This window comes from Bradyrhizobium sp. UFLA06-06, assembly GCF_054820065.1.
In genome coordinates this window covers 1-50,204 of sequence record NZ_JADFUD010000059.1, presented here as the reverse complement: position 1 = coordinate 50,204, position 50,204 = coordinate 1, and the positions used below count along the sequence as shown (strand labels likewise).

Here is a 50,204-nt window from a genome sequence, read left to right as displayed (position 1 = left end):
CACCTAAATCGACCCCTCCCAGGGCTGAGCGGCCATCATCCGGGAAAGCGCAATGATGTGTTGACGAAACTTTTGTAAGATATTACTAGTACAACACGAGCGCAACGACGCCGAGGGAGGATATTCATGTCTTGCTGGAAAGGGGCCCTGATTGCAGGGGGCATCGCTTCCGGACTGCTTTTCGGACCGGCGGCCAAGGCCGAAGATGTCGTCAAGATCGGGCAGATCGAGGCCCTGACCGGGGCAACCGCTACCTACGGCTGGATGTCGGCGCAGGGTACCAAGGTTGCGGTCGAGGAAATCAACGCGAAGGGCGGCTTCAAGGTCGGCGACAGGACTTACAAGCTCGAACTGCAGCAGGTCGATACGCGCGGCGAGCCCCGCGAGGCGACCGTACAGTTCCGCAAGATGATGGAAGAAAAAGTCCACTTCGTCTTCGGGCCGTTTCTGACCAACGTCTTCAACGCCATCGAGCCGATAGCCAATCAGAACAACGGCAAGTTCCTGCTGTTCGCCGGCGCGACGTCGGCACACGCAGCGCTTGGCAAGCCCGATCATGACTATCTGCTGCGAACCTGGAACTGGGACGCCGGGTCAGCGGGTTTCGGCAAGCTGATGGTGGACTATTTGAAGAAGCTCAATACCAGGAAGGTGGCGATGCTTTTCCAGAACGACGCCTTCGGCAAGACCGCCGTCGATATTTATAGCGCGCTGTTCAAGGATGCCGGAATTGAACTGCAGGTCGAATTGTTCGAGCCCGGCACGAAGGACTTCAGTGCGGTGCTCGCTAAGCTCGCGGCCGGCAAGCCGGACATTCTCTTCCCGGGTTATTCGGATGCCGTCCTCTACGATATCGTGAGGCAGTCGACCGAATCCGGTTTCGGCAATCGTTTCTTTCTCGTTCGTGGTTCCATCGGGCCGGCGCTGAAGAACAAGGACGCGATCGAAGACTATATCGCATACGTTCCGAAGTACTTCGAGGGTGCCGAGAAGACCGAGCCGAAGGTCCGTGCCTTTATCGAAAGCTATCAGAAGCTGTTCAAGCGCGAATTTCCCTACGATCAAGCACCGCTCTGCTCCTCATCTTGTTACGACCATGTCTACATGCTCGTGGAGGCCATGCAGAAGGCAGGCACCGTCGACGACGTGACAAAGATCCGTGCTGCCCTGATGGGCATGACCCACGAGGGCATGTGGAGAATCAAATACGACAAGACCGGAGAGGCCGTTTTCGGGTTCGATGTCGTCCACGTGCGCAAAGGTGGTGCCATCGAGAGAGTGCCTTACGACCCGACCAAAGAGTAAGGCTCGTTCGTCGCGCTCCGGCGGAGCCGGAGCGCTCTCTCTCCACTCGGGAAGGCGTCACGAAATGCGCTTCCCGCGGACCTTCGATCAATGACGCAGCTAGTCATCGGACAATTGCTCAATGGCGTAATCGTGGGTACGCTCTACGGCATCATAGCGCTGGGCGTAACGCTCACATTCGGCCTGACCGGCGTGGTGAATTTCGCGCTCGGCGCGTTCATGATGCTTGGCGCCTACGCGACCTGGTATCTCTACGACGTCGTGGGTTTCCCGTACCCCGTGGCCGTCATTGGTGCCGTCGTGGTCGTGAGCATCTTCGGTTACGTTTCGGATCTTGCCCTGTTTCGCTTCACTCGCGGCAACCTGGTCAACGGGCTGCTGGTGTCGATCGGCATGATTTCGGTCTTCGAGGCCCTGGTCCTCGCGGCCTTCACGACCACGCCCAAAGATCTGACCTACGTGCTTCCTGGCGCCCTCAAGGTAGCCGGCATCGTTCTGCCGAAGATCAAGGTCGCGGTCGCCGCGGTATTCCTGGCTGTGATCCTCGGCACATATCTCGCTTTGACGCGGACGTGGTTGGGGCGCGCGGCATTCGCCTACGCACAGAATCCCGAAGCCGCAGCTCTTATGGGCATCCGCACGGGAAGGCTCCAGACGATCGTCGTGGTCTATTCGACGGCGCTGGCGGGTCTCGGTGGAGGTCTGTACGCGAGCATGTATTCGATCGAGCCAACGATCGGATCGGCTTACGTTCTCAAGGCGGTCGAGGCCGCCATTCTCGCCGGTGTCGGCAGCGTGCTCGGCGCGTTGGGCGGCGGTATCATTCTCGGCATCAGCGAGAACATCGGATCGGTGTTTTTTTCGTCGGCCTTCAGGGACGCTTACGGTCTCGTATTCCTCATCTTGATCCTTCTCGTCCGTCCGGGCGGCCTGTTTGGAGATCGGTCGTGAAGTACGCAATTTCAGTCGGGCTGCTGCTCGCCCTTGCCGTTCCGGCCTTCGTTCACAGCGACTCGGTGCTCGCCATTGCGATCTACGGCTTCATGGCGGCGTCGCTGGCAGTCAGTTTCAATTTGATCTTCGGATTCACCGGCCAGCTCTCCATGTTTCACGCCGCGTCCTTCGGCGTTTCCGCCTACGTGGTCACCATCCTGGTGACTACGTTCGGATGGAACTTCTGGCTGGCGATCGCCCCCGCCCTGGCCATTGTCGTGATCCTGTCTCTTATCGTCGGAACGATCTGCTTCCGCTTTAAGCTCAAAGAGTTCTATTTTGCCGTCGTCACCCTGGCATTTTCCGAAGTGCTTCGTTTGATCACATTGAACTGGAACAGCGTCACGAACGGCTCTCTCGGTATTACGATCGTCGATACGCCGAAGATCTGGACGCCATCTGGCACGTTTGCGATTGCGGGCGGGGTCGCTTGGTACTACCTGACGCTGGCTCTGCTGGTGGTCGTATACGGTGTGTGCAGCCGTGTCCTGAAGTCCTGGATCGGACGTTGTCTTGCCGCCATCCGACTGAACGACCAGTTGGGCGAAACGCTGGGCATCGACGTCTTCAAGTACAAGTTGCTCGGCTTCGCAATCGGCAGCGGCCTTGCCGGGCTGGTTGGCGCCTTCTACGGCTTCTACGCGGGGTTCGTCGAGCCGCATTTCCTCTCGATCTCGCTCGGACTCGACATCATCGCGATGGTGCTGCTGGGAGGCGTCAATTCCCTGATCGGCCCCGTTGTCGGCGCCCTCGTGCTCACGGCCTTGCCGCACGTGATCGAGCTCAGCGCCGAGCTTCGCATCGCTCTGTACGGCTCCATCCTCATCTTCGTGATCCTGGTGATGCCGAAGGGTATCGTCGGCCTACTTACGAGCAGAAAACATGCTGCTTGACGTAAAAAGCCTCACCAAGCGCTTTGGCGGCCTCACCGCCGTGTCCAACGTAGCGTTCGGCATCGAGCGCGGGGAAATCATCGGGATATTTGGACCCAACGGCTCCGGAAAGACCACGACTCTGAGTCTGATCGCCGGGATCCTGAAGCCAACCAGCGGCGTGATTCTTTGGAAGGGGAACGATATCAGCGCCCTGTCGCCGTTCGAGGTCGCTCAGCAAGGATTGGTCAAGACCTTTCAGAATCCGCAGCTCTTTCCTGAGCTGACGGTCGTCGAACACATGCGCATCGCATGTCACCTGCACATCAAGCGCGAGCTGGGAATCGGTCGCTTGCGGACGCTGATCGGAGGCATGCCCGTCGGTTTGGATCGTCTGCTGGAGCAGAAGATCGACCAAGTCCTCGCGCTTTGCCGGCTCTCCAGCCAGAGGAACGAACAAGCCGCTGCGCTGTCGTATGGTGGCGAGAAGATGCTCGGCGTTGCAATGGGTATGCTTTGCGAACCAGAGCTTCTGCTCCTAGATGAACCGGCCTCCGGCCTAGGTCATGACGAGATCGCGAATCTCGACGCGGTGCTCAGGGACCTCAAATCCCACGGCGTCACGCTGTGCATTATCGACCACAAGGTCGGCTTTCTGGGCCGGCTTGCGGACCGTTCGATCGCGCTCCACCACGGCGCGGTCATTGCCTCCGGAAAGACCTCCGACGTTCTCGCCGACGAATCCGTTGTCGCGGCCTACCTGGGCAAAAAGCATGCTTGATGTATCGAACCTCAGCGTCAGTTACGGCAAGCAGAAGGTTATCAGGGAGGTATCCTTCAAGCTGGAGAAGGGCGAAGTGGTCACTTTGATCGGTCCTAATGCCGCCGGCAAATCGACGACGCTGCGAACACTAGCGGGGTTGAAGACGTCCGATCGCGGCACGATCCATCTCGCTGGAAAAGACATCACGGAATTCGCCACCGTGGACCGTGTGAGGGCCGGCCTCATTCTCGTGCCGGAGGGGCGCCAGATATTCACCAAGCTCTCGGTCCAGGAAAACCTGATTATCGGCGCCTATCACCGAGCCGATCGCGATCACGCAGGCGCCGACCTGGAGCGAATATTCTCGATGTTTCCGCGGCTCCGCGAGCGACGGGATCAGAAAGCGGGCTCGATGTCGGGCGGAGAGCAGCAGATGCTTGCGATCGGACGAGGGCTGATGTCTCGACCCACGCTGATGCTGCTGGATGAGCCGACCCTCGGTCTTGCACCGATCATTATCGAGGAACTGGGGCGGATCGTGCGAAATCTCGCGCACGAAGGACTGACGATCCTCCTCGCCGAGCAAAACGCCATGATGGCCCTGGGCTGTGCTGACCGCGCCTACGTGCTGCAATCCGGTCGGATCGTGACCTCGGGAAATGCGAAGGAATTGTCCGAAACGACGGAAGTCAAGCAGATGTATCTGAGCGCATAACCCATCCAGTGCCAGGTGGAGCCGAATGAGTAACGAAGAGACGACGGTAAGCGTCGAGAAACGTAACGGCGTCGCGATCATCACGTTACAGCGGTCGGCCCGGCGGAATTCGATGGACCGATCTCTTGTCGACGGAGTTAAAGCCGCTTTGTTGGAGCTCGATCGCAACGACGACGTGGGCACCATCGTTCTAGCGGGTACCGCTCCGGGGTTTTGCGCCGGAAGCGATTTGAAGTTCATCAGCCGACTCGAGCTCGAAGCAATGGGACGGTTCGAGCAAGAGTGCGGCGATCTTGGCCGTTTGCTGGGATATTTGGCAAAGCCCGTCGTCGCGGCTGTCGAGAAGTTCGCAATTGGAGGAGGACTGACGCTGGCGACCTCTTGCGATGTGGTCGTAGCGGGGCGTTCGTCGCTCTTTAGTCTTCCGGAGGTGCCCCACGGTTGGCTGACCCCATGGGGAATCAGGTCCTTGGTCGCCCGTGTCGGGCTCGTCAAGGCGCGCCTTCTCTGCTTTTGTCTCGAAGCGCTCAACTCCGAGGATGCGCGCGCCATCGGCATCGTCGACTACTGTTGCGATGACGGCGAAGCGCTGACGAGAGCGATTGCGATTGCGGAAAAGCTCGCGCAACTACCACGTCCCGCTGTTCGCGCGACGAAGCGCTTCTTCTCGAACTACCTCATGGAAGACGCTGAAACGATGGATTTCGAAGCAAATCGTCTATTTCTCGAGAACTGCCGGGAGACGTCCGCTCAAGCGACGCTCGAGAAATTCAGACATCGCTAAACTACATCCGGCTCACCGACAAGAGGAGCGGTCCAATGCTCTTGGATCTCAATGAAGACGAAGCTTTGGTAAAAGGCAGTCTCGAGCAATTTACCGCAGGCGCACTGCGACCCAGGATCAAGCCCTTCGCCGACAGGCATGAGTTTCCAACCGAACTCGTGAAGGAATTTCTTGCGCTTGGCTTCATGGGCACGGCGTATGACCCGGCTTTTGGCGGTGGAGGGCTCGGTACACGCGGAGCCGCCATTGTGGCCGAGACGCTCGCTCGCGCAGAGCCCGGCTTTGCCGCCATCTTCCTGTGCAATAGCGCTCCCATGACGGTTATCGCTCGCTATGGATCGGATGACTTAAAGAGCAAATGGCTTGAGCCGCTGTGTCGCGGTGACTTTATCGCGTCATTCGGTGTCACGGAGCCGAGTGGTGGGTCGGACGTCGCGAGCGTAAAAATGCGTGCCGTAGAGGACGGTGATTCTTTCGTCTTGAGTGGCTCCAAGGTGTTTTCCACCAATGCTGGCACTCCGCTCCACGGCATTACGACGTTCGTGGCCGTTACGGACCCTGAATTGGGAGCGAAGGGATTGTCCACATTCGTGGTGCCGGTCGGCACACCTGGCTTCCGGGTCGGAAAAGCGAGCCGCAAAATTGGCTGGCGTGTCGCTGACTCCGTAGAACTCTTTCTCGACGACTGTCGAGTTCCCAAAGCGAATATGGTCGGAAATCGCGGCGACGGCTTGAGGCAAATCCTGACGACGCTGAGTATCGGACGGATCCTCGTCGCGGCAACGGGTCTTGGACTGGCGCGCAAGGCGATCGATCTTGCGAAGGTGTACGGCTCCGGTCGTCAGGTTGGGGGCACGCCGATCTTCCAGCACCAAGGGCTGACCTTTCCGCTCGCGGACGCACTGACGAAGATCCACGCAGCCGAGCTGATGATCCGGAACGCTGCGTGTCTGGCTGACGCCGATCGGCCATTTCGGTTGGAAACGTCGATGGCCAAGCTCTTCGCAACGGAAATGGCGGGCGAAGTTGCAGATATCGCTCTGCAGGTGCACGGTGGATACGGCGCATTCGAGGAATTCGACGTGTCGAGCCTCCCAGGCGAGGCCAGAGTGCTGCGTATCCTCGAGGGTACCAGCGAGATCCAGCGGCTGGTCATTGCGCGTGAACTCACCGCATAGCGGATATCTTTCTCAGTACTTCAATCCGGAGCGGCAGGGCACCGTCGCCACAACGGAGTCTGGCGCAGGTCAAAATGCAGGTCTCAAGCATCCGCGCGCTGATGCACGTTTTGGGCGTCAGCTGGGCCAGGAGTGCCGACAGCTCCTCATAGGGCAGGGACGGATGTGGCCCGCGCACCTTGCCTTTCTTTTCGTCTTCGGGAGCAGGTGTTCAAGGCGACGCTGCCAGAGCGCCCGGTTCTCTCCGTTGCTGTGTCCGGCCGCCGTGGCGGCCGAGAACGCCTTCGCCATTGTTTTGACGGACAGGTGTGTGACGAAATGCCAAAGGGAGTAGCGGTGCGCTGGTCGGCAATCCAGCTATGCGTCAAGGTGAGCAATGAGTTCATTCGAGGCTTTCCCGGCAGCTCTGCACGACCGCTATTTGAGGGGGGAGGTGTCGTGTGAGAGGACTGCCCACAGCGCCAGGCGGGGAGATCCAATCTCGCAGCGCAAGTGGACGTCGATTCGACCGGTCTGGTCATGCATCTTGGCGCTGGCGGTGCTCGCGTTCGGCTGCGGTGCCCTTCACGCCCAAGCCGCCGCGTCCCCTGACAAGGAATTGGTCGTGGCGACCAAGGAGGCCCCACCATTTGCGATCAAGCAGCCGGATGGGAGCTGGAGCGGTATCAGCATCGCGCTCTGGAAAAGGATCGCCGATCAGGCACACCTGCGTTTTCGCCTGGTCGAAACCCAGAGCGTGCCGGATCTGCTGGACGGCGTCGCAAACGGCAGATTCGACGTTGGCGTCGCGGCGGTTACAGTGACTGCCGAGCGTGCGCGCAAAGTCGATTTTACACAGCCGTTTTACAACACCGGGCTCGGCGTTGCGGTACCGGTCAACGAAAACCCCTGGGTCGCGATCGGACGGGCGCTTCTCTCTTTCGGATTCTTCCAGGCCGTCGCGGTGCTGCTTGGTTTCGCAATGGCGGTCGGATTCCTGATCTGGATGCTGGAACGGCGCAAAACGGAGCACTTCGGTGGCGGCGCCAAGGGACTCGGCTCCAGCTTCTGGTGGTCGACCATCGCCATGACGCAAGCCGGGGCCGCTCAGAATGCTCCGACAACGCTCCCCGGAAGGATCGTCGCAATGGGATGGATGATCGCTTCCGTGATCGCGATTGCGGTGTTCACCGCCGGTATCACCTCCACCCTGACGCGCAGAGGGCTCGAGGGCGCCGTTCACGGCTTCAACGACCTGCGTTCCGTGCGCGTCGGCGCGGTCGCGAACTCCGCGACGACCGACTACCTCGCTCGTCAGCGGCTTTCGTTTCGAACGTTTCCGGACATCCAGGGCGGCCTCTCCGCGCTGGGGCGTGGGACAATCGATGCCTTTGTTCATGACAAGCCGTTGCTGACCTGGATGGTTCGAAGCGACTTCTCGGCCTCGGCTCGCGTCGTCGATATCAGCTTCAGCAGCGAGAGCTATGCGATCGTACTGCCCAAAGACAGCGCCTTGCGGCCGATGCTAGATCTCGCCGTGCTTGATCAAATCGAAGGTGATTGGTGGCAGCAGACGGTGTTCGAGACCCTTGGTAACGCTCAATCTCGCTGATGATGCCGTGCAAGAAGCACAGTCCGTTCAGGGCTGTCGGAGTCTCATCGGGGGAGCGGAACCGATAAAGTTCCGCACATAGGCCTCGCGAGCGATGCAAACCGTCAATAGCCCTGTGCGCATGCGCGAGTTGCTGTTCCACCAAATCAGCTTCAAGCTTCATTCATCCTCGGCGTGGCGGCTTGGCGCATTTTCTAACATGGCCCCCAAACCACGTGCGTGAGTTGCCGTTGCCGAGGAACTGCTCCAGCGCGCCTTGTCCGTAGGCCAGGTTCGATCCATCGGCCAACTACGCGGGCCAATCATTCCCATCTGAGCGGCCTTCCTTTCGGCGCGGTCTCAACCTGTTGTCGGCAACTGTGCTGGTGCGAGTGCATTCCATGCTTCTGCGAAATGTTCTTCGGTGCTGCGACTGGCGCCACCGGGCGCGCAACGTGGGCGTGCCGCGTCCGCGCCTGACCAGCATTGTCGACTATCGAGGCCGGTTGCCCGCACGCTTTCATTCGTGCAGCATTAGAGTTGATCCTTTTCTCTGCCAGAGCAACTGGCAATTTCGACATCATCCTGACCGCACATCAAGCCGCCCCAACAGGCGATGGTCTCGAAAAGGAGGCCGCGTTACACGCGCGTGCACATCAGTGCTCAGCGCAGTTCCACGAAGCGAGGTTGAAAAAAGCGCAATGGGTTTGTGCGCCGGTCAATCTCTGCAATAAGGCATCAAGCACTTGAACGCAGCAGCCGTCGAGTGGCTTGTAAATTGAAATAGGAGACCGGGTTGCAAACACATTTTTCGCGCATCAATCAGTCCAAGGCCGTCTTCGATGATATTTATGCCCTGGATGATCCCAGGGCATATTTCTCTGTCCTGGGAGATTTGGATTACATGATCCCGGACGTGGCTGAGCCGGTTGTGCGCCAAATTCTGGCAGCGAAGGTTTCGGAAGCCGGCGTCAAGCCGACCGTGCTTGATGTTGGCTGTTCATACGGAATCAACGCAGCCGTGCATCGGTTTCCACTGACTTTCGGGGGCTTGCGCCATCGCTACGCTCGACGCGAGATGAGGGCGATCGGTTCTGAGACATTGGTGCGTCTCGATCGCAATTTTTATGCGGCTTGGCCGGATGTCGGCCTCGCGCGATTTATCGGTCTCGATGTATCGGCGCCGGCGATAAGGTATGCAACGGGTGTCGGTCTGCTTGAGCAGGGCATCGTCGCTGATCTTGAAACGGAGGCGCTCTCGGCGGACAGCGCGGATCTTATCCGATCCGCGGATGTCATCATGTCGACGGGGTGCATCGGCTACGTCACCGAGAAGACGTTCAGCAAGATTCTCGATGCGACAGAGAAGCGTCCATGGATCATTTCGTTCGTGCTGCGAATGTTCCCGTTCGATTCTCTAGCCGCGACGTTCGAGAAGCGTGGCCTCGTGACAGAACGTCTTACCGGCGCGACTTTTATCCAACGTCGTTTTCGCGATGCCGAAGAGTTTGAAAGTTGCTTGGCCAGCCTGGCGGCTCTTGGCGTCGATGCTACCGGTCTTGAGTCGGAAGGGCTGTTTCACGCCGATCTGATGTTGTCACGCCCTGAGGCGGATGCGCGCGCCGCTCCCCTGAAAGACATTGTCACTGTTGCCAGCGGCAGGGGGCGTCCGATCGGACCCCGTTACGTTCATATTGAGGGCGACGACGGCTTGCAGGTCGCGTTGGAGCCGTGACGGGCTCGCTTTCCCAAGATGGGCGTGGGTGTGACCCAGGGACCTGTGCACCCAAGTGGATCATGCGCTGACTCCTGCATGGTTACTTTCCGCCAGTTCAGCAGTCTACAGGGAGGCCTTGCTCATGACAGCTTCGCCGAGTTCGAATCCGTCTGCTTCCGTGCCGTATATCAAGATCGATGCTGTATCAAAATCCTACGATGGAGGGCGGAATGTTGCTGTTTCCAACGTATCGCTCGACGTGCAGCAGGGTTCACTGGTTGCGCTCGTGGGCGGCTCGGGATCCGGCAAGACCACGCTGCTGAAGACCATCAATCGACTGGTCGATCCTGACGTTGGAGAAGTCAGGATCGACGGAGTGCCTGTAAGCGAAGCCGAGCCGCCGATGCTGCGGCGGAGCATCGGCTATGTCTTTCAGGGTATCGGTTTGTTTCCGCATATGCGCGTTGCCGACAACATTGGCGTAACACTCAGGTTGCGTGGTTGGCAGGCGAAGGCGATCGAAGCGCGGGTGGCCGAGATGCTGGATATGGTGGACTTGCCGCAGGATTACGCCAGCCGCTTTCCGCACATGCTGTCCGGAGGTCAGCGCCAACGGATTGGAGTCGCGCGTGCAATCGCCGCCCGACCGCGCATTGTTCTGATGGACGAGCCGTTGGGCGCGCTCGATCCTGTCACCCGCGACAGCCTGGGTTCTTCCTACCGCGAGCTGCACGACCGGTTCGGCATGACGACACTGATGGTGACCCATGACATCCAGGAGGCCGCGCTGATGGCTGATCGAATCGTCGTCATGAAGAACGGCCGCATACTCGCCGACGATACGCCGCACGCCTTGATGATGGGCTCTGGGTCTGACGATCCGGACGTTACCGCCTTAATGGAAGTGCCGCGACGTCAAGCGGAACGTATCGCCGCGCTTTCGACCAGGAACGGACCTGTCCGTGCCTGATGCCGGCGCAGAGCTGCTTTCCAGTGCCCGATTAGACGCTTTGTTCGACGCCTGGCGCCTGCTTCCCACCTATCTCACGCCACATATTGTCCTTTGCGCCACGGCGCTGGCGCTTGGACTGCTCGTCAGCCTGCCGCTGGCTGCTCTCGCAGCGGATCGACCATGGCTACGCAGGCTGGTGCTTGCCATCGCGAGCTTGATCCAGACCATACCGGGACTTGCGTTGCTCGCACTGTTCTATCCGTTGCTTCTTGCGCTCTCGACATTGACGGCACGGCTGTTCGGCTTCGGCATCCCCGCGCTGGGATTCTTGCCGACGCTGATTGCGTTGACGCTCTATGCCATGCTTCCGATCTTGCGCAACAGTGTGGTTGGCTTGAATGGCATCAGCCCTGCTGTCGTCGAAGCGGCAGAGGGCGTTGGTATGACGCCCCAGCAGATTCTGACACGCGTCAAGGCGCCGCTCGCCACGCCTGTCATCATGGCTGGAGTGCGGACTGCAGCTGTATGGACGATTGGAGCAGCCACGCTTTCCACGCCCGTCGGCCAAACCAGCCTTGGCAATTACATTTTTACGGGGTTGCAAACCGAGAACTGGATTTTCGTGCTGTTCGGCTGCATCGCCGCCGCCGGGCTTGCTTTGATCACCGACTTCTGTCTCGGTCTCGTCGAGACAGGGGCGTCCGAACGCAGCAGGAAGCGTGTGGTGTTCGGTATCGCCGGGCTTGCTCTCGGCACGCTCGCCGGTCTCGCGCCGCTGCTCTCGAACGAAGCAGCAACCTATGTCATCGGCGCGAAGAGCTTCTCCGAACAGTTCATTCTGGCGGACCTGATGGGTGACCGACTGAAGGCCGAGGGAGCCGGCGTAACGCGTAAGGATGGGCTCGGTTCGGCTATCGCCTTCCGCGCGCTGGCTCACAATGACATTGATGCTTACGTCGATTACTCCGGCACGCTCTGGCGCAACGTCATCGGCCGCACCGACACGCCACCACGCGAGGAGATGCAGGCGGAGATCGTCCGCTGGATGAAGGCAGAGCAGGGCGTCACGGTACTTGGCGCGCTTGGTTTCGAAAATGCCTACGTTCTCGCGATGAAACGAGAAAGAGCGCATGCACTAAACGTCACGTCGCTTGCCGATCTTGCTCGTGTTGCACCTCAACTCACCATCGGCGATGACCTCGAGTTCCTGGGACGGCCGGAATGGCGCTCGCTTAAGGATGCCTATGGTCTGTCGTTCGGAACGCGACGCTCGTTCAATCCAACGATGATGTATCATGCTCTCGAATCCGGCGAGGCCGATGTCATCTCCGCGTTCTCCAGCGACGGGCGTATCGCGGCGCTTGATCTTCTCGTGCTGGCCGACCCGAAGCATGCGATACCTTCCTATGATGCGCTGATCCTCGTCGCGCCAAAGCGCGCCGCCGATGCACGGCTGAAGCGGGCACTCGTGCCGCTTGTCGGCTCGGTTCCCGTTGAGGCTATGCGCGCCGCTAACCTCATGGTCGACGGCGATACCGACAAGGCTTCTCCGGCAGAGGCGGCGCGAGCCTTGGCGAAGGCCGTGCATTTGCAGTCGCGATAAATGTAAGAACTCGATCAAGGACGTTTTCGTTCGAAGTTCGACCTTCGCCGATGAGTCGTGCTCAAGGTCCCGAACGAAATTGCGCGTCTTGCAATGAACGATCAGTTCGGCAGTGCGGTCGGACTCCGTCGGCAACGTTCTGTCGGTGACGCGAGGCCCCGGTCCAGCTGGGGGCATTTGGATTCATAATGGCGCCACGAATCGTTGTCACGAACGTACAACCGTATTTGGGGATGACAATGCGGGCAAAAAGAGTAGAGAGGGCGGTCGGTTCCAACCAATCGCTACTGGAGCTGCTCCAGGCAGAACTTGCAGCCCTCAATTCGCAAATCGAAGCGATAGAAGAGACACGGGCAGAAACGCAATCGATCGATGAGTTGAGAGAGTGTGCGATCCGCGCTTGTCGACGGATTGACGAGATTCGTTCCATCGTCGCCGCCGAACAGTCGAACGACGCGGCCAACAGCGCAACTCCTGGATCTCCGTCTACGGTTGCTCGTTGAAGCCTGTTCGAGACGCTGTAGGTTCGCCGACCGCGTGGTCGCTCCTGGAATGGCTCTGCGGTGACTGCGTCTAAACAGCCGCGCGAGTCGCAATCAGCCAACTTCCGGGTGTAGCGCGATCAGCAAGATTGCCACCGCGACCACTGCGAGCCAGCATTCAGCGGCGATGATGGCCCATTCGGTGCCAGTTCGATTTTTCATTGGCGCCACCATTTTTCGACAGCTCCGACGTGAGTCTGAGGGGTTCGACGTCGGGGCCGTCTTCGCCAGTGTTTCGGACTATCCGAGTTTGATGCGCTGTGGGGCTCGGCTGATCCGAGCGGTGATCAGATCACACTCGGCTCAAGACGGAAGTGCACTTTGTGCCAATACAACCGGTTCCGTCGCAATGGTTGTATCATAACTCATGCTCGACCAATGTCGTCGTGTCGTGCGGCACCCAACTGTGTTGCCGCGAGCGCATTCCAAGCCAAGCCGAAACTCAATCCGATGGACGACATTTGATCCGCGTTGAGCGCAAGCCTGATTTCCCATCCGCGTCCATGCTGGCGCGAAATCAAAACCTCAGACGACCCAAATCCGCGCACGTCGCGTTTCCACTCGCGCAGCATTAGAATCAATTCCTTCTCTTCCGCGCTCACTTCTATTCTCGACATCGCCATCACCGCGCATCAAGCCACCCCAACCGGCAAAGCTATTGAGCACCGCAACGCCGCGTCAACACGCGCGCGTGCATATCCGACAATGACACTTCATGGCTGTCGTCCATCTCGCTAGCTCCGCTGACACAAGCGACGACCCCGACGTGCTGTCTGAGGGCCGCGCCGGAGTCGCCTTTGCCAGTATTTCGGATTGGCCGAGCCGATGCGCGTGCTTGGTCGATCCGATACACGTATGAGATCACAATCGCCTCGTGATGGGATGTGCAGTCCGTGCCAACAGCACCGGTTCCATCGTCACGATTGCATCATAATCAATCAACAACCAAAACACTCACGCGTGTTGCTGTTCCATCGAATGCGTCTCACTTTGCATTCTCCTCGGCGGTGGTGGGCGACTCATGATCCAGCACTGGACTCGCAAAGTGTGTCGGCTAGCACTCGCCGGGGAACGGAGGCCATGATGAAACGCTGCGACCGCAAGCGCTCCGACATGACGCCGTGCGTGATTACCGACGGCGCGGATGCCTATAGCTTCGAGAGCGATCACGACACCCACCCGATCTGCGTTGGCTGCGGTCGCAGCCCGCAAGTGACCGGCGTGGCCCCACCCGCCGATTGGGCTGAGCAGGTTGCCGATTATCTGAAGGCCGTACAGATGAGGCATCGGCGCTGAAGCCCCGCAGCGGGCCTGCTGTTCGCGCTCCATCAACCGATCAGCGTTAGCTGCCATCGTCCCTTGGAGGGCAGTTCCATCACGCATAGATCGTCGTGCGTCATACCGTCACAGATCAGTCTATCGCGCCGCAATCTCCACATTGGTCCTCACGGCGTCGCGTCAGCCAATGCACCGCGCAGGAGGTTTCCAATCCGGGAGGAATCACGGCTCCAACGAAAAAGCTCCGGGCCTATGTTTGGCCCGGAGCTTTCATGTCGCTTGGAGTCAAGCGAGCGATCAGTACCTGGCGACGGCCGGTCCGCCCAGGTTGAACCTGTAGTTCAGGCCCGCCTTGATGGTGTGCTGGTCGTTGCGGAAGCTGCCGATAACGCCGACATTATCGTGCACGTTGATGGTGCCGAAGTCATAGTACTGGTATTCCAGCTTGCCCGACCAGTTCTGGGTAAACATGTATTCGAGACCAGCACCGACGGTGTAGCCGTCACTGCCGCCGTCGCCGCCGAAGCCGTTTGAGAAGCGCGTGTCAGCCCAGGCATAGCCGCCCTTGACGTAAAGCAGCGCTGGACCCCAGGTGTAGCCGAGGCGGCCGGTTACCGAACCAAGGCCGCGATTGGCGAAGCTCGAACTGGTGTCCAGAAAACTATAGTTGGCTTCAAGACCCATCACCCAGCTCGGCGCGAACTGGTAATCATAACCAGCCTGCACGCCGCCCATGAACACACCGTCATTGCCACCGCCGAAGCCGGGGGCGAGGACGTTGTCGTTGCCACCGAACGCACCACCGACGTGACCACCGATATAGAATCCGGTCCAGTTGTAGATCGGAGTCGGAGCAACATAGGGCGGAGCCTTGGTGTAGGGCTGAGGCGCGAGATCAGCCGCGGAAGCGGGCGCGACCGCGCCGAGCGCGATCATGCTGGCGGTGACGAGCAGAATTTTCTTCATGTTTTGCATTCCAACTTTCTTGTACTGGCCCTGCCCCAAGTTCATCGCCTATCAGACACGTGCGGAATTGCTGTAACTTGGCTGCAACAGGCGGTGCCAAACGCGGGGCCGCTAACGGCGGGTGCGAGGACGATTGGCGTTAGGCGAGTTTGGAACTTTCGTAACGCAGGTGATGCGTTACCGATCACATCCCGGCGCAGCGCGAGGGCGGATAGATCGTTGTCTTCGCATGGAACTCGGGCGAGCCCTCTAGAACGACTGAGAACCAAGCGCGGGCCTGCGGTGCTTGTCGAGCCAAAAGGGAGAGTCACGACTGCCGCTGACGTACGCCGAGAGGTTTGCCGTCAATATCTCTGACAAGATTGATCCAGCAGTAATGCAGGGCAGCATCCCGATGATGGGAGTCCTGAACCAGCCTGTGTCAATGACCGGAGAGGATGTAGCGGCAGATTCGGCCGATGAGCCACGAGATGAGGCCGAGGGCGGCGATGACGCCTCCAACAATTGGGGCAAACGCCACGTCAAAAACACCACCTGAATTGTGCATTTCGATCACCGTGATGGCGCCGGTGGCGACGCAAATGGCCGCAACAAAGCACCCGATCAGATAAAGGGCATTCCCAAGTCTCACTGTCTTCGCGGGCCGTTGTTCCAACTGCTTCGCCTTTGCCTTCAATCCGGTTTCGACAGGCGGCGGATTGCTCCTTGGCGGGTATGCAAATCGTCCGGTCTGGTAGTCCAGGAAAAGCCGGCCGGCGATCCCGCCACGGGCCGATCGAACTTACTTCTTCGCTTTCAGCCGGATCCCGACGAGCGGCGGATTCATTTCGTGGATGGTCCGGGCTTTTACGGACTGAGCGTTAACGCTACCGCGCGAGCACAAAGGCGGAGGTCTTGTCAGGAAGCGATTTGGCCAGTTTATTCGAGAGATTGCAGTACGTTATTTTTATTGTAGAGCGCATTTCCGATGAAAGCCATCGAGCAGATCGTTGCCGGCTACATTGCGTTGAAGGATCGCCAAGCCCTGGAAAAGCTGAGGCACCATCGTCAGCAATTGCTGGATGATGTTCAGATGCACAGCATCCCAGGGTTCAAGCCGTCGATCGTGAGCGATATCCTCCGCGAGGAGATCGAGGTCATCGAAGGCGCGCTGGCGCGCGTAGATGAGGATCGACCATCGTCATGAGCAAAAACTTCGACGAGATCGAGACACTGAAACCAATGGCCTGCGGTGCCATCACCGATCCCAGTCTGAGGATGATATATGAAGCTATCCGCGGCGCGCTAAAGGCCGACGATGAATTCGAGGCAAGCGGCAAAGATCCAAAATTCCGCGTCCGGTCGACGGCCGAATGGAAGCGGCATGCCAGCGATCTTGAGGCGGAGATGCTGAAGCGAGGGCTCGAGTTCGACGTTATCGATTGGACGAATGGTCAGAGTGAGCGGCGAGCAAGCCGGTGAGGGCACTCGCTATTCATGCGTAAACGCCGTTGCGATGGCACCAACGGACAAACGCATAGATGGACCAGACCCGCGACCAGTACATGCCCGGCGCTCCGTCGAGAAAGGCTCGCCAAAGTCGCTCGACCGCGGTGGGATCCAGGCCCGTTGGTGCGATCGCCTGCGGATCGCGCATGGTCCGATCCATGGCGTCCTTCAATCCGCGGCGAATCCACCGGTCAAAGGGCATGACGAAGCCGGTCTTTGGGCGCTCGAAGAGCGCAGGATCGAGCCCGCGCAATCCGATCCGTCGAAGCATATCTTTGCGGCCTAACGGTTGATATCGCGCCTGGTCCGGCAGGGCGTCGACGCTTTCAAACAATACGTGGTCGACCAGCGGAACGCGCTGCTCGAGCGAACTGGCCATGCTTGCTGCATCATTGTCGCGCAGGAGGCGTTCACCCAAGAAGAGACGTTGTTCCATCACGCTAATGGCGGAAACAGCGGTACGGCCTGCCGTTTCGGCCATCATCCGCCGGCGCATCGCATCGGGAAGGCCGTCCACAATCGCGCCCGCGAAATCCGGTGCAAGCAATTCATCCTGAAATCCAGGCAGGAAGAGCGCGTAGGCCATCTGGTATAACGCCAGCAAATCCTCGCTACGATCGACCATGTCCGGAAGCTTCGCCCAGCGCGTCTGAGGCGGCACGGGATGCGAGGATCGTCGCAGGGGCCATGTCAACAAAGATGCAGCCGTGGCCTGCCATTTTCTGGGAAATGCGCGGCCCCGATGACACCACTGCTGCAAGATCGGAAGATCGCGATAGGTCGGATACCCGCCGAACAACTCGTCGCCCCCCGTTCCCGACAGCGCGACGGTAAAGCCTGCTTCGCGAATAGCCCGGGAGATGAAATAGGCGTTCAGTCCATCGAACGTTGGCTGGTCGAGACTATCGAGGGCGTCGTCCAGGCTGTCGACGAACCGCTGCTCGGACAACATCACTTCATGATGCTGAGTGCCGATTGCCGCAGCGGTCTGCCTCGCGAACGGCGCTTCGTTGAGCTGCTGGTCCTCGAACGCGAGCGTGAAAGTATGAACAGGGGCGTCAGCGGTCCGTTGTGCGAGATTCGCCATCGCGGAGGAATCGATGCCGCCCGACAGGAAAACCGCGAGCGGCACATCGCTGGCGAGGTGAAGCTTCATCCCTTCTTCGAGGATCGAGGCAAGCGTCGCTTCGTCCATCGTCGGTTTTGGCGACTCTCCGGGGATACGCCAGAAATCGTGCTCGCTTATTTTACGACCTGTCCCGTCAAACTCGGCGTAGTGACCCGGCGCAAGAAGTTCAACGCCCTGAACGGCGGTGCAAGGGCCGACAACAAAGCCGTTCCATACGCTGCTCGCAACCGCTTGCGGATCAAGACGCGGCGTTCCGAGCAAGCCTGAGGCCAGCAATGCACGCAGTTCGGATGCAAATATCAGCGACCAGGTCGCGTTCGGATTGCTGGACCGTGCGATATAGAGCGGCTTGATGCCGAGCTGGTCGCGCGCAAGCAGAAGTCGTCGCTGTTGCGGATCCCAGCTTGCAAATGCGAACATGCCGCGCAGCCATCCGACTGCCTCCAGGCCATGCAGGCCGAGTGCCCGCAACATGACGGCGGTGTCGCCGCTGGACCGAAAGGATTGCCCTTCGCTCTCGAGGCGTTTGCGCAGGGCGACATAGTTGTAGATTTCGCCGTTGAACGAAATCACGTGCCCGGTTGTATCGTCCACCATTGGTTGGTCGCCGGCGGACGACAGGTCGAGGATCGAGAGACGGCGGTGATCAAGCATGACACCCCAGCCGCGGGCATCCGGCGTTGAAGTCCACGAGCCGTGGCCGTCCGGCCCGCGATGGATCATGGCCTTGCTCATCCGAGCGAGCGCGGCCCGGTTGTTTTCGTCAAGCCGGCCGATGATACCCGAGATACCGCACATTCAATCGTCGCCTTTGCGGCTTGAGCTTGAGCTGGCCCGCACGAGGTAACGTTGCGGAGAACCTACCAAGACTGCTTCGGCAATGTTTCTACGTCGAAAATCCAAGCGGATAAATGGATGCGCCGCCTTTCTATCATTGTTTCGTTAAGAGGAACGAGGCAACCATTAACGCAAAGTCCCGGCTTAAGCATTGAGTAAGCCGAGCTGTGTGAATGTGGGCCCCAGCGAGCATCTCAGTACCTGTCGATGTCGGCAGGCAGGTTTGGATCGATGCACTCAGACCGCCTAAATGTTCTCTTCGTGTCGCAGATGCCTGCGAGCCCGCCGCGTATCGGCGCGCAGGCGCGCATGCACGGTTTGATGACGGAATTAGCTCGGCGCCATGACCTGACGGCAGTCATGCTCGTGGATGACGAGCACGACATCGAGGAATGCCGAACTGCCATGCAGGCCTACTGCCGCAAGGTGGTGCTCGTGCGTAACCCGTTTGGTCGCGATGGGATGCCGAAGCGCCTGCTTCAATTGCGCTCCCTGGTATCGCCCCTCAGCTTCGAGCGTTTGCGAATCACGGCAGACGTAGTGCGGCAGACGCTGGACGACTTGCTTGGGTCGACGCGCTTCGACGTGGTTAACCTCGAGTTCACGTTCCTTGGTCACTACGAGCTGCGCAAGGCGCCGGCAGGAGAGAAGCTTCCGGTATTGGTCGTGGATTCTCACAACATCGACTACGACCTTGCCCGCCAGTACGCCCAAAGCGGCGACAGCCTGTTTCGTCGCCTCTATTCCGAAGTCAATTGGCGCAAGCTTCGGAGGGAGGAGCTCGGGACCTATCGTGACGCAGATGGTGTCTATCTGTGCAGCGCTGCCGACGAACGACGGCTGCTTGAAGAAGTGCCGGAAGCCAGGACCGCCGTCATCCCCAATGCCGCGGATATCGAGTTCTATCGCCCGCGTGCCGACGATCCGAAGCCCGACGGACGCACCGTCGTATTCTTCGGCCTTTTGTCGTATGCACCGAATGTCGACGGTGTCATCCACTTCGTCAACGATATATGGCCGCGGATCGCGGCCAGCCATCCGGATGCGCGTTGCAAGATCATTGGCGGGTCGCCGCCACCTGCCTTGTTGGCGCTGGCAGGGCCCCAAATCGAGTTCACCGGGTTCGTGCCGGATCTGAGACCGCATCTTGCCGAGGCGGCAGCCGTCGTCGTCCCTCTGCGATTGGGAGGCGGGACACGGCTCAAGATTGTCGAGGCTATGGCGATGGGCAAGGCAATCGTCTCGACAACCCTGGGCGCCGAGGGGATCGAGGCCGTGCCGGACCGCGACATCATGATCGCGGACGATGTCGAGAGCTTTGCCGCCCGCGTCAGCGGCTTGCTGGGTGATGCCGATCGCGCTGCGGATCTCGGACGTTCAGCAAGGCATTTGGCCGAAAGCCAGTATGCCTGGAGTTCAGCAGCTCGCGCTCTCGAGAGCTTCTACCGTACGAGACTCGCCATCAGTTGCGGTACGGATGGGAAGGCGCCAGCGCGTCGCCAGCAGCAACGGGGCGTCGAGCGTTGAAGAACCGCTTCAGTTCCAGGAAACGCTTTTCGACGAATTCATAGCTCAGATAAGCGATTAGCAGCGAGACGAGCGCGCCCGCTGTCGCCTGTATTGCCACGGCTGCGCCGTGAGAGCCAAGCCATTCGCCGAGTGCCAGCTCGGTTCGATGAGTCACGAGATAGTACGATATGAAGTGATGGTAGACGTACAGGCCGTAGCTATAGGTCCCGAGAAACATCAGTGGTCGGCTGCAGAAAAGGCGCGATACCAAGGAATGCTTTGGGACAACAAGCACCCAGATGAGGAGACAAGCCAGCAGCACGGTGATGATGGAAGACCGAACCGGAAGGACAAAAGCGTTACCTTGGTCGGTCACCAGGCGCGTCCAGATGAAAGTCAGGGAAAGCAAGGCAAATGCAGTGGTCGCAACGTATGGAAGGGCACCCACCAGTCGCCGAAGTCCGCCCGGTTGTCGGACGACCACGGCGAGAAAGGCGCCGAGGGCCAGACCGTCCAGGCGAAACGGTGTCAACACATAGGTTGTCCACCAGCTAAGTCCCGCCAAGGAGCCGCCCAGGCGGGCGAGCATCGCAGCGACCGATAGGCCAAGGCTGACCGCAATCAACTTTCTCGGTTGCTTTGCGACCAGATATACGACGAGCGGCCAGAAGAAATAGAAATGCTCCTCGATGCAAAGCGACCAGAGGTGCTCCAGATACGAGAATGACCAGTCACCGTTCCATGCGATGTAGACGTTGACTCCGTACAGCCAGGCCCAGGTCTGACGATCTACCAGATAGTCGAGGGTCGGACCACGCAGCGGGCTCAAAAGCGGAGCGACGAAGAAGACAAGCGCGAGCACGCCATAGTAGAGCGGAAAAATGCGCAGCACGCGCCGTATGTAGAAATTGCGAAAGAAGCTGGGATCCTCTCGTGAATCATAGAGGATTCCAGTGATGAGAAAGCCGGACAGGACGAAGAACAACTCGACGCCGTAGGAGCCGTAGTTGGTGATTCCGACGACGATCTTCTCGACAGCGTTGGTCGGCAACGTATTGCCGACGAAGTGCAGTAGCATCACCATCACGATGGCAAGTCCCCGCACGCCGTCGAGCGCAGGAATGTGTCCCTGAAGGCGAGGCCACCGATCGCGGGCAGTTACGTCGGCGGATTCGGTTGCCGGCAGCATACTTGCCGCGGGAGCCGATTCCGCCAGGCCAATTGTTGTCATCGGGACGACGTAACGATGGTTGTCGCGCCGGAGATGCTGCCGTTGGCGAGTCCCTTCAGCGTGTAGGCATCGATCCCGGCGACGATTGGATCGCTCACGGTGCCGATGATCAACCGAAGGTAAGTCATGAACTTTGTCGCTTCGACAGAATTTGCATTGGACGCGAAGATGACATCTTTATTCTGCATCTCGAATTCTGTCGCGATGAAGTAGCCGCCGGGATCTCTCAAATCGAGAATATAGATAACGGGGACAAGGGGCCCGCTATAGCGAGTGCAGTCGACGCCGAGCTGCTTGGCAACTTCGCGTGGTTCTCCTCGGTAGATAAACACGGACCCAGGGTCGGCGTGATCATCCTTAAGGCCGCCCGCCTTCGCCATGGCCTCGGCGAGTGTCAGGCGCCAGGCCCCAAACGAGAACTGCCCCTGTTGCCCGGAAGCGCCCATCGCAAGGAAGGTTTGCGGCTGCGTGAACACATACACCGTATCTTGGGGGCGAACGAAGATGTTGTTTGCCGGTTGGCTGAGCAGCGATCCGAACGGTGCGGTCCCCTGCCGTCCGTCGCGTTCGAGAGTCACCCAGGTATCGAAGCCGGGATTCTTGGGGCCGCCCGCGCGCGTGATGATGTCGAGCAGCCGCTCGCCGCTGGCGCTTGCAGGCAAGCGTGCAGGCGTTCCGACCTCGCCCAATACGCTGATCGAGGTTGCCTTCTGATCCACCAGCGCAACCACCGCCTGTGGTTCGATCGCACGGTCCTGCAGGGACTTCACGATCGCATTCTGGACTTCCTCCGGCGTCCGGCCCGCAGCGCGGATCGAGCCCCCATACGGAACCGTGATGTTGCCTTTGTAATTCACGGCCTGATTGGGCAACGTGACATAATTGCCCTGACGCGTGCCGGCTTCGGTTGGAGTAAACAGGCCACCGGCCATCGATTCAAACAGCGTCACGCTGACCGTGTCGCCGATGCCAAAGCGAATCTCGGGCGGGCCGCGGCGATCCGTGAAAACGCGGTCGATCCGCCTGGAGTTGCGCACTAGGACCCTCTCGGTGTCAGCCGTCAGGCGCACCAGGGCATAGTGCACGCTTTCAGGGTCGGTTTGCCCCGCGCGGACATAGGAGCTTGCCGGTCCCGAGGTCGGCATGGTCGAGCAGCCAGCGAGCGCGATTGTCGCTGTGATGACCAGGGCGCCCAACAGGCGGCCACTGAGACGCGAGGAATTGCCAGCCGAATGCGCCGGCGCCACTTCACGAGTGGTCAGGCGCGGCGTTCGTTGACTACTCTTGCCTGCACTTCTCGGCACGACATTGGACCCTGGTTAACGAAGATTAACGAACGCAGTCTTGGTAAACGCCGGTCTCGTCTTCGCGGTTGCTTGCACGCCCCTTGCGGTCGTCGCCGTTCGGCATCGACCGCCGTATTGCCGGACACAGGCTCGGAAGAAATTTGCGCGAGTAAACATGTACTTACGCGGCATTCACAATTTCCCGGAATATTAAGCGACTAAGCGAAACAGCCCGCCCTGAGCGCCACGCTAGGGGACAAGCGTTAACGAAGCGTTCACTATAAAAATTCAGGAAAGATTGACTTATCGTTGGTGTTCGGAGTCGTGTCTGAGTACGTGTTGGCGCGAGTGCCATTGAGAAGCTGATCGTATCGCTGCGCGGCCCCGCGATCGGGCAAGGCAGGCGATTAACGATCAGCGTGCTGCTTTGGCGACTGGAGTTGACGGGCCCGAGCATGCACGAAGCCGTATTGCGTTCTCAGCGACCAGGCTTGGCGGCTCCGTCCGGCCGGGTAATCGACAGATACGCGATCATCCCGCTGCTGGCCTGCGTCTACGCCACGATTGCCTTTCCCCTGATCCTCGTGACCTGTAGTCCGACGGACTCGGCTTGTCTTTTGGAAGCTCGACCAGAGAGCAAAATCTTTTGGCCGATCCTGTCCGCTGTCGCGCTCGTCGTTGCGCTGCGCAATCGGTCGCGACTTCGCTTTCCGCCGATCCTGATCATACTGTTCGCCTATCTTGCGCTGGCGGGGGCGAGCGTTGCCTGGGCATTCAAGCCGGAGACTTCGCTGATCAGATTTATGCAGCAGGCCATGATCATTGCCTCGATCGCGCTCCCGGCGATCGTTGCAACTCGATCGACCGACCTGCTGCGCGGCTTGTTCTGGTGTTTCTTTATCGCTGCCGTGCTGAACATGCTATTCGTCATGGGCCGGCCGCCGATCGATGTGAAGTTCGCCACATGGGGCTACCCGGGCTATTTCTCGGGCAAGAACTATCTAGGTGAATGCGCTGCCGTTGCATTCCTGCTTGCGCTCCATGAACTGCTTCATTCCGGACGACGACGGATTCTCGGCATCGTTACCGCGCTGATGTCTGTTGCGCTGCTGCTGCTGAGCAATTCAAAGACGGCGCTTGCTCTTGCGGTGCTTGTCCCGGTGTTTGCCTGGACCTTGCTCAAGCTTTCCAGGGCTACCCGTGTTCCGGTGTGGGTGATTGTCGTATCGATACCGATTTGCTGGATGGTTTTTTCGTTCGTCACCGGATTCAGCATGAATCGCGTGTCGTACATGCTGTACGGCGATTCGACTTTCACGGGCCGTACCATCATTTGGGATTTTGCAAATATGCAAATCGCAAAGAAGCCGTTGCTGGGCTGGGGTTATCAGTCGTTCTGGCTGGTTGGGCCCGACGCGCCGAGCATCGTGGAAGCGCCGGGCTGGGTCAAGGAGATGCCCAACGCCCACAATGGGTATGAAGACACATTGCTTGAACTAGGTTATGTGGGATTTTTCCTGCTTGTCGCGTTCATCCTTGCGACGATACACGGCATTGGTCGCCTGGCGCGATTTGATCTTTCGCGGGCATGGATCCTGCTGTCGATCGTTCTCTACGTTGCCATCACGAACGGTCTCGAGAGCACGTGGATGCGCGGCTTCGAAATGCTGTGGGTCGTGTTCGTTATAGCCGCGGTTGAAGCTGCCAGATATTGGAGGCAGGCGCGTCCCGCGGCCAACTCGGCAATAGCCAGGCGTCCAGCAATGCGGCGCATCCACGGACCGCGGTTCAGGCCGCCGTCCACTCCCGTCAATGTCGTGAGGTCACGCTAGCAGGCGCGAAGCCAGTTGGTTCGGCGCCGCAAGTCAGAGGATGCATGTTCAACCGTATGGTCATCGCGACGCGGCGCAACCCTGGTCACCAGACGCTGCGAACGGCCCTGCGACGGCCTTGGCGGTGCTTGGCTGCAACGATGATCTTCGTTGCATGCTCAAGCCATTCGTCTGCTTTTGCTCTCGACTCGATGGAAATACTGCCCTCAGATCGCGCGACGACCTGGCAACCCGGCCTGATGGCCGAGGGTGGGATACCCATCCGAAAAACCATCTGCGCGACGCTGTCGCCTCGTGGCGGCACACTCGATGACGCTGCGGCAATCCAGGGCGCGATCAACGCATGTCCGGTAGGGCAGGTCGTGCAACTGGCGGCGGGACGGTTTCTGATAAATGGCGGCAATTTCCTGCTGCTCAACAAGGCAATCACGCTGCGCGGCTCCGGTCCGGGCCGGACGATGCTCGAAAAGCAAGATGGCGCGAAACCTTTCAATGACCCAGTCGGTGCCAAGCCGTCTCCGCTGGTCGTGGTGGGCCCGTCGCTTTTTTCCAGCACCAGCGATACGGTCAATGCCGTGCGATCGGCGAACCTTCGGAATGACGCCACCAAGGGCGAAAAAACGATCGAGGTCGACGACGCTGCGGGCTTTGTGCCTGGACAGATCGTGCTGCTCGACGAGGCGTCGGCCGCTGATTGGCGTGTCGACCCGCAGGGGCGAGGGGAGATCTGGGCGTCGGAAGATTTCAGGGTTGTCTGGCAAAAGCACAAGCCTGCAATTCAGTATGTCGATGACTTTGCACCCGATGCGTTTCCGTCGACGCCGCAAAGCGCTGGATCGTGGTTCGGGAGACCTGATCGGCCTGTTGCCGAGGTCAAGGAGATCAGCACCGTCTCCGGTTCCAGGATCACCTTCACGACTCCAATCCACATCAGCTATCGGAAGGCAAACGCCGCTCAACTGTCGCGATTCGCGCAGCCGCATGTGAAACACGCGGGCGTCGAAGATCTGGCGCTCAAGGGGGGCGACGCGGGCAATCTTCGCTTCAATTGGGCTGCATCTTCGTGGGCGAAAAACGTCGACAATTCGGTTTGGCACGGCGAAGGCTTTGCAGTTCACAGCTCCTTCCGCGTCGAACTGCGCGAGTTCTACGTGCACGACGCAGCCTGGGCTCAACCCGGCGGAGGCGGATATGCTATTAGCCTTTCCGCCGGATCCTCGGAAGTTCTGATCGAGAATGGAATTGCCGTGAGGGCCAACAAGCTGGTGGTGGCGCGCTCCGCCGGGGCCGGCTCGGTGGTCGGCTATAACTACATGGACATGGGCTACATCAATACGAATGGAGCCTGGATCGAAACCGGGCTCAACGCCAGCCACATGGTGGGCGCCCATCACGTTTTGTTCGAGGGCAACTACGCGCAGAACGCCGACAGCGACGACACTCACGGCAACAGCATCTATCACACGTTTTTCCGCAACTATCTGCGTGGCGTCCGGGCAGCGTTCGACAATCAGGCGGGCGGGACGATCGATGATCTGTCGCAGCCTCGCAATGGGCCGCGGCGCGCCGCCGGCCTGATGGCGTATTCCTACTGGATGTCCTTCATAGGAAATGTTCTCGGGATTCCCGGTCAGATGAGCGGCTGGTCGTACGAAACCCGCTTTACCGACGCAAAGCCCGGCGTCTGGATGCTCGGCTGGGACGCCGTGAAGCCATATCCGACGGACGCAAAGGTTGCGATGTCCACGATTCGATATGGCAATTTTGATTACCTCACCAACAAAACGCACTGGGATTCCGGAAGCGGGGATCGCGCCTTGCCTGCTTCCATGTACCTCGCAGGCCGTCCCGCGTTCTTCGACGCCGGGCGCGGATACGATTGGCCTTGGGTGGACCCGGTCGGAGAGACGAAGCTTCATGTGCTTCCGGCCAAAGCGCGCTATGACGCCGGCACGCCGTTCGTGCAGCCGAATTTGGATGGATCGGCACGCAAAAGTCCGCAGTGAACGCATATCGCGTGACAATGATTAAACATGTTTCGAACGGGCGCATCATTGCGTCAATGCGTCACCTGACCGGCGACGAGCTCAGAGGCTAACTAGGCCAGCGCCCCGATTCAAATGCTGCAGACGTCGTTAACTACAATAGAAGCTAAGGCCTTCTGATCCGCGCGGACGTTGGGCATTTCTGCACGTTTTGGTTTAATCAGATTGCCGTTTCGCTATCCGGTTAGTCTCCGGAAGAGGAATTTGATGCGCAAATCGGTCTTTCACGAGGATTGGTGGCTGGATGCGCTGGCTCCCGGTAGCTGGCGCGAAGTCACTTGTTCGCGTGGCGGGCGCGTCGTGGGTTCTCTCCGGTTCGTCACGCGTACTGAAGGCGGGATGAGCATCTGCGAGATGCCTCAAATCACGCGCTTTCTCGGACCGACAGTCACGCTGCAGTCCGGCAAGACGGAAGCGCGCATGCGGTTGGCGCATGCGGTCATCACTGATCTGCTCAAGCAGGTCGCGGATTTCGATCACGTCGAGATGACGCTCGATACCGGGTTCAGCGATGTCGCCGCGTTCCTCGCGTGCGGCTACGAGGTGCGGGCGCATCCGACCTTCATGCTCAAATGCACGAGCCCCCGAGACGAGCTCTGGTCGGGATTGCGCGACAAGACGAAGAACGTGATACGACGCGCGCGGGAACGGCTCGTCATTCGCGAAGTCACTTCCGCAAAATACTTCGTGAAGTATTACCAAGCCAACCTGGAGGGCGCGAAGTCGTATTTCGACCTCTCGCGATTGGAAGCTGTCTATGCCGCCGCGAGCGAGCGACAGCAATGCAAGATCCTGGCGGCGGTGGACTCGAACAACAACGTTCACGCCCAGGTCTTCTTCGTCTGGGACCACAAATTCGTGCACTATTTCCTGTCGTCGCGGGACAGGAGCATTGCGCATCCAGGCGCAGTAAGTCTGCTCCTCTGGAGTGGCATCGAGCTGGCGCACGAGCGGGGCCTTCATTTCGATTTCGATGGCGGAATTGAAAACGAGGCGCGATACAAGTTCGTTGTGGCGTTCGGCGGAGAACTGGCCAATCGCTTCGACGTCAGCCGTTCCACCATTCGTTACCGGCTTCACCGGCAACTACGCAGAGTTCCCCAAGCGCTACTGCGGCGTCTCTCGGCTGGCGCCGCCGCCAGCGACGTCAACGATCATGGCGTACGGCTCAACCATTTCCCGTCGTCTTGAGCGGATCGCTCCCGCAATTTCAATGCGCGCCATTAACTAAGGTTTTACAAACACGTGCATCAGCGACCGATTTTGAAATAAGCAGGGGGGATAGAAGCAGAATTAATTTGGAGGCGTTAAGATGCGCGTTCTCGTGAGCGGACATCTCGGCTACATCGGAACAGTGCTCACCCCGATGCTACGGCGTGCCGGGCACGAAGTCGTGGGCCTCGACAGCGATCTGTACTCTCGCTGCACATTTGCAGAGGGCGGGTCGATCGTGGATGTGCCGGCCATCCGCAAGGACACGCGAGACGTCGAACTTGCCGATCTGAAGGCTTTCGACGCGGTCCTGCATCTTGCCGCGCTGTCGAACGATCCGCTCGGCAATCTGAGACCCGGCCTTACCGACCAGATCAATCATGTAGCCAGCGTGCGCCTCGCGCAACTGGCCAAGCAAGCCGGCGTGCGACGGTTCGTGTTCGCGTCCTCCTGCAGCAACTACGGCAAGGCGGGCGACGGGATGATCGACGAAACCGGAGCGCTCAACCCGGTGACTGCCTATGGCGAATCCAAGGTGCAGTCGGAGCGCGATATCGCCGGCCTCGCCGGTGACGGATTTTGCCCGGTCTACCTGCGACCCGCAACGGCTTACGGCGTATCTCCCCGGCTCCGATTCGATGTCGTGCTGAACAATCTCGTTGCCTGGGCGGTGACAACGCGAAAGATCTTCTTGAAATCGGACGGCACGCCCTGGCGGCCCATCGTTCACATCGAGGACATCTCCCGCGCCTTCATCGCGGCGATGGAAGCTCCCGAGGCGGCGGTGTTCAATGAGGCTTTCAACGTCGGCCAGACGGCGCACAACTACCAGATTCGCGATCTCGCGAAGATTGTCGCTAATGTTGTCCCTGGCTGTCAGATCGAATTTGCCGATGGCGCCGGTCCCGACACGCGGTCCTATCGCGTGAGCTTCGAAAAGATCCGAACCCGGTTGCCGGAGTTCAAGCCGCAATGGGATGCGAAGATGGGCGCGGAACAGCTCTATAAGGCTTACCGGGCCTCGGGCATCACGCTCGAAGAGTTCGAAGGTCCCCGGTATCAGCGTATCAGCCACGTCAACAAGTTGCTGGCGGACGGTGTGCTCGATGCGGATCTCCGCCATGTAAAGTCGAGGCAGGGTGCCGGGCAATCGGCTCTCGCCGCGAACTAAAGCACGTGCCGATCGATTTGACACACCAGGAGGACGGCGTGTCGGCGGCAGACGATGTCACAAGTTCAGGCGCAAAGATCTTTGCGCTTGCCCAAAGGATCTACCCGATCTGCCGCAGCATCACCGGTAATGGTGTGCGGCAGACCCTTCGGGAGATCGGCGCGCATATCTCGCTTGATGTCCACGAGGTGCCGACCGGTACACCCGTTCTCGACTGGGTCGTGCCGCGTGAGTGGAACATCCGGGACGCATACATCAAGGACCCGCGGGGCCGGAAGGTCATCGATTTCAACGAATCGAACCTGCATGTGATGAGCTACAGCGTGCCGGTGTGCCGCACCATGTCGCTGGACGAGCTTAAGCCTCACATCTTCACATTGCCCGATCAGCCGGACCTTGTCCCGTACCGAACGTCCTACTACCAGGAGAACTGGGCTTTCTGCATGACCCACCGACAGTTGGAGCAACTGCGGGACGATAGCTACGAGGTCGTGATCGACTCGACCCTCGCCGACGGGCATTTGACCTATGGTGAGTATTTTCACCGGGGAGAGTCAGACGACGAGGTGCTTCTGTCGGCGCATATTTGCCATCCCTCGCTCGCCAATGACAACTGTTCCGGCCTGGCCCTGCTAGCGGAGCTCGCGAGCCGCATCTCCCAGATGCGAACGCGATACAGCTATCGGTTTCTCTTTGCGCCAGGAACGATTGGCGCGATCACCTGGCTTGCCCGCAACGAGCATCGTGTGTCTCGCATCAAGCATGGCCTCGTGGTGTCAATGGTCGGCGACGGCGCCGGCCCGACATACAAGAAGAGCAGGCAGGGCGATGCTGAAATCGACCTTGCGATGATGCACACGCTGCGGCATTGCAAGCTGACGCCGACGATACTGGAGTTTTCGCCCTACGGCTATGATGAGCGGCAATACTGTTCGCCCGGGTTCAACCTGCCGGTGGGATTGTTCCAGCGCAGCCGCTTCGGTGCTATCCCCCAGTATCACACCTCGGCCGACGACCTGAGCTTCATTCGGCCGGAGCACCTCGGGGAATCCTTCCGCATCATTTCCGAAGTCATCGACCTGCTCGAAGGCAACCGCAGCTACTATAACACGTTGCCGAAGGGCGAACCGCAGCTGGGCAGACGCGGACTCTATGGTGCGATCGGCGGCGACAAGGACGCCGCCGCAGCCAACATGGCGATGCTGTGGATTCTAAATCTGTCCGATGGACACCATTCGCTGCTTGATATCGCCGGGCGTGCCGACCTGCCGTTCCCGGTCATTCTGAAGACAGCAAAAATGCTCGAGCGCCACGAGCTCCTCGCGCCTGCGCGGTAAGCGCTCACGCACCCTGAAGCGGCCAGTTCAGGTCTTTATCGGAGATTGTGCTGACGGCCAGAGGCCAGCTGATGCCGAACATCGGATCGTCGTATCGGACGCCGTTGGCAGCCGAAGGCTCGTAGAATTCCGAAATCAGGTAATTGACCTGAACGTTATCGCTCAAGGTTTGAAAGCCGTGTGCGAACCCCTTGGGGATGTAGAGCTGCGAACCGTTCTCCGCCGAAAGCTCGAAGCCGCGCCATTGGCGAAAGGTCGGCGAGTTCGCACGCAGATCGACGATGACGTCCCAAATCGATCCGTTCAAGCAGCGCACGAGTTTAACTTCGCCGTGCGGCTCATTCTGGAAGTGCATTCCGCGCAATGTCGCCTTGCGCGAGGAGCTCGAGATGCTGTGCTGGGGAAATCTGGTCACGAGCCCGTGTGCGCGAAACTCGTCTTCGCAGAACGTGCGCGCGAAAAAGCCGCGCTCATCGTGTGCAGCCTCGAGTTTGACGAGCCACACTCCGTCAAGTCCTGTTGCTTCAAAGCGCATGGAACGTATCCACTCCCGGCCGAGAGGCCAATTGTCGACGACCAGTTCTATACAATTTTACTAAAATTTTCAGCATTTGCGTGGTTTACCTTGTTGTTCGATATCGCTTCATATTGTTCGCTTTCATACGATAAAATTCAATCTAACGAGCCCGATTTAAGCGCCGGCAATCCTATATTCGGCAATCCTATATTCATGGTACGGCCCAATGAACGCTCACTCGAGATTCGAATCGCTTCGATCGAAATCCTCTCACGGTAACTGCCGTCTGTGCGGCGCGACGTTGAAATCGACGTTTGTCGACCTGGGAATGTCGCCTCTGTGTGAAAGTTTTCTCACAGCCGACCAGACCGACGCCATGGAGCCGTACTATCCGCTGCACACCGTGGTTTGTGGATCCTGCTTCCTGGTACAACTCCAGGAATACGTCAAACCGGAGCATATCTTCACCGAGTATGCCTACTTCTCGTCCTACTCGACGTCGTGGGTGGAACATGCGCGGCGCTACTGCGAGATGATCAAGGCCAGGCTGAACCTTGGTGCCGAGAGCCGCGTCTACGAGATCGCGAGCAACGATGGTTACCTGTTGCAGCACTTCCTGCCGCTCGGGGTGCCGGTCACGGGAATCGAGCCGGCGGCCAATGTGGCCGAAGTTGCGAGGCAGAAGAACGTCCCGACAATGGTCGAGTTCTTCGGCCTGGAGCTCGCGCAGAAGCTGGTCTCGGATGGCAAGCGGGCCGATCTGATTATCGGCAACAACGTGCTGGCCCAGGTTCCGGATCTAAACGATTTCACCGCCGGAATGGCGTGCCTACTCGGGCCGCAAGGCGTGATTACGCTCGAGTTTCCGCATCTTGAGCGGCTCATCGACGAAAATCAGTTCGATACCATTTATCACGAGCATTTCTCCTATTTCTCGTTGGTAACGATTGATCGTCTGGCGCGGCGGCACGACCTGAAGGTTTTCGACGTCGAGCAGATCCCAACGCATGGCGGCTCGCTTCGCGTCTATCTCTGCCGCGCCGACGCGACTCACGCTGTCTCCGCCGCCGTGACCGCACTGCTGGCCCATGAGCGCCGGATCGGCCTTGAAGACATAGGTCAGTACGAGCAGTTTACATCGCGGGTTCATCGCACCAAGCGCGAACTGCTGTCGTTCTTGATCGCGAGCAAGAACAAGGGCGCGCGGATCTGCGGCTATGGCGCTCCCGGCAAGGGCAACACGCTGCTGAACTATTGCGGCATCGGAACCGACTTCCTCGACTTCACCGTGGACCGCAACCCCTACAAGCACGGCCGCTATACGCCGGGAATGCACATTCCGATCCTCCCGGTCGAAGCCATCGACGAGGCTCGCCCCGACTACCTGTTCATCTTGCCCTGGAATTTGAAGAGGGAAATCGTCGCGCAAATGCGGCATGTCGCGGACTGGGGCTGCAAGTTCATCGTTCCGATTCCTAACGTCGAAATCATTGATCCGCGTGAGGTTGCGCCATGAAGGTTGTCCTTTTTTGCGGCGGTCTCGGTACGCGGATCCGCGAGTATTCGGAAAGCATACCGAAGCCGATGGTCCCGATCGGCCATCAGCCGATCCTCTGGCATGTGATGCAGTACTACAGCCAGTACAATCACAATGATTTCATATTGTGCCTTGGCTACAAGGCGAACGTGATCAAGGATTACTTCCTCAACTATCGCGCGACTGCGAACAGCGACTGCGTGATTTCGGAGTACGGCAAAAAGGTCGAGCTGATCGGCGAACATCAGCCGGACTGGCGGGTTTCTCTGGTGGATACAGGGACATGGCGCAACATCGGGCAGCGCCTGCTGGCCGTCCGCCATCTCGTCAAGGACGAGGAGATGTTTCTTGCGAACTACAGCGACGGGCTGACCGACGCGCCGCTGCCTGATGTGATCCAGAAGTTCAAGGAAAGCGGAAAGATCGGTTGCTTCGTGGCGATCCATCCACCGATCAGCTTCCACCTTGCCGAGTTTGATGCCGAGGGGTCGGTGCAGCGGATTCGCTCCAGTCAGGAGTCCGAGATCTGGATCAACGGCGGCTACTTCATCTTCCGCAACGAAATCTTCGACTACATCAAGGAAGGAGAAGAGCTCGTCCAGGAACCGTTCAACCGTTTGATCGAGGGCGGTCACCTCATGGCCTATCGCTATGAGGGCTTTTGGCGCGCCATGGATACCTTGCGCGACAGACAAGTGTTGGAGGACATGGTGGAGCGCGGCGACACGCCGTGGCGGCTGAATCACTCGTCGGTAGCCAGCGCGGCGTAACCGGAATGAGAGCATTGCAGCTTGCCAGGCCCGGAGACCGTCTGTCGATCCTGTGCCTCGGCGCCCATTCGGATGATATCGAAATCGGCGCGGGAGCGACGCTGCTGGGTCTGATCGAGCGCGGTATCAAGCTGGACGTGCACTGGTGCGTTCTAAGCGGTGGCGCCATACGGGAGGCTGAAGCCAGAGCGTCGGCGGCCGACTTCTTGTGCGGGGCTGCATCCGCGAATGTCGAGGTGCTGTCGTTTCCCGATGGATTTTTCCCGGAAATGGGAGAGGCCATCAAGGAATGGTTTGAATCGCTGAAGCGGCGGATCGAGCCCGACGTCATTCTGACGCATCGCAGGGATGATGCTCACCAGGACCATCGTCAGGTCTGCCGCCTGACCTGGAACACGTTTCGTGATCATCAGATTCTGGAGTACGAGATCCCGAAGTGGGATGGCGACTTCGGTCAACCCAACGTTTACATGCCGGTATCGGCGGCGGCGCTCGATCGTAAGATTGAACTCCTGCTCAAGCATTTCGGGACGCAGCGATCCAAGCAGTGGTTCGATGCAGACACCTTTCGCGGCCTCGCACGGATTCGGGGCATGGAGTGCAGGGCTACGGAACGCTTCGCCGAGGCATTTTTCGGGCGAAAGTTGACACTGATCTGACGATGGTTGCGTGGACGTCACGCAGCCTGTGAAGTTTTGATTGCAGGGTGTATCTCAAGGCGCACGATATGAGCACGCTATTCTCAAGCATCTTTCGCGCTGGTGACCTGGTGGAGGTCAGAAGCAAGGAGGAGATCCTCGCGACGCTGGATGCCAACGGCCGCCTGGAGGAAATGCCCTTCATGCCCGAGATGCTGAAGCATTGCGGCAAGACGCTTCGCGTCGGCAAGCGAGCTCACAAGACCTGCGATCCGGCGCTCGGTATCGGCGGGCGCAAGATGCTGAACACGGTCCATCTCGAGAACATCCGCTGCAACGGCGCGGCTCATGACGGCTGCGAGGCGGCCTGCCTGATATTCTGGAAGGACGCCTGGTTGAAGCCGGCAGGCGAGAAAGGGCCGTCGCCAGATGGCGCTGGCAAGCCGTTCAGGTCTGGCGGCTGCAGCGAGGAAACGCTGTGGAGCACGATCAAGCATCCGCCGAAGGTCGGCGAAACCGAGCCGACCTACGTTTGCCAGAACACACAGGTCAAATTCGCCACGCAACCCCTGAAGTGGTGGGATCCGCGTCAGTATGTCGAGGACTACACTTCGGGAAACGTTCGGTTGCAGGACCTCGTCGCCGGATTGACTTTCTCGGTCTGGCGCACGGTCACCGAAGCAGGGCTGGGCATTGGCACCGCGATGCGCTGGATCTACGACACATTCCAGCGCATGAGAGGCGGCGTACCTTACCCGATCAGGCCCTTCGGTGTGCCGGAGGGTAGCAAGGTCCCGCAGTCCCGGCTTGATCTGCAGGTGGGCGACGTCGTGCGCGTCAAGCCGTACAAGGACATCCTCGAGACACTGGACTGCAACTACCGCAATCGAGGCCTTTATTTCGATCCGGAGATGGTACCGTTCACGGAACGCGAGTACGAGGTCGAGAGGCGTCAAAAGCAGATCATCGACGAAGGTTCGTGCAAGATGGTCCGTTTCAAGACGGACGCGATCATCCTGAAGGATGTCGTGTGTGAGGCGCGCTATGCGATCTGCCGCCGCTTCTGCCCGCGCGCCATCCATCCCTATTGGCGGGAAATCTGGCTTGAGCGGGTACCTCAAAGCCAGAATCCGGCGAATTGAACGGGAACGACGCGTGCATCGGAACGAACGCACCGATCAGTATTTTGCGGACAACAAGCCATACTCTGGCCTTGGCCGCAGGTCGCTGCACAGCGGCGTGGCGTTCATTGCTGCGCGCGGATTGAATATCTTCGTTCAGTTGGCCTCCACGATCGTACTGGCGCGACTGCTCGCACCGCATGATTTCGGGTTGGTGGCCATGATGCTGGCCCTGATCGGCTTTGCTCCCCTTTTCGTCGATCTCGGGATGAGCGAGGCCTCCGCCCAGCGGAGCAGCATCTCGCGCGCCGAGGTCAGCACGTTGTTCTGGCTGAATGTTCTGATCGGCGTCGTGCTGGCTGTGGTGCTGGCCGCGTCCGGCCGGTGGATAGCGCGTGCCTTCGGCGAGCCATCGCTCGCGGGCATGGCGTTGGCATTATCGGTGACCTTCCTGATGATGGCCTTGTCGACGCAGCACTATGCGCTGATGCGTCGGGCAATGCAGTTTCGCCGCATCGCGATAATCGACATATCGGCGAACATCATCGGAAGCGCTGCAAGCGTTGGACTGGCGCTTTTGGGCTGGGGCTACTGGGCGCTGATCGCCAAGCCGATCATAACGTCGGCTTTGACCGTCGTGGGAGCCTGGACTGCCTGTCGATGGATACCGGGCAGGCCGAGGCTCACGCCAATGGTCAAGGAACTGCTGCGGTTCGGGCTGGGAGTCACCGGCTTCACCATGACGGATTACTTCGCTCGTTCGGCGGACAGAATCGCGATGGGGTATTTCCTCGGTGCAGGGCCGCTTGGCTATTTTCAGAACGCCTTCACGATCTACAACAACCTGCTGTCGATTCTCAGTGAGCCGCTGCATAACATCGCGGTTTCGGGGCTGAGTAAGCTCCAGCACAGTGCGGCCGAACTGAAGCGCTCCTGGGAAGGCGCGCTGTCATTGCTTTGCTACTTTTCGGGGCCTGCCTTCGCGGCCCTGGCCGTGAGCGCTCATGACATCGTGATCGTACTTCTCGGAGAGAAATGGTCTCCCGCGGGCCCCTTGCTCTGCATCCTCGCCATTCGCGGCATTGCCGACTGCATCGAGCGAACTCTCGGCTGGGTGCATGTCGCGGTCGGGCGTCCCGATCGGTGGATGCGATGGGGCATCTTCAGTGCAATCTGCCAACTGGTTGCGCTTGCAGCCGGACTGCCGTTCGGCGTGGTCGGAGTGACGATCGCCTATACGGTCACCATGTTTGTGCTGTTCGTTCCTGCGCTCGTCTATGCCGGCAGGCCTGTCGGGATCACAATCGGGGACGTCCTGCGCGCGACAGCGCCGCAGACCATTGCTGCGCTGGTCGCGGTCGCGGTCGCTTTCTCGATACAGGAGGCATTCCTGCAGGAATTGCCGCGGTTGCTGCGAATTCCCGTCGCGAGCGTGATCTGTGTGACGGCCTACCTGACTGTCGTGGTCGGGGTCTTCAGGATCACGCGGCCACTGCAACTCGCGTGGTCCTTGCTACGCGATTTCGGCATTGTACGACTGCAAGTCAACTCCTGATCCTGGATTACGCCCATGACCTCCTTTGAGCGCTTCCTGATTAACTTGGACACGTGGCCCGCCGGGGCATTTCTGAGGATCGGCCTCGGCCTTTGCATTCTGCCGGTCTTCCGACTGCTGTCAGGCGGCGACGATCGTATCGTGGTCGCGTTGACGATGTTTCTCGCCCTGCTGCTCGCGCTTCGCCTTGGTCCAGCCGTGTGCCGACGTGTTCTTCCGTTTTCGCGCGAAGCGAAAGATCTGTGGTTCAAGCGTCGCAATCTTGGCAAGAGGTACGACTCCTACCAGTGGCAAAAGCTCTTCTGGATGGGGCTGGGCATGCTGCCCTACGCGCTGATCTCTGGAGGATTGGGGCGCGGGGAAATTGTGCTGCTTACGATCTGTACGATCGGCGGCGGAGCAGGGCTGCTGCTTTGGCGTAGGACCGGCCAGCTCAGCGTCGGTGCCGCCACTGCGAAAGCGACGAAGTTGCCGCCGGCCGCGGTCGCGTCGACGCCGCCCTAGGACCGGGCCGCCCTATATTACGGGAGCTTGCGGCACTCGGTGAACCTGTCGCCGTCCGGCGTTTCCGTCCTCTCGAGGCAATGGGCCTTATCGGTAACCTTGCCGGCTACGACAAAGTCGTAGGCCTGGTTTTTGAAGACCAGCACGTAACGGCCGGGCGAGAGGACGAGATCGGGGCTCACTGGCTGCAGCTCGACCATCTCGCGGTTTTCAGGGACCGGCGCTACGGTCAGGTCGACGGAAACGGACCGGATCGCCCAGGCATCGTTGGCCATAGCGACTGCCGGTGACGACGGTGTTCGTGCGACCTGGGCGAGAATGCGCAACTGTGCGTTGTCGGGCGCGCTTGTCATAAGCTCACGCTGATACGCGACAAACGAAAGCGGCCCGTGCGGCACCACAGCGGTGCCCGGCTTCGTGGTCAATACCGACACGGCGATCCGGCTGTCGGGAAGCCGGATGTTCATCGGCTCGAGTCGGATCATCCGCCCGTTGCTTGACGCAAAAATCCCATATGTCGTCGGCAGTGAACGTGCGGGTGGTACGGTTGCAGCTGCTTCGATCGGAGCACGATGTACGAAAGTGGCAATTGCCGGCTTCAGCTTGCGTCTGCTTTGCGGTGGCGGCTGAACGGGCGTCGCGTTCGAATGGCTGACAACCTGGGGTGCTGTGCTGAACAGGGATGCAACATTGCCCCGCATGAGCATTCCGGTCCCAATCGCCAGCAGAACCGTTGTTGGAGCGAGGAACCATACAAAGTTGCGCACTTTCCATTCGCTGGTGACCGAACGTCGGTCCCGCGGCGAGCTCTGAAGTTCTTCGGCGATCAGCTTCTCGATTAGTATCGTCTGCTGTTCCCGCACCGCGACGCTCGCCTCGGCAGTGCTGCTGTGCACGGGCGGTAGACGGATTGACGCCGGTGGCACCGAGTTCGGACCTGGGTCCGCGGCCGGACTGAATCCCTCTCCTTCATCTGCCTCAGTCGTGTACAAGGCTACGGCTGAGCCGGCATGCGAGTCCGGTGGCGCTGGCTGCGGGCGGTTGTCGGATTCCTCCGCTGAAACATCGTTTGGATCGGCCGCAGGGGGGACGGGCTCGTCGTCTGGTCCGGCATCGGGCCGAGACACGTTCGTCCGGCGTCCGATGTTCTCCGCGGCCTCATTCAGGCGCCGACTGACCTCATCCTGCGGGAGCACAATCGGCTGCAGGGGTTGCTCCAGGTCAAGGAGCGGATGAGCTTCATCCGTCGGTCCACCCTTCGGCGAGCTCGGATCCTCGCCAAGGACCGTCGGATGCTCGTCGGTCGGACTGTCTGGCGGTCCGGCGGGATCGCGCTCCGGATTTGCGGGCTCGCGCAGGCGGGCTTCGACGAATTGCGTCCAGGCGCCACGCCGTCGCAGAGGTGCAGCAAGCCTGTCTGCCTGACGTGGCAAAGGCGGCGCATTCAGGATGGCCGCTTGAGCCGAGGGAAGCTGACTGGAGCGTTTCATGCCTGGATACGCAGCTTGACGTTTGTCCACCGTTGCGGACGTTCGCGACACCCTTGCGATCATATGATCGAGATCGCCTACCTGCTGGGATGTAGCAGCCGCCGCTTAACAGGGCGTTAACCATAAACCGGCGGAAATGCCGCATTGCTCCGTACCACCCGAGGTGACGATTTCAGGCGGCTGCTGGCAGCTCAAAGGATCCGGCGATCTGGCGCAGACGGTTGGCTCGTGCGCTCATCAGGTCGGTGTGAGCAATACCGAGGATGTCGAATACCGTCTGTATGCGGTAGAGCCAATCGTGCCTCAGCGCGGCTTCCCGGACGTTTGCGTTCTGAACCGCTCGCAGTCGCGCCGGCTCTGCGTCCAGCGCTTCGAGGATCTGGCAAATGTGCGGCGAATCGAAGGGCACATGAATGACGGCATCGGGCCAGTCGAACTGCCGTGCAAACTCTTCGGTGCGGGGCGCTTCTCCGACCATCACTGCCCCGGCTGCAGCACCTTCATAATAGCGAGCGGAAATCTCGTCTCGGCCCGCCGTGAACTCCGGGTTGTTGACGTGGCTGCGATTGGCAATGAAATAGCGGCTGCGCTGGAGGATATTCGCAATCATGATGCGGTGTTCTTCCGGATTGTCGACCCGGAACGTTCTTTCCTTCCGGTTCGAACCGCTCGCCGCCACAGTGTCGTAGTAGTAGAAGAAGCGCTCTCTCTCGGCGCCGGCCAGCAACGCGGCGTGGGTCGTCGCCGAACGACGTCCGATGTTGCACACGGCGATCGATCGCTGCTGCTCGGGCTTCGGCGCGAACCGCTCCACGTCGACCGCCAGCGGCAGATAGCTGCACGGTCGACCCGCTATGCGCGCGATCTGCGGTGCGCAGTGATGCAGGCCGACGAATATATGATCAAATCCGGACAGGAGCTCGATCAGATACTCCGGGATATCGTCTGCCCAGACTTCTGTGATGAAGCATGCGGCCTTGCGACACCGCTTGCGCCAGTCGGGAATCGCGGCGAGCGCGTGGAGTTGATACGCATTGCTGAAGATCGGAAAGAACAGTTCGTAATCGCGTTGCAGCCGCAGCTGCGGCGGGGAGGGTGCCAGCACGTCTGCCAGTTTGGTCGATCCTGATGCAAGGCGCGTCCATTTGTAGACTCGCCGCGAGAACTCCAGTGCAGCACGATCTCGAACATCGAACCGATCGGCGCGCGTCATCGCCGCCAGATTGTCCTCAAACTCATAGCTGAGGCAAAATGCGACAAGATCGGAAATCCGACGCTGCGAGAGGAGTAAAACCTTGCCTTCCACGAGGCGCTGCCTCCGATCTATCAAATGCCGGAAAAGTGCCGGCCACACGACTTCCGGAATCCCCCGACCAGCAGCGGGTTGCGCGGTGATCGTCGTCACGAACGGTGCCAATCAACGTAAGTCCATACGCTATTTAATCTTGTTTTGTCCAAGTTTTCCCGAAATTGGATAATGCGAGCCTGTCATTGAAGTTCATTGCACGCGCATGGGCATTCTCGCCGAGCCGTTGCGAATGCAAGCACGAGGATGCATCGACGAATGCGCGTTAACCTGGAGAAGTTAAATCTGGAACTCGCTGACAGTTGCGAAGAAGGTCAGCGGACAACGATTGAGTGCGCGTTAACCCGAAAAAGTTAAATCTGGAACCGCCTGACAACAGCCGGCTTCGATGATGCGCAACGCGCTCTGCGGCAACCGCGAGAATTAGCTATAAATTTCATTTAACATGCGCCGAGCCCACGTTGGCGATGAACGCGTCGGGAAAATCCGGTAGCGTGCCGCATCATTTCGACACGGCAAGAATATTCAACACGGCAAAATTTTTGAACACAGGCGGCGTCGGGCTTCATGCGTATTCTTAGCGTATTTGGTACTCGTCCAGAGGCGATCAAAATGGCACCGCTTGTGCTGGCGCTGGGCGAAGCAGAAGGAATTGAAACGCGCGTCTGCGTGACGGGCCAGCATCGTCAGATGCTCGACGATGTGATGTCGGCGTTCTCGTTGAAGGCTGACTACGACCTGAACATCATGCGACCGAACCAGTCGTTGAGCGAAGTGTTCAGTGCGGTCATGACCGGAATCGATCCGATCATCGCCGACTACAATCCGGACTACGTTCTTGTGCAGGGCGACACCGCAACCAGTACGGCGGCTGCACTTGCCGCGTTCTTCCGGTCGGTCAGTGTCGGGCACGTCGAGGCGGGATTGCGAACCGGCAATCTCATGAGCCCGTGGCCGGAGGAAGCCAATCGGCGGGTCACTGCGGTCGTTACGACGAGGCATTATGCGCCGACGTCGCGTGCGCGTTCTGCCCTGCTGAAGGAAGGCTATCCACCAGAGGCCGTCATTGTCACCGGCAATACCGTGATCGACGGGCTGCTTCGCATGGCCGCAAATATCGCTCAACCGGGTGAGCTTCGCCGGTCGCTCGAGGTGAAATACTCATGGCTCGATACGTCGAAGCGACTTGTTCTCGTGACCGGACACCGGCGCGAGAGCTTTGGATCCGGGTTCCGGCAAATCTGCGAGGCATTGAAGACGATCAGTCGGCGGGACGACATTCAGATCGTGTATCCCGTTCATCTGAATCCGAACGTGCGCGGGCCGGTATTTGATCATCTGCGCGATGCGTCGAATATCTTCCTGATCGAACCCTTGAACTATCCCGAGTTCGTCTACCTCATGACGCGCTCGTATCTCATCCTCACCGATTCCGGTGGAATTCAGGAGGAGGCACCGGCGCTTCGCAAGCCCGTGCTCGTCATGCGAGATACCAGCGAGCGCATGGAGGCCGTTGACGCCGGCGTAGCTCGCCTGGTCACCACCGACCCGGCTCGCATTGTTGCAGGCGTCGAGCGCCTGCTCGATGTGCCAGCGGAGCACGAAGCCATGTCTCTCGGTGCCAATCCGTTCGGTGACGGGCGCGCCAGCAAACTGATCGTGCATGATCTTCTGAATGTCCGTCGGCCGCAACGTCCAACTGATCACATCACGGGCGTCAATCTTTTGCCGAATGCCGAGATGCATTCGCGGCCGACACCACCGCTCTCCCAACCGGCGTACTGATCAAACGAAGCCATGGACACCAGAACCAATCAATTGGTCATTCAGGAATACGGCCAGCCGCTTGCGGAAGACTACGGTCCGCCATCGGTGGCCCGGCCGACGTTCGGCTTGTGGGACGTCGTTGACGTTCTGCGCCGCGAATGGCGGTTGCCCGTTATCGGACTGTTGATTGGGCTGGCGGTCGCCGTGGCTTCGGTTGTTGTCATGAAGGCGCCCTACAAGAGCAGTGCGCGCATCCTCATCGATCGAAGTCTCAATCGTTATCTGCAGACCAACAAGATCGTGGATCAGCCGACGATGGACGAAGTCGAGGTCGGCAGTCAGCTTTACGTACTCTCATCCGACAGGGTCCTGCTTCCGGTTATTCGCACGCTGGGTCTGGCCAGTGATAGCGAGTTTGCCGGGCGATCTGCGCTTGGCAGCGCCACAGACGGGAACTCCAGCACGGCGGAAGCCACTACGGCCGCCGAACGAGCTGCTCTCGAATCTCTGTTGAAGCGCGTGACAGTTGCGCGAGAGGATGTCGCCAACGTTATCAATGTGACGGTCGAGTCGCAGAGTGCGGAGAAGGCCGCGAAGATCGCCAACGGCATCGTGGATAGCTATCTCGCGTCCCTGCAGGACGCAAAATTGAAGTCGACGCAGAAGGTGAGCGGATGGCTGCAGGAGCGGCTCATCGAGCTGAAGAAGCAGGTAGCCGACGCGGACAAGGCGCTGCAGGACTTCAAGACGGCTAACAACCTCAGCAGCACTGGCGCGCAGGATACCGAGCTCCTGGCAAGTCTGAATACCCAGCTGATGAATGCCAAGTTCGCGGCAGTCGAGGCAAAGGAGCGCCTCGACCGTATCAAGCGGACAGAGGCAAACGGGATTCCGTCAGCCGTGTCGACGGATGCGCTATTCAACGACAAGCGGGCGGCAGTCATCAACTTCGCGCTCAACAACAGCGAACTTGCACGTCTCCGCACGCAAAAGCGCGACCTTGCGTCTCGCCTTGCGGAAATGGAAGCTCGCGTCGGTCGCAAGCACGCGGCTGTCGTCAAGCTTCGTGCGCAACTCAACAGCGTTGACGCCGCCATTCGGTCCGACGAGGGTCGCATTACCGATTCCTACGCCAGCGAATACGAAGTCGCCAAGGCACGACAGACCGAACTCGAAGACACGGCCGCAAAGCTTTCCGCGGAGACCGGAAGCCGGCTGCGCGAACTCGAGAGCGCCGCCGAGGCGCTGCGCAATCTTTATAGTGGCTTCCTGCAAAAGCATAAGGAGATCGAGGCGGCGCAGGCTGAGACGCTTCCGGCCCAGAGTGCGCAGATCATCGCAAGAGCAGTTCCGCCGCTGACAAAGAGTTCCAAGAAGACCCTCATCGTGGCGGCAGGCAGCATTTTTCTTGGCCTGTTTCTCGGCATAGGCTCTGCCTTCGGACGTGAATGGATGGCGGACGTATTCCGTACGCCCAAGGCTGTCGAACAGGTGACCGAAACACGGTGCATCGGACTGCCCTTCGTCTACGCTGGTCAATTGCCAATCGAGGAGCATGTCCTTGCTGCTCCCTTCTCGCGCTTCGCGGAAGGTCTTCGCAATGTGAAGGCGATGCTCGACCGTTCGTCCGCCTCGACCGGGGGCAAGGTCATCGGCGTCGTGTCGGCGGTTTCGAAAGAGGGAAAGACTGTCGTTGCCGCCAATCTTGCCGCGCTCATATTGTCGTCCTCTGGGTCGCGCACGCTGTTGATCGATGCCGACCTTCATCTCCGGAATCTCACGACTGCACTTTCCCCGGATGCGAAGGTCGGGCTTTTCGAAGCGCTGGAGGAGCCCTCTCGTCTTGACGAGTTTGTTTGCAAGCGGCCGCATTCGGGGCTGGATGTCCTGCCAAATGCGTGCACGGTCAGGATTCCAAACGCCGCAGAGCTCCTGGGCTCGCAGGAAATGGAAAACCTGCTCGCCGTTGCACGGAAATCCTATGACTACATCGTGGTGGAGGTGGCGCCGATCATGTCGGTGGTCGATGCTAGGCTGATCGAGCGCTTCATCGATGAGTTCGTCTTCGTTGTGGAATGCGGTCAGACCAAGCGTACGAGCGTGCTCGAAGCCTTGTCGGTGACGCAGCTCATCCGTGAGCGCGTGTCGACCATCGTTCTCAACCAGATCGACCCTCTTGAGCTCAGGACCATCGAAGCAAGAAATGGGGTCAGGTCCGAAGGATATTACCGGGAGTAGGGCTGTGGACGAGCTTAACAGTGCTTCAGGGTCTCCGCGCAACCCGGCGCCGCGCAGGTATGCGCTGATTTCGCCCTGCCGGGATGAGGGACCCTACCTCCGCCGCACGCTGGACAGCGTGGCTGCACAGTCGGTGCCGCCTGCGCTGTGGATCGTCGTTGACGACGGATCTACCGACGAGACGCCACGGATCCTGGAAGAGTATGCGGCGCGATTGCCTTATCTGCGCGTCGTGCGCCGCCAGGACCGAGGCCACCGGAGGGTGGGGCCCGGCGTGATTGAGGCGTTTTATGATGGTCTCGATCAAGTGCCGCTCGGCGACTTCGGCTATTTGTGCAAGCTTGATATGGATCTCGACCTGCCGACTCGCTACTTCGAACTGCTGATGCAGCGAATGGAGGGCAATCCACGTATCGGAACGACCTCCGGCAAACCCTGGTTCGTTCATCCCCAAACCGGCGATCTCGTGCCCGAGGTCTGCGGCGATGAAATGTCGGTTGGAATGACGAAATTCTATCGCGTTGCGTGCTTCGAGCAGATCGGGGGATTCGTGCGACAGGTCATGTGGGATGGCATCGATTGCCACCGCGCCAGAATGCTGGGCTGGATCGCCGAGAGCGTCGATTCAGAACCAATCCGGTTCGTCCACCTTCGTCCGCAAGGTGCCAGCCAGAACAGCATCTGGGCGGGCAGAATTCGTGCTGGCTTCGGTCAGTATTTCATGGGCACCTCGCCGTTTTACTATCTGGCGGTGGCGGCCTCCCGTCTTCGTGCGCACCCAATGTTCATCGGAAGCATCGCGATGCTTTGGGGTTACTTCAGCAGTTGGGCAAAGGGGTTGCCGCGCTACAATGACCCCGAGTTCAGACGTTTTCTTCGTACCTATCAGCACGCGTGCCTGAGACTGGGTAAACGAGCTGCCACGGCTCGCCTGGACGCCGAGCAAGTGGCTCGGTGGCAAGCCAGCCGGCAATCGCCGCAGGGAAGTTGAGCAGATGACGGAACACGTAAGCCTATTGGGCGTCGAATTTGATGCGGTTACGCTCGATCAGGCGGCGCAGCGCTGTGTCGATATCTGTCGCCGCTCGAACAATTCTCACATCGTCATGACGATCAATGCGTCACATCTCTGCATGGTGCGGCGAGACGTGGAGTTGGCGCACGCATGTTCCGCGGCCGATATGACGGTCGCAGACGGTATGCCAGTGGTCTGGGCAATACGGGCGTCAGGTCAACACATGCCGGAACGCGTGGCCGGCATCGATCTGATGGAAGGACTCTTAAGGGCTGCTGCGTCCAACGGACTTTGTGTCTATTTTCTAGGGGCGCATCAGGAAGTCGTCGAAAAGCTCGTGCGCGTCTGCGAGGCGCGCTTTCCGCAACTGAAGATCGCTGGTTTCCGGAACGGCTACTTCGGTCCGGATGAGCACGAAATGATCGTCGATGAGATACGCGCCAGCGGCGCCCACATTCTCTTTATCGGCTTGCCGTCCCCGTTCAAGGAGGTGTGGAGCGAGCGCTATCGGGATCGGCTGCAAGTTCCTGTCATCCTGGGTGTCGGCGGCAGCTTCGACGTCTTGGCCGGCTTCATCAGGCGCGCTCCTCGGCTATTCCAATCGCTCGGTCTCGAGTGGTTCTGGCGGCTGACGATGGAGCCGCGCAAATTATGGCGGCGATATCTTTCCACCAACAGCGAGTTCATCTGGCTGGCGCTCCGCGAAGTGGTGGCGCGCAGGACTTACGCCGCCCGTCCGGAGAGAGCGATCGCCGGATCGGCAAGCGTAGTGCGGAGAGACGCCCGAATAGTGGTTTCGGAACGCAGGGTAGCTGATCGGCGAATTCTTGTCAGGCGAAGGAGCAACGTGCGGGATTCGCAGGTTCCGATACCCGATCGCCGGCGCGGCGTAGAGCGACGTATCTCAGAGCGTCGGGCACGGACGGCTAATGCTCCCCGGGGTATCGAGGTGAGTGCCTGACGTATCGAGGATCACTGATCCCAAGCAGGCAGCTAGGCGATTCGCTTCATGGCGCAAGCGCGGGAAGCATCAAAGTGATTAAACCGCCAAGCAGCACCGATTCCTTCGGGTACGATAACGCAGACCATCCTATCGTCGTTAAGCTAAAGCCTGATGTGTACGTATTTGGGTACGAGTTTTGCCACGTTCTGCAAACGCTGATCAAACACGGCTGCGTGCCCGCTGAGCTCATCTATGAGGACGGCGGGGCGCTCATCCTTATTTTTGATCCCAATGAGAAGAAAGCGGAACTATGGTCAGGATGGTGGAGGTGCGACAAACCCGACGTTTACTCCATCATCGAACCAGAGCATCGCGGGCTCGTGGGTGAAATATTCGAAACCACGGACGCCTTCTTGGAGTTTTCCAATTCTCAATCTCCTCAGATTGAGCTGATCCCAGGTCAGATCCAAAAGATTCAAAGATCAGACGCTGCGTTTTTCCGCGGAGACGCTCCCCTTCGTCCTCGATCTCTATAAAGAACTGCTTTCGCACAGCGCGCATTGGAAGCGTTTGCGATTCGATATTGGGCGAAAGATTGCAGAAGTTGCCGTGGATTCTCTGGGTGTGGGGAAAGGCGGTAGCGCTCCCCCGCTACCACGGGCCTCGAATTGCCCTACGCCATATTCCGATCGGCTCAGCCCGATAGGCCGGCCTTGCGCAAGCCGTCGAGGAAGTGCTCGCGATCGACTGAATTTCTGTACCTTTCGGCCCGCGCTCGAACGAGATCGAGGGTGTTCGCCGGCGGCGTTGCGCCGTTCGCGCTCATTTCACGACAACGTTCCGTGACGAACGCTTCGGCTTCGGATCGCGCTTCGCTGTGCCGACCCATCTGCGCATAACAGGCGGCAAGCAGACTGTGCGACCAGCGGTCGGGGGATCGCGCCTCCATCAGCGTCTTGGCTGCTTCATCGTACCGGCGCCCCGAATAGAGCGCGAGCGCGTGGTACCAGTGGTACAGATTGGGCGGGAAGGGATTCAGTCGTTTGGCCGCACCGATCCATGTGAGTGCCTCTCGCCACCGTCCCCAGTAGACCAAAATGTTCGCGAGGACGGCGGCGACATCGGCGTCGTTTGGATTGAGCGCCAGAGCCCGGCTGAAATGGATTTCAGCCTTGGCATCCTCGCGACGCAGGAACAGCAATTGCGCGAAGACGCCATGGGCCCAGGCGTCGCCGCCGTCGATGTCGAGTGCGATCTCGATCTCGCTCAGTGCGTCGTCGAGCTTCGCCGTGCCGGGCGATTCGAGAAACACGTCGCAGACGATCGTCCAGGCAATGTTGACGTGAGCGCGGGCATATTGCGGATCGAGCGTGACTGCGTCCCGGAAAAACTGCCTGGCTTCCGCCATGCCCTTCACGGTCAATTGACGCCATCGCTCGTTGCCCAGCAGAACCAGGTCATACGCGGTAATGTTCGGGGTCGGCTTGCGTCTGGCGATCTCGCGGCCGGCGTCCTCGAGCCGGCCCGGAAGGGCTGCGACGATTGCGCGGACGATCTCGTCCTGCAGGGCGAAGACGTCTTCGAGTTCGCGGTCGTAGCGCTCGGTCCAGAGATTGTAACCGCTCGCGCCATCGAGAAGCTGGACGGTCACCCGCATCCGGCTGCCGATCTTGCGCACGCTTCCTTCGGCCACGTACCTGACGCCGAGTTCGCGGCCGACCTGCTTGATCTCGGGCGTCTTGCCCTTGTAGGCGAAGCTGGAGTGGCGGGCGACAACGAACAGCGAGCGGAAGCGCGACAGTTCGGCGATGATGTCTCCCGTGATTCCGTCGGAAAAATATTCCTGCGCGGGATCGCCGCTGAGATTCGAGAACGGCAGCACTGCAAGCGACGGCCCATCGGGCACTGTTATTGCCGGCGAGGTGGGCAGGCCGGCGCCGGATTCGACAGCGACCAGTGGCCCGACATAGCGGTAGCCGCGGCGCGGCAGGGTCTCGATCCAGGTCGCACCGCCCGCGACGTCGGCAAATACCCGCCGCAGAGCGGCGATCTGCACCGTCAGGTTGCTCTCCTCGATCGCAAGGCCCGGCCAGGCCGCCTGCATCAATGCGTCCTTGGAAACCGGCGTTCCGGCCTGCTCGACGAGCAGCCGAAGCAGCGTCACCGCGCGCCGCCCGAGCGCGACCGGTTCGGACTCTCGAAACAACATCACGGCTTCCGCGTCGAGGCGGTAGGGGCCGAATTCGTGGATCGTCGCCATGGTTCGGGAGACTACATTTTTTGCATCTTTTTCGGAACAGATTCAGGACCTCCGGGAATTCGGCGACCCGCCCCGCTGCCGCTGACACGCAGCTTTGCGCGGCCGATTTCCGCTTTCGCTTCGATCCGCCTCGCGCGGCACTCCGCTAGCAGAGTTCGCGCCGCCGCGGCTGTGCGACGGCTTGACAATGTAAGTAAGAATATTATTACAAATTGCAGTTTTCGGAGAACGCGTTCATGCTGCAGACCAAGCGAAGCTATAGCGGAATGGTGACCGCGCCGCATCACCTCGCGGCGCAGGCCGGGCTCGCCGTCCTTTCCGAGGGCGGCAATGCGGTCGAGGCGATGATTGCGTCCGCCGCCACGATCGCGGTGGTCTATCCGCATATGAACGGCCTTGGTGGCGACGGCTTCTGGCTGGTCGGCCGGGCGGGCTCTTCGCCGGTCGGAATCCAGGCGTGCGGACGGTCGGCGAAGGCCGCCAGCCGCGCCTGGTATCGCGAGCATGGCTGCAGCACCATCCCAAGCCGCGGACCGCTCGCGGCACTCACCGCTGCCGGGACCGTCGATGGCTGGCAGAAGGCCTATGAACTCAGTCGCGATCGCCACGGGGGACGCATGCCGTTGTCGCGGCTGCTCGAGCCTGCGATCGGCTACGCCGCCGATGGCGTCGCCGTGACCCAGACCCTGCACGACAACACCACGAAGAAGCGCGCTGAACTGCAGGATGTGCCTGGCTTTGCCGAAGTCTATCTGCCGCAGGGCGCTCCGCTTGCGGTCGGCACACGGTTGCGGCAGCCGCGCGTGGCAGACACGTTGCGGCAGCTGGCGCAAGCCGGCCTTTCCGATTTCTATCGCGGCGACCTGGCGCGTTCGATGGCGGCTGATCTCGAACGGCTCGGCAGCCCGCTCCGCCTATCCGATCTGGAGCAGCATCAAGCCTCACTGGTGACGCCGCTGTCGGTCGATGTGGCGGGGCACAAGGTGTTCAACATGCCGCCGCCGACGCAGGGCCTGGCCTCGCTGTTGATTCTTGCGCTCTATGCCCGGCGCATGGCGAGGGACGCGGACGGGGTCGATCATCTGCATCGGCTGGTCGAGAGCACGAAGGCGTCGTTCCGCATCCGCAATCGCTACGTGACCGATCCCGACTACATGGCGCGGTCGGCTGCCGGGTTTCTCACCGACGAGTCCATTGCGGCGCTCGACAAGACCGTCGCCGTCGATCATGCAGCGCGCTGGCCTGACCCGCCGGCCCAGGGCGATACGGTCTGGCTCGCTGCGACCGACCGGAACGGTCTTAGCGTCAGCTTCATTCAGAGCATCTATTGGGAGTTTGGCTCGGGCGTCATCCTGCCCCAAAGCGGGGTCACCTGGCAGAACCGTGGGACGAGCTTCGGTCTCGCCGAGACCGAAATCAACCGCCTGGAACCTGGGCGGCTGCCGTTCCACACCATTCAGCCCGCAATGGCTGAACTCAGCGATGGCCGGCTGTTGTCCTACGGCACGATGGGCGGCGAAGGGCAGCCGCAAACCCAGGCGGCGATCTTCACGCGCTACGCGTTGCACGGTCAGGACCTTCAGTCGACAGTGACCGCGCCGCGCTGGCTGCTCGGTCGCACATGGGGCGAGGAGAACAACAATCTCAAGATCGAATCGCGTTTCGATCCTGCCGTCGTCGATGCGCTGCGGGCGCTCGGCCACGACATCCAGGTGGTCGGTGCGTTCGAGGAATTCATGGGCCACGCCGGCGCAATCGTCTGGCACCCGGACGGACTGCTCGAGGGCGCCAGCGATCCCCGCAGCGACGGCGTCGTCGCTGCCCGGTGAGGCGAGCACCCTTAGCGCTCACCCGCAGGCTGTTCGGAATTTGCCGCGCGCGAGCTAGCGTGCGGCGCCGGCCGATGTTCTGGCTGCGGACGGTTTCCGTTTTCCCTCGCTTGCGGCCGCCGTCGCCGTCAACCAGGTCATGATCACGTCCAGCGCGTGGTGGCGACGCTTCTCCAGCCAGTCCGGCTCTCCCAGATCCTTGTCGAACATCGCCGACAGCGTGTAGCGGTTGGAGACATGAAAATAGCTCATGGCCGTGATCGTGACGTAGAGCTGAACCGGATCGACGTCGCTGCGGAACAGCCCGACAGCGAGGCCGCGGCGCAGGATGTTTTCGATGCTCGCGACCAAGGGCAGCGTGAGGTCGGCGATCTTGCGCGATTTGCGCAGGTTGCGCCC

43 protein-coding genes and 1 pseudogene are annotated in these 50,204 nt (G+C 59.9%); 33 read left to right on the top strand and 11 right to left on the bottom strand.

The features are described 5' to 3' along the window. The first annotated feature begins 126 nt into the window (after positions 1-126). The 12 genes from IF803_RS33820 to IF803_RS33765 all read left to right on the top strand — a co-directional run bounded on the left by IF803_RS33820 (position 127) and on the right by IF803_RS33765 (position 12,955). Positions 127-1,305: an ABC transporter substrate-binding protein gene (locus tag IF803_RS33820; protein WP_461195099.1), complete on the top strand. Its 1,179-nt coding sequence runs from the start codon at positions 127-129 to the stop codon at positions 1,303-1,305. 90 nt (positions 1,306-1,395) lie between these two features. Next, on the top strand, positions 1,396-2,256 hold the full coding sequence (locus IF803_RS33815) for a branched-chain amino acid ABC transporter permease (RefSeq protein WP_016844215.1): 861 nt from the start codon (positions 1,396-1,398) through the stop codon (positions 2,254-2,256). Beyond that, positions 2,253-3,191 carry a branched-chain amino acid ABC transporter permease gene (locus tag IF803_RS33810; RefSeq protein ID WP_461195098.1) on the top strand — a complete coding sequence of 313 codons (939 nt, stop codon included), beginning with the start codon at positions 2,253-2,255 and terminating at the stop codon, positions 3,189-3,191. Before IF803_RS33815 ends, IF803_RS33810 begins: the two co-directional genes overlap by 4 nt. Then, on the top strand, positions 3,181-3,951 hold the full coding sequence (locus tag IF803_RS33805; RefSeq protein WP_461195097.1) for an ABC transporter ATP-binding protein: 771 nt from the start codon (positions 3,181-3,183) through the stop codon (positions 3,949-3,951). The genes IF803_RS33810 and IF803_RS33805 overlap by 11 nt, the downstream gene beginning before the upstream one ends. Then, complete coding sequence (locus IF803_RS33800; protein WP_461195095.1) at positions 3,944-4,648, top strand: ABC transporter ATP-binding protein; 705 nt, start codon at positions 3,944-3,946, stop codon at positions 4,646-4,648. The genes IF803_RS33805 and IF803_RS33800 overlap by 8 nt, the downstream gene beginning before the upstream one ends. A gap of 25 nt (positions 4,649-4,673) precedes the next feature. Next, positions 4,674-5,432: an enoyl-CoA hydratase/isomerase family protein gene (locus IF803_RS33795; protein WP_461195093.1), complete on the top strand. Its 759-nt coding sequence runs from the start codon at positions 4,674-4,676 to the stop codon at positions 5,430-5,432. 35 nt (positions 5,433-5,467) lie between these two features. Further along, a complete protein-coding gene (locus tag IF803_RS33790) occupies positions 5,468-6,610 on the top strand; it encodes an acyl-CoA dehydrogenase family protein (RefSeq protein ID WP_304497089.1) in 1,143 nt (380 codons plus the stop codon). A 526-nt stretch (positions 6,611-7,136) separates the two neighbouring features. Continuing rightward, the gene (locus tag IF803_RS33785; RefSeq protein WP_461195091.1) at positions 7,137-8,201 is read left to right on the top strand and encodes a transporter substrate-binding domain-containing protein; all 1,065 of its coding nucleotides are present in this window, start codon (positions 7,137-7,139) and stop codon (positions 8,199-8,201) included. Positions 8,202-8,976: 775 nt separating this feature from the next. Next, the gene (locus tag IF803_RS33780) at positions 8,977-9,915 is read left to right on the top strand and encodes a class I SAM-dependent methyltransferase (protein WP_461195090.1); all 939 of its coding nucleotides are present in this window, start codon (positions 8,977-8,979) and stop codon (positions 9,913-9,915) included. 124 nt (positions 9,916-10,039) lie between these two features. Beyond that, complete coding sequence (locus tag IF803_RS33775; RefSeq protein ID WP_461195089.1) at positions 10,040-10,867, top strand: ATP-binding cassette domain-containing protein; 828 nt, start codon at positions 10,040-10,042, stop codon at positions 10,865-10,867. A gap of 40 nt (positions 10,868-10,907) precedes the next feature. Then, positions 10,908-12,452: an ABC transporter permease/substrate-binding protein gene (locus IF803_RS33770; RefSeq protein WP_461195102.1), complete on the top strand. Its 1,545-nt coding sequence runs from the start codon at positions 10,908-10,910 to the stop codon at positions 12,450-12,452. A 188-nt stretch (positions 12,453-12,640) separates the two neighbouring features. Continuing rightward, complete coding sequence (locus IF803_RS33765; protein WP_461195087.1) at positions 12,641-12,955, top strand: hypothetical protein; 315 nt, start codon at positions 12,641-12,643, stop codon at positions 12,953-12,955. Positions 12,956-13,359: 404 nt separating this feature from the next. Here IF803_RS33765 and IF803_RS33760 read toward each other — a convergent pair whose 3' ends face one another. Continuing rightward, the gene (locus IF803_RS33760; RefSeq protein ID WP_155258322.1) at positions 13,360-13,596 is read right to left on the bottom strand and encodes a hypothetical protein; all 237 of its coding nucleotides are present in this window, start codon (positions 13,594-13,596) and stop codon (positions 13,360-13,362) included. 478 nt (positions 13,597-14,074) lie between these two features. Here IF803_RS33760 and IF803_RS33755 point away from each other — a divergent pair, with 478 nt between their 5' ends. Further along, a complete protein-coding gene (locus tag IF803_RS33755; protein WP_461195085.1) occupies positions 14,075-14,290 on the top strand; it encodes a hypothetical protein in 216 nt (71 codons plus the stop codon). Positions 14,291-14,569: 279 nt separating this feature from the next. On the opposite strand, the gene IF803_RS33750 is transcribed toward IF803_RS33755, so the two are convergent. Together IF803_RS33750 and IF803_RS33745 are read right to left on the bottom strand one after the other, a co-directional pair. After that, complete coding sequence (locus IF803_RS33750) at positions 14,570-15,238, bottom strand: outer membrane protein (RefSeq protein ID WP_028338394.1); 669 nt, start codon at positions 15,236-15,238, stop codon at positions 14,570-14,572. Between the two features lie 421 nt (positions 15,239-15,659). Further along, complete coding sequence (locus IF803_RS33745) at positions 15,660-15,914, bottom strand: hypothetical protein (RefSeq protein ID WP_461195083.1); 255 nt, start codon at positions 15,912-15,914, stop codon at positions 15,660-15,662. 291 nt (positions 15,915-16,205) lie between these two features. Here IF803_RS33745 and IF803_RS33740 point away from each other — a divergent pair, with 291 nt between their 5' ends. Next, positions 16,206-16,424 carry a hypothetical protein gene (locus tag IF803_RS33740; protein ID WP_304497082.1) on the top strand — a complete coding sequence of 73 codons (219 nt, stop codon included), beginning with the start codon at positions 16,206-16,208 and terminating at the stop codon, positions 16,422-16,424. Then, positions 16,421-16,699, top strand: a complete 279-nt coding sequence (locus IF803_RS33735) for a hypothetical protein (protein WP_035630805.1) — start codon at positions 16,421-16,423, stop codon at positions 16,697-16,699. Before IF803_RS33740 ends, IF803_RS33735 begins: the two co-directional genes overlap by 4 nt. Positions 16,700-16,712: 13 nt before the next feature. On the opposite strand, the gene asnB is transcribed toward IF803_RS33735, so the two are convergent. Further along, positions 16,713-18,653 (bottom strand): asparagine synthase (glutamine-hydrolyzing), encoded by a 1,941-nt coding sequence (gene asnB, locus IF803_RS33730; RefSeq protein WP_461195081.1) that lies wholly within the window; start codon positions 18,651-18,653, stop codon positions 16,713-16,715. A 270-nt stretch (positions 18,654-18,923) separates the two neighbouring features. Here asnB and IF803_RS33725 point away from each other — a divergent pair, with 270 nt between their 5' ends. Beyond that, on the top strand, positions 18,924-20,219 hold the full coding sequence (locus IF803_RS33725; RefSeq protein WP_461195079.1) for a glycosyltransferase family 4 protein: 1,296 nt from the start codon (positions 18,924-18,926) through the stop codon (positions 20,217-20,219). Here IF803_RS33725 and IF803_RS33720 read toward each other — a convergent pair. Then, positions 20,155-21,390 carry an acyltransferase family protein gene (locus IF803_RS33720; RefSeq protein WP_461195078.1) on the bottom strand — a complete coding sequence of 412 codons (1,236 nt, stop codon included), beginning with the start codon at positions 21,388-21,390 and terminating at the stop codon, positions 20,155-20,157. The genes IF803_RS33725 and IF803_RS33720 overlap by 65 nt on opposite strands. A 38-nt stretch (positions 21,391-21,428) precedes the next feature. Further along, positions 21,429-22,628: a polysaccharide biosynthesis/export family protein gene (locus IF803_RS33715; RefSeq protein WP_461195076.1), complete on the bottom strand. Its 1,200-nt coding sequence runs from the start codon at positions 22,626-22,628 to the stop codon at positions 21,429-21,431. 545 nt (positions 22,629-23,173) lie between these two features. Between IF803_RS33715 and IF803_RS33710 the strand changes: the two genes are divergently transcribed. The 5 genes from IF803_RS33710 (at position 23,174) to IF803_RS33690 (ending at position 30,315) form a co-directional block, all read left to right on the top strand. Beyond that, the gene (locus tag IF803_RS33710; protein ID WP_461195075.1) at positions 23,174-24,550 is read left to right on the top strand and encodes an O-antigen ligase family protein; all 1,377 of its coding nucleotides are present in this window, start codon (positions 23,174-23,176) and stop codon (positions 24,548-24,550) included. A gap of 140 nt (positions 24,551-24,690) precedes the next feature. Continuing rightward, positions 24,691-26,556 (top strand): hypothetical protein, encoded by a 1,866-nt coding sequence (locus IF803_RS33705; protein WP_461195074.1) that lies wholly within the window; start codon positions 24,691-24,693, stop codon positions 26,554-26,556. A 246-nt stretch (positions 26,557-26,802) separates the two neighbouring features. Next, entirely contained in the window at positions 26,803-27,786 is a 984-nt protein-coding gene (locus IF803_RS33700) for a GNAT family N-acetyltransferase (protein ID WP_304497076.1), read from the top strand. Between the two features lie 121 nt (positions 27,787-27,907). Beyond that, a complete protein-coding gene (locus IF803_RS33695) occupies positions 27,908-28,978 on the top strand; it encodes an NAD-dependent epimerase/dehydratase family protein (protein ID WP_461195073.1) in 1,071 nt (356 codons plus the stop codon). A 17-nt stretch (positions 28,979-28,995) separates the two neighbouring features. After that, on the top strand, positions 28,996-30,315 hold the full coding sequence (locus IF803_RS33690) for a DUF4910 domain-containing protein (RefSeq protein WP_461195100.1): 1,320 nt from the start codon (positions 28,996-28,998) through the stop codon (positions 30,313-30,315). Positions 30,316-30,319: 4 nt separating this feature from the next. Here IF803_RS33690 and rfbC read toward each other — a convergent pair whose 3' ends face one another. Further along, complete coding sequence (rfbC, locus tag IF803_RS33685; RefSeq protein WP_461195072.1) at positions 30,320-30,850, bottom strand: dTDP-4-dehydrorhamnose 3,5-epimerase; 531 nt, start codon at positions 30,848-30,850, stop codon at positions 30,320-30,322. Positions 30,851-31,058: 208 nt separating this feature from the next. Between rfbC and IF803_RS33680 the strand changes: the two genes are divergently transcribed. From IF803_RS33680 to IF803_RS33655, 6 genes are all read left to right on the top strand, one after another. Beyond that, positions 31,059-32,348: a methyltransferase domain-containing protein gene (locus IF803_RS33680; protein WP_411783831.1), complete on the top strand. Its 1,290-nt coding sequence runs from the start codon at positions 31,059-31,061 to the stop codon at positions 32,346-32,348. Further along, positions 32,345-33,139 (top strand): glucose-1-phosphate cytidylyltransferase, encoded by a 795-nt coding sequence (locus IF803_RS33675; protein WP_411783830.1) that lies wholly within the window; start codon positions 32,345-32,347, stop codon positions 33,137-33,139. The genes IF803_RS33680 and IF803_RS33675 overlap by 4 nt, the downstream gene beginning before the upstream one ends. 5 nt (positions 33,140-33,144) lie before the next feature. After that, positions 33,145-33,798 (top strand): PIG-L deacetylase family protein, encoded by a 654-nt coding sequence (locus IF803_RS33670; protein WP_411783829.1) that lies wholly within the window; start codon positions 33,145-33,147, stop codon positions 33,796-33,798. A 68-nt stretch (positions 33,799-33,866) separates the two neighbouring features. Then, positions 33,867-34,919 carry a hypothetical protein gene (locus IF803_RS33665; protein ID WP_411783828.1) on the top strand — a complete coding sequence of 351 codons (1,053 nt, stop codon included), beginning with the start codon at positions 33,867-33,869 and terminating at the stop codon, positions 34,917-34,919. Continuing rightward, complete coding sequence (locus IF803_RS33660) at positions 34,882-36,453, top strand: lipopolysaccharide biosynthesis protein (protein ID WP_461195071.1); 1,572 nt, start codon at positions 34,882-34,884, stop codon at positions 36,451-36,453. Before IF803_RS33665 ends, IF803_RS33660 begins: the two co-directional genes overlap by 38 nt. 15 nt (positions 36,454-36,468) lie before the next feature. Further along, positions 36,469-36,957 carry a hypothetical protein gene (locus tag IF803_RS33655; protein WP_411783826.1) on the top strand — a complete coding sequence of 163 codons (489 nt, stop codon included), beginning with the start codon at positions 36,469-36,471 and terminating at the stop codon, positions 36,955-36,957. Positions 36,958-36,974: 17 nt separating this feature from the next. Here IF803_RS33655 and IF803_RS33650 read toward each other — a convergent pair whose 3' ends face one another. Next, positions 36,975-38,447, bottom strand: coding sequence for a hypothetical protein (locus IF803_RS33650; protein WP_461195070.1), 1,473 nt, complete (start codon positions 38,445-38,447; stop codon positions 36,975-36,977). 172 nt (positions 38,448-38,619) lie between these two features. Then, positions 38,620-39,852: a glycosyltransferase family protein gene (locus tag IF803_RS33645; protein WP_411783824.1), complete on the bottom strand. Its 1,233-nt coding sequence runs from the start codon at positions 39,850-39,852 to the stop codon at positions 38,620-38,622. 468 nt (positions 39,853-40,320) lie between these two features. On the opposite strand from IF803_RS33645, the gene wecB reads away from it, so the two are divergent. From wecB to IF803_RS33620, 5 genes are all read left to right on the top strand, one after another. Then, entirely contained in the window at positions 40,321-41,538 is a 1,218-nt protein-coding gene (gene wecB / locus IF803_RS33640; RefSeq protein WP_411783823.1) for a non-hydrolyzing UDP-N-acetylglucosamine 2-epimerase, read from the top strand. A 12-nt stretch (positions 41,539-41,550) separates the two neighbouring features. Then, on the top strand, positions 41,551-43,758 hold the full coding sequence (locus IF803_RS33635) for a GumC family protein (protein ID WP_461195069.1): 2,208 nt from the start codon (positions 41,551-41,553) through the stop codon (positions 43,756-43,758). 4 nt (positions 43,759-43,762) lie between these two features. Continuing rightward, positions 43,763-44,749, top strand: coding sequence for a glycosyltransferase family 2 protein (locus tag IF803_RS33630; protein ID WP_461195068.1), 987 nt, complete (start codon positions 43,763-43,765; stop codon positions 44,747-44,749). Between the two features lie 4 nt (positions 44,750-44,753). Then, entirely contained in the window at positions 44,754-45,734 is a 981-nt protein-coding gene (locus IF803_RS33625; protein ID WP_461195067.1) for a WecB/TagA/CpsF family glycosyltransferase, read from the top strand. Positions 45,735-45,808: 74 nt separating this feature from the next. Next, a complete protein-coding gene (locus tag IF803_RS33620) occupies positions 45,809-46,252 on the top strand; it encodes a hypothetical protein (protein ID WP_461195066.1) in 444 nt (147 codons plus the stop codon). Between the two features lie 158 nt (positions 46,253-46,410). Here IF803_RS33620 and IF803_RS33615 read toward each other — a convergent pair whose 3' ends face one another. Next, positions 46,411-47,976 (bottom strand): winged helix-turn-helix domain-containing tetratricopeptide repeat protein, encoded by a 1,566-nt coding sequence (locus IF803_RS33615; RefSeq protein WP_461195065.1) that lies wholly within the window; start codon positions 47,974-47,976, stop codon positions 46,411-46,413. 236 nt (positions 47,977-48,212) lie between these two features. Here IF803_RS33615 and IF803_RS33610 point away from each other — a divergent pair, with 236 nt between their 5' ends. Beyond that, positions 48,213-49,805, top strand: a complete 1,593-nt coding sequence (locus tag IF803_RS33610) for a gamma-glutamyltransferase family protein (RefSeq protein WP_461195063.1) — start codon at positions 48,213-48,215, stop codon at positions 49,803-49,805. Positions 49,806-49,859: 54 nt separating this feature from the next. Here IF803_RS33610 and IF803_RS33605 read toward each other — a convergent pair. After that, positions 49,860-50,204: pseudogene (locus IF803_RS33605) on the bottom strand (TetR/AcrR family transcriptional regulator); the annotation flags it as partial.

What these genes read in the sequence shown, in the direction of transcription:
- IF803_RS33795 (WP_461195093.1), top strand. Translation starts at nt 4,674, where the DNA reads ATGAGTAACGAAGAGACGACGGTAAGCGTCGAGAAACGTAACGGCGTC.
- IF803_RS33805 (WP_461195097.1), top strand. Translation starts at nt 3,181, where the DNA reads ATGCTGCTTGACGTAAAAAGCCTCACCAAGCGCTTTGGCGGCCTCACC.
- IF803_RS33655 (WP_411783826.1), top strand. Translation starts at nt 36,469, where the DNA reads ATGACCTCCTTTGAGCGCTTCCTGATTAACTTGGACACGTGGCCCGCC.
- IF803_RS33665 (WP_411783828.1), top strand. Translation starts at nt 33,867, where the DNA reads ATGAGCACGCTATTCTCAAGCATCTTTCGCGCTGGTGACCTGGTGGAG.
- IF803_RS33800 (WP_461195095.1), top strand. Translation starts at nt 3,944, where the DNA reads ATGCTTGATGTATCGAACCTCAGCGTCAGTTACGGCAAGCAGAAGGTT.
- IF803_RS33755 (WP_461195085.1), top strand. Translation starts at nt 14,075, where the DNA reads ATGATGAAACGCTGCGACCGCAAGCGCTCCGACATGACGCCGTGCGTG.
- IF803_RS33610 (WP_461195063.1), top strand. Translation starts at nt 48,213, where the DNA reads ATGCTGCAGACCAAGCGAAGCTATAGCGGAATGGTGACCGCGCCGCAT.
- IF803_RS33675 (WP_411783830.1), top strand. Translation starts at nt 32,345, where the DNA reads ATGAAGGTTGTCCTTTTTTGCGGCGGTCTCGGTACGCGGATCCGCGAG.
- IF803_RS33680 (WP_411783831.1), top strand. Translation starts at nt 31,059, where the DNA reads ATGAACGCTCACTCGAGATTCGAATCGCTTCGATCGAAATCCTCTCAC.
- IF803_RS33635 (WP_461195069.1), top strand. Translation starts at nt 41,551, where the DNA reads ATGGACACCAGAACCAATCAATTGGTCATTCAGGAATACGGCCAGCCG.
- IF803_RS33790 (WP_304497089.1), top strand. Translation starts at nt 5,468, where the DNA reads ATGCTCTTGGATCTCAATGAAGACGAAGCTTTGGTAAAAGGCAGTCTC.
- IF803_RS33740 (WP_304497082.1), top strand. Translation starts at nt 16,206, where the DNA reads ATGAAAGCCATCGAGCAGATCGTTGCCGGCTACATTGCGTTGAAGGAT.
- IF803_RS33625 (WP_461195067.1), top strand. Translation starts at nt 44,754, where the DNA reads ATGACGGAACACGTAAGCCTATTGGGCGTCGAATTTGATGCGGTTACG.
- IF803_RS33750 (WP_028338394.1), bottom strand. Translation starts at nt 15,238, where the DNA reads ATGAAGAAAATTCTGCTCGTCACCGCCAGCATGATCGCGCTCGGCGCG.
- IF803_RS33710 (WP_461195075.1), top strand. Translation starts at nt 23,174, where the DNA reads ATGCACGAAGCCGTATTGCGTTCTCAGCGACCAGGCTTGGCGGCTCCG.
- IF803_RS33775 (WP_461195089.1), top strand. Translation starts at nt 10,040, where the DNA reads ATGACAGCTTCGCCGAGTTCGAATCCGTCTGCTTCCGTGCCGTATATC.
- rfbC (WP_461195072.1), bottom strand. Translation starts at nt 30,850, where the DNA reads ATGCGCTTTGAAGCAACAGGACTTGACGGAGTGTGGCTCGTCAAACTC.
- IF803_RS33820 (WP_461195099.1), top strand. Translation starts at nt 127, where the DNA reads ATGTCTTGCTGGAAAGGGGCCCTGATTGCAGGGGGCATCGCTTCCGGA.
- wecB (WP_411783823.1), top strand. Translation starts at nt 40,321, where the DNA reads ATGCGTATTCTTAGCGTATTTGGTACTCGTCCAGAGGCGATCAAAATG.
- asnB (WP_461195081.1), bottom strand. Translation starts at nt 18,653, where the DNA reads ATGTGCGGTATCTCGGGTATCATCGGCCGGCTTGACGAAAACAACCGG.
- IF803_RS33725 (WP_461195079.1), top strand. Translation starts at nt 18,924, where the DNA reads ATGCACTCAGACCGCCTAAATGTTCTCTTCGTGTCGCAGATGCCTGCG.
- IF803_RS33615 (WP_461195065.1), bottom strand. Translation starts at nt 47,976, where the DNA reads ATGGCGACGATCCACGAATTCGGCCCCTACCGCCTCGACGCGGAAGCC.
- IF803_RS33670 (WP_411783829.1), top strand. Translation starts at nt 33,145, where the DNA reads ATGAGAGCATTGCAGCTTGCCAGGCCCGGAGACCGTCTGTCGATCCTG.
- IF803_RS33735 (WP_035630805.1), top strand. Translation starts at nt 16,421, where the DNA reads ATGAGCAAAAACTTCGACGAGATCGAGACACTGAAACCAATGGCCTGC.
- IF803_RS33720 (WP_461195078.1), bottom strand. Translation starts at nt 21,390, where the DNA reads ATGCTGCCGGCAACCGAATCCGCCGACGTAACTGCCCGCGATCGGTGG.
- IF803_RS33700 (WP_304497076.1), top strand. Translation starts at nt 26,803, where the DNA reads ATGCGCAAATCGGTCTTTCACGAGGATTGGTGGCTGGATGCGCTGGCT.
- IF803_RS33695 (WP_461195073.1), top strand. Translation starts at nt 27,908, where the DNA reads ATGCGCGTTCTCGTGAGCGGACATCTCGGCTACATCGGAACAGTGCTC.
- IF803_RS33650 (WP_461195070.1), bottom strand. Translation starts at nt 38,447, where the DNA reads ATGAAACGCTCCAGTCAGCTTCCCTCGGCTCAAGCGGCCATCCTGAAT.
- IF803_RS33815 (WP_016844215.1), top strand. Translation starts at nt 1,396, where the DNA reads ATGACGCAGCTAGTCATCGGACAATTGCTCAATGGCGTAATCGTGGGT.
- IF803_RS33705 (WP_461195074.1), top strand. Translation starts at nt 24,691, where the DNA reads ATGATCTTCGTTGCATGCTCAAGCCATTCGTCTGCTTTTGCTCTCGAC.
- IF803_RS33765 (WP_461195087.1), top strand. Translation starts at nt 12,641, where the DNA reads ATGGCGCCACGAATCGTTGTCACGAACGTACAACCGTATTTGGGGATG.